We start from the raw sequence: 57,671 nt of genomic DNA, 5'->3' as shown, positions 1-57,671 counted from the left end.
ATTAACGTCTTCAAACAGTTTTTTATCACCGTATCGAAGCCCCACGTTTTGGCAAGTAATCATGTACATTCATCCTTTTCAGTAAGCTATCGTCATCATATCATATTCGCACGATAAGAACGAAGGATTCTCTATAAATAATGAAGCAAATTAATACTTTGACAAATAGGGAGGTACTATATAGAATAGATAAAGTGAAAAAACCGAACGGTTCTGTAATGACTAAATGGTCATGGATAGCGAGGGATAAAACGGCCATGGAGAAACAGGAAAGTATTATTTTAGCTGCGCTGAAACTTTTTTCTGAAAAAGGATATTTCTCTACATCCGTTCAGGACATAGCGACCTATTGCGGCATTTCGAAAGGAAGCTTTTATAAATACTTTAAATCAAAAGAGGACTTATTAATTGAAGTATTCCGCTATAACCATAACCAGATGCTTATACGGGTACAACAAATAAAAAGAAACAACTCATTATCGTCAAAAGAGAAACTGGTTCAATTTATTACGATAGGGTTGGAGAGATTTAATAAAAACCGGGAACTTTTTTTGTTGCTGCAAAAAGTAGTTCCTGCCCAAGAAAATAATAAATTTGTCACCCTTATGAAGAAAACAAAGGCAACGATGATTAGCTGGAACAAAGATTGGCTTTTAAATGTGTATGGTGAAACGATTTCTGCCCATGTATGGGATCTTGTGTTGATGTCACAAGGAATGATGAAGGAATATGTGATGCTGCTGCGTGAAAACAATAAACCATGTGATACAGAGCGGGCGGCAAATATCATTGTTTCTCGTTTGGATTTGTTGGCTCATCATGTTGATAAGTTCGACCCATTGCTGCCTGCAGATATGATGGAAGACTATGAACGTTTCGCTGAGAACACTGTCCCGAAAACAAAAGAAGAGGAACGTCATGACTGGCTGCTCCATGTGAAAGCTGAGATACAGAGGCAGCCACTCAGCACGGAATCCAAAAACGAAGCGATGGATACTGTCAAGATGCTCGAGGAAGAATTGGCAAGCGAAGCCCCCCGGCCATTTCTTTTGAAATCGCTAATCGCGTTCTTAAAAGAAAGTATTATTCTTGATGACAGTCTTGCGATGCTGGAAAGTTTTGCTGAAGAGCATGTGTATCCAACAATATTAAGAAAAGAAGGCGTATAAAATGGGGAACCCAAATATAGAATCACCAAACGGAGATATTAAGAAAATACCACTTATGGCGGTTCTATTGGTCGGTGCGTTTGTCGCTATTTTAAACCAGACTTTACTTGCGACCGCGATCCCGCCGATTATGGAAGACTTGCACATTAGCGCGAATACAGCTCAGTGGCTGACGACCATTTTTATGCTAGTTAACGGGATTATGATCCCGATCACTGCATTTCTAGTGGAGTCGTTTACGACCAGAAAGCTTTATATCAGCGCCATTAGTTTGTTTGCAGTAGGAACGCTTATTTGCGCGGTTTCCCCTTCCTTTTCTATCTTAATGGTGGGGAGAATTGTGCAAGCTGCAGGGGCGGGGGTAATGATGCCTCTGATGCAAACAATCGTACTACTTGTTTTCCCGATAGAAAAACGAGGTCAGGCGATGGGGTTTATGGGGCTTGTCATTTCATTTGCGCCCGCTATCGGCCCGACTCTTTCTGGTTATTTGGTAGATCATTACCACTGGAAAGTATTATTTTATGTGGTGCTTCCAATTGCTGTGATCGATATTATTTTTGCTTATTTTGTCCTAAAAAATGTAACTGAGTTAAAATATCCGAAGGTGGACGTTCTGTCCATTATTTTGTCAACACTAGGCTTTGGCGGCGTTCTATATGGATTTAGCAGTGCCGGCGGAATGGGTTGGACTAGTAATACTGTCATGATTACGATGGCTGTAGGTTTAATCAGCTTACTCTTTTTCTCGCTGCGCCAGCTGAAGTTGAAACAGCCAATGCTAGAGTTGCGGGTGTTAAAGTACACCGGTTTTACATTGTGCACGATCATCGGTATGCTCGTTTTTATGACAATGATCGGAGGCGCAACGATCATGCCGATTTATATGCAGGATATGCGGCATTTCAGTGCTACTCAATCAGGGTTGATGATGCTTCCCGGCGCGTTGTTAATGGGAATTATGTCGCCGGTTACCGGGAGAATCTTTGATAAAATCGGAGCAAAATGGCTTGCTTTAACCGGGCTGGGGTTAATGAGCATTACGAACCTTGCGTATACGGGGCTTTCAACTGACACATCGTTTGTTTTTTTAACCATCATTTATTTACTGCGTATGGTCGGTACTGCTATGGTGATGATGCCGATTACGACTGCAGGGTTAAACGCGCTGCCGAAAAACTTGATCCCGCACGGAACGGCTGTAAATAACACATTGCGGCAAGTGTCTGGTTCGATCGGCACAGCACTACTTGTTACCGTGATGACAACAATGGCGATCAAGCCGGAAGCTGCCGAAAATGTGGCGCAGGGTGCCATTCACGGAGTAAATATGTCCTTCTGGGCAGCCCTTGTATTCGGCGTAATTGGGTTTGTGTTATCGTTCTTTATTAAGCAGAATTATGCCCCGCCAAAAAAGGCGAAACTCAAAACTTCCAGTCTTCCGGATAATTAATATTAGTAAAGTCAGATTGATCTTCTTCAAAGTATACGTCCTGATAGTGGATAGACTGTATGAGCGGATACATGCTCCGCTTGTTCTGATCCAGCAGCTTCTCGATTATCTCCAGATTTCGGGTATGATAGACGCCGTGAAGAGGCTGGAGTTTCGTGCCACTTTTTGGTATGAATGCATCCCAAGCAGGGGGTTGGTGATTCAGCATGTTGGATATCATCGTTTTGACAAACTCTGATGTAATAAAGGGAGTGTCGGAAGGAAGTAAGAAAATCCAATCCGCCTGATCTTGGAGCGCACGAAGCGCCCATGCAAGACCGTACAACGGCCCTTCATGCTGGCATTCTTCTACAAGAATGCCAACTTTCCTTTGGTCAAAAGAAGGTGCAAGTTCCTTATTAGTGGAAATATAAATGTTTTGGATACCTGCTTTATCAAAAGCATTGACACTGTGCTCATAGAAGGGGAGCTCTTTATACGTTTCAAACATTTTTAGTTTGCCGTAACGGGAAGATTTTCCACCCGCCAGCACAACACCCGTTATCTTCATTTCATGTGACCTCCTTGCAAGCGAAAAATCGTAAATTGAAAACTCCCTCTTCATCATAATGGAGAGGGAGTTCTTCATTTAAACCGAAATGGCGGTGATTTTCTGATTGCGTTCTTGTTTTTCGCTGTTATCGGCTAAATCATATTTTTTAAGCAGGTGAAATAGTTCGTTAAGCGTTTCTTGATCCGCTTCTTTTTCTAGCAACTCCTGGCAATGAGTAAAGATAGCAGCCGGTAAGTATTCCTTTTGGCTTGCTAATTTTTCTAATACTGAACTTTTAGAATGATCGATATTACATTTGCTCATTGATTTTCTCCTCCTTCTTTAAAGTAAAACACGAAAGGGATGGCTGTATACATTAAAAGAATGACTGCGGATAAAACCGACTGCTGTTATATTGAGATCTTCAGCGAGTTTAATAGCCAAATCTGTCGGAGCTGACTTGGACAAAACGATTCCGACGCCAATTTTTGCCGCTTTCGTTAGTATCTCAGATGATATGCGTCCGCTGAAGACTAACACTTTGTCCCGGAGGTTGATTCGTTCATACAGACAAAACCCGTACAATTTATCAAGGGCATTGTGTCTGCCAATATCGGAACGGGTAAGCATGATCTCATCGACTGAACAGAGAGCGGCATTATGCACGCCGCCAGTTCGTGAAAAGACTTCACTTTTTTTGTGCATTTCCCCCATTAAAGACAAGCATTGTTCTGCGGTGATGGTCATTTGGGATGTGGATGTTTTTGCTGTTCTGGCATCGTTTTGAAAATAAAACTGCCGGCTTTTTCCGCAACAGGAACCAATCACTCTTTTAGTAAAAAAGGTTGGATCAGTGGACAGCGTTTTGTTAAGCAACACGTAAGCAAACCCGCGTTCCTCATCAAGCTCCAGCGACTGAATATCTGAAGCGAAAAAAATAATCCCTTCGGAAGCAAGAAAACCGACCACCAATTCCTCGATATGAAGGGGGGTACAAACAAGGGTCGCGAACTCTTCATCATTTACATAAATAGTAATTGGTTTTTCTATTGCGATTTCATCTTCTTTTTGCTGAAAAACACCTTCATTGTACATGATGATAGGGGTATAGTGGCTTGCTTTCCGTTCCATTATTTTCATCCCCTTCTGCAAACTGTATATATAGAATATAAACATACCTTATTCGCTGTTACAACTTTTTCGTTTTAACTGGATGTTGTTATTGTCAAATCTTTCAAAATAAGATATGATTTTAAATAGTTCACGAATTTGTAACAGAAAGACCTGCGTCAGCGACCCTGTCGTCTAGGTTTTAATGTTACTTGTTGTGAAAACGATTACCTGGTTAAAAAGCAGCGATCCTGCTGATGGCTAACACGTCGTTATTTACCCTAAACGAAATATTTTCGCGAAGGGGAATTCGACGTGTTTTTATTTTTTCTGAAGCTGCTTTTTCCGGAAAACAGTAAATAAGAAATGAGGGAGGTACACATGCAAACGAAGAAAAATCGCTGGCTGATTGCGTTAGCGGCTGTTGGTATTCACCTGTCGATTGGCTCCGTATATGCATGGAGTGTGTTTACAAATCCACTGATGGAACAATATGGGTGGGACTTAGGCGCTGTCTCCTTTACTTTTAGTTTAGCCATTTTATTTTTAGGTTTATCTGCTGCGTTTTTAGGCCATTTTGTCGAAAAGTACGGGCCGAGAGCTTCCGGGTTCGTATCGGCGGGATTTTTTAGCGTTGGGATCCTTGGTTCTGGATTTGCTGTCTCGATTGAATCCCTCTGGCTCCTGTATGTGTCGTACGGCGTACTCGGCGGTATCGGGCTTGGGGTTGGCTATATAACCCCTGTTTCCACGCTTGTGAAATGGTTCCCGGACCGGAGAGGACTGGCAACAGGTCTTGCCATTATGGGATTTGGCTTTTCGGCTGTCATCTATAGCCCTGTTCAAAGTACGTTAATACAATCGGTAGGAATCGCCAATACTTTCTATATTCTGGGCTGTATTTTTCTTGTCATTATGGTCGCCTCTGCCTCCTATTTGGAAAAGCCACCGGAAGGGTTTATGGAAGGTTCTGCAAAAATGGAAAAGAAGAAGAATCTCGACCTTTCTCAACTTACGGCTAATGAAGCAGTGAAAACGCGCCGGTTTTGGTATTTGTGGCTCATGTTGTTCATTAATGTAACGTGCGGGATCGCCATACTCGCTGTCGCATCACCGATGGGGCAGGAGATCGCTGGTTTGTCAGCGGCAGCGGCAGCCACAATGGTAGGCATTATGGGTTTCTTCAACGGTGCCGGCCGCTTAGTTTGGGCATCGGTATCTGATTATATGGGACGTCCTAACGTATATACAACGTTCTTTGTTATTCAAATTGCAGCTTATTTCTTATTGCCGTCCATCACAGCAGCACTCTTGTTCCAACTGTTATTGTTTATCATTATAAGCTGTTATGGAGGCGGCTTTTCTTCCATCCCTGCTTATATCGGCGATCTTTTTGGGACAAAACAGCTGGGGGCCATCCACGGTTATATTTTAACTGCTTGGGCAGCCGCAGGACTTGCGGGTCCTAATATAGCTGCTTGGGTACGGGAGACAACGAACAGCTACACGGCTACTCTTTACATTTTCGGTGTTCTTATTTCGATTGCGTTTATTATTTCATTACTGGTACGGATTGATATTCGGGAATTGAAGCAGAAAAACGATAAAATAGCAAGTTGACCTTTTTTTAAGAACTCTATTATAATGAAGCAAGATAATAGAATAAAAGTACATCACTAGAAAAGGGTAGCTGCGACATGGGGAAATATGAAGCAGAATTTAGTAATTTAGTGCGGTCTTTTCGTAAACGTCATATGGGAAAGGGGCCGACCCATATAACGACAACCTTTTGCAAGAGTTGGGCGATTTGCGAGATGAAAGGGAATCTTTCCCCGGTAGAGAAGTTTATCGCGAATGCCGAAGAAGGGAAACAATTCTTAAGAGAAGCACGCACTGAGATGGTTAAAGAGATGTATAAACGAAATCATCCCGTGGAAATGGAGCAATTATTGGACTGCCATTTTGTTGATTTGTTTGTGGACATCGATATCGAACGTGATTTTGGCATGTCCATCTTTGTTTTTGATGAAAACATCGAGAAAAAATTCCGATCAAAAAATGATTGATTTAGGTTAGGTACTTGACAGCGATCCTGTTAAAGGCTCAGCCGCCGCTTTTTATTTTGCCTTTAGCAAAAGAGCGGTGGTTTTTTATTATGCTTTTCCGGTTATAGACGAATAGTCTTTGTACAATTTTTAAAAGGAAAGGGTGTTGATGGTGAGTAAGGACATTAAAGTGACCGTGAATGGAACAGAAACAAATGGGAAGGACGGGCAATCGATGCTGCAATACTTGGCCGCGCGCGATGCTGAAGTCCCAAGCGTCTGTTACCATCCAAGCCTCGGTGCTATTGAAACGTGTGATACGTGTATCGTCGAAGTAAATGGAGAAATGGTTCGGGCATGCTCGACGGAAATAAATGACGGAGACGAAATAACCACGTCTGCACCACATGTTCGGGAAGCCCAGGCGTATGCAATGGACAAAATTCTGTATAACCACGAGCTGTACTGTACGGTGTGTGATTATAATAACGGGAATTGCGAGATTCATAATACAGTCAAAGAGATGCAAATCGAGCATCAAGAAATTCCTTTCGAAAAGAAGCCTTACGAGGTCGATAACTCGAACCCTTTTTACCGCTATGACCCAGATCAATGTATTTTGTGCGGCCGCTGTGTAGAAGCGTGCCAAGACGTGCAGGTGACAGAAACACTCAGCATCGATTGGGAACGCGAGCGTCCGCGGGTCATATGGGATAACGATGTTCCGATAAATGAATCTTCCTGTGTGTCGTGCGGACACTGTTCTACCGTCTGTCCTTGTAATGCGATGATGGAAAAATCGATGGTCGGAGAAGCAGGTTACATGACCGGGCTTTCTCAGGAAACGCTGCGGCCGATGATTGACATTACGAAAGACGTCGAAACCGGTTACAGCTCGATTTTGGCGATTTCTGATATGGAAGAAGCAATGCGAAACAGCCGAATTAAGAAAACAAAAACGGTTTGTACATACTGCGGGGTCGGGTGCAGTTTTGATGTGTGGACGAAAGACCGCCATATTTTAAAAGTAGAACCACAAGCAGAAGCACCTGCAAATGGAATATCAACCTGTATTAAAGGGAAGTTCGGCTGGGACTATGTGAATAGTGAAGAAAGACTTACGAAGCCGCTGATCCGAAAAGGAAATGAATTCCATGAAGCCACATGGGAAGAGGCACTGCAGCTAATTAAAGAAAAATTTACGGAGATTAAAGAAAGAGACGGTGCCGACGCTTTAAGCTTTATTAGTTCTTCCAAGTGTACCAATGAAGAATCTTATTTAATGCAAAAATTGGCACGCGCTGTCGCAGGCACAAATAATATCGATAACTGTTCCCGTTACTGTCAATCACCAGCAACAATGGGACTGTGGCGCACAGTCGGTTATGGAGGCGACTCCGGCTCGATTACCGACATTGAACAATCCGAGTTGATCATTGGCGTAGGTACAAACACGGCAGAATCGCATCCGGTTCTTGCGACAAGAGTAAAAAGATCACACAAACTTCGCGGTCAAAAATTAATAGTCGCTGATTTGCGTAAACATGAAATGGCTGATCGTTCTGATTTATTTATCAGCCCTGAATCAGGCACAGATATTGTTTGGCTCTCCGCAGTGACCAAATATATGATCGATCAAGGCTGGACAGACGAAACATTTTTGAAAAATCGTGTGAACGGGCTGGATGAATATGTGAAATCACTGGACAAATACACGCTTTCCTATGCTGAAGAAATAACAGGCGTGTCGGCGGATCAGTTGAAGAAAATTGCTGAAATGATCCGCGATGCGAAAACGACTTGTATTTTGTGGGCGATGGGAGTCACGCAGCATTCAGGAGGAAGTGATACAAGTACAGCCATCTCAAACCTCCTCCTCATCACAGGGAACTACGGGAAACCGGGAGCAGGCTCTTATCCACTCCGCGGCCACAATAATGTGCAAGGAGCGAGTGATTTTGGCAGCATGCCGGACCGTGTGCCGGGTTATGAGTTTATCACAGATGATAATGTGCGTAACCGTTATGAAAAAGCCTGGGGCACGGAACTTCCGTCAGAGAAAGGGTTAAACAACCATGAAATGGTCGACGCCATACACGATGGAAAACTAAAATCCATGTATTTAAAAGGGGAAGACATGGGAATTGTCGACTCTAACATTAACTATGTCCAGGCTGCCTTTGAAAAATTAGAGTTTTTTGTCGTGCAAGATCTGTTTCTTACCCAGACCGCCAAGTTTGCTGATGTCGTTCTCCCGGCAAGCCCAAGCCTGGAAAAAGAAGGAACATTCACCAACACAGAGCGCCGCATTCAACGTTTATATGAAGTGATGGAGCCTCTTGAAGGAACAAAACCGGATTGGGTGATTATTCAAGAAGTGGCTAATATGCTAGGGGCTGATTGGCAGTATAGCCACCCAAGTGACATTATGGATGAAGCGGCAAGTCTTTCCCCGATGTTTGCAGGAGTGTCTTATGAATATCTCGAAGGTTACAACAGTTTACAATGGCCGGTAGAGAAACCAGGGCAGGGAACCCCGCTTTTGTTTGTTGACGAATTTCCGTTTGATGACGGGAAGGCCCGCCTGTACCCGGTGGATTGGACGAAGCCTGTTTATTATGAAGAGCAATATGATCTACACGTGAATAACGGAAGGCTGTTAGAACATTTCCATGAAGGGAATATGACGTATCAATCAAAAGGAATCTCCAGCAAGACACCAAGTGTTTTTGTGGAAGTTTCTCCAGAGCTTGCCCGTGAGCGCAACTTGTCAGATGGGTCACTGGTACGGTTAGTATCTCCTTACGGCGCGGTGAAATTAAGGTGTATCGTGACAGACCGCGTCCGCGGAAATGAATTGTATCTCCCGATGAATGATAACGATGAAGGGGCGATTAACCTACTGACTAGCAGTTATGCAGATAAAGACACGGATACTCCGGCTTATAAAGAAGTAAAGGTGAAAATGGAAGTTCTTGAAGCAAAAGGAGAGTCACCTCTTCCTAAGATCAACCACCGTTTCGGGAACCCTCAGCCGCAAATTGGGGTAAATGTGGAGAAAAAATGGCAGCGGGATGACTATGTTTTCCCTGGCGATCTCGTAAAAAAAGGAGCGTTAAGCCATGGCCAAAAAAATTGAGACAGTAAAAAAGTGGGAATGGACGGAAGAAGAAAAGCGAACGCAGGAGTTACGGGAGATTGAAGATGCCCTTATTGAGAACAAAGAGGCGATCTTCAAAACCCTCGACATTCTAAATGAGGCAGACAACAAAGGCCTGCTGAACATGGTGAGCGGCCTGCTTCATGAAGGAGAAAATGTGTTACAGGTAGCAGTGAAAACAATGAATAAACCAGAAACAACGAATACAATCCGTAATGTTCTCCTTATGATGGGTACAGCGAGCTTAATCAATGTACAGGAGCTCGAGCCTTTGTTACTCAAAATCAACAAAGGGATCGAACAAGTCGCAGAAAAAAGTGATACGGATGAAAAAACAGGTTACTTTGATATGGCCCGCTCCCTGAAAGATCCTGAAATCAACCGAGCACTCACGATTATGCTTGCCTTTTTAAAAGGGATGGGAGCAAAAACAGAAGACGAAATGCGAAGCAAAGAAAAACCAGTGGATCAAAAAGTATAAAGTAAACAACGTAAGCGCCGGCCCGTACCGGTGCTTACGCTGTTTTAATACTCTTTATTCACCCATATTTTTATTAACGGTCCTTCTTCACCAAATATGGGGTCTTGATTGGGAAGCGGCACTTGGTGGATATCCTCCAGTACATCAGGACGCTCTTCTGCTTTCCCGGTTTTTACATTATAATCCATTCCATTAGGATATGCACCAACGAGTCGGAAATCAAAGCTTGCACTCATTTTTTTGTGCCCTGTTCCAGCAGGGAGTACAAGCACATCTCCTTCACGCAGATCAAACATTGTTCCATCCTTGCCGCCGATCCGGATGCGCGCTGTCCCATTAATAATTCCTAGCACTTCGTGGGTGTTGCTGTGGTAATGATCATAATCATATACGCTTCCGACCCAGCTGTTTTTCCAGTTATGATCTGAAAAAGTCTGTCTGCACTCTTCGGGATTATCAGCGAAGACACCCGAGTATAACAAAACGGGGAGCTCTTCATTGTTAGGAATTTCACCATCATCTTTAAATGTCATCGGTGTTACTTCTTCATTTTTCATGTTACATTCCTCCACTTTAAGACGAAAAAATTCGATTACGTTGTTATAGATACTATATCCTATTTTTTCGTCCCTCAAACGCCACCTTAGATTGGAAGCTTTTGCGTTATTAGTAAACACTTGCAGGTATGATAAGACAATATAAAGGGCAGTCTAGGGAAGGAAAAATAACATTACATGGTAGGAGGAATAATATGGCTCGCATCGGTGTCGAGGAAAGCTTAACAGACATTCAGCAGGAATTAGAGGAACGAGGCTACCAGGTTGTTGCGTTAAAACAAGAACAAGATGCCCAAGGTTGTGACTGCTGTGTCGTCACGGGGCATGATGAAAACATAATGAATATACAAGATACGGTGATGGAAGGATCTGTCATTAATGCCCAAGGCTATACAGCAGAGGAAGTAGGCGCGCAGGTCGAGGAAAAAATACAGCAGCAAGAATAATAAAAGGAAGGAAAAAGATCTGCCCGCAAAACGGCAGATCTTTTTCAAACCCTCATCCGTCCGTTACCATCTCTCTACTGGACAATTAAGAGCGATATGGTAAGATGAAACCATAAAGAGAGAGGAATGACACGGGGGGAAAAAGGGGATGAATATATCTTTAATTGCGGCTGTTGTGATCTGTTTGATTGCACTAGTGATCACGTTAACATTAACCCAGATCGAAGATAAAAATTATGATAGCAATAAAAGTATCGCTAATTTAGCACTTATTTATATCGTATTCTTGCCAGCTCTTTTGTTAGTGATAGGAGTTCTTTGGTTTATATTGTAAAAGAATAAAGACAAACAATTCTGTGTATACAAGAAAAACTTGCTATTCTATAAAGATGGTGGTATGCTTATTTTACTTAAGATTGTTCAAGCTTCTAAAAGTAAAAAACTCTTTCGTTTTTAACATCAAGTAGAGCAAGTTTAAGAATACAGTTTGTGTGCATAGACACACAAGGAGGAAGAATTACATGGAACAAGGTACAGTTAAGTGGTTTAATGCAGAAAAAGGTTTTGGATTTATCGAGCGCGAGGATGCTGACGATGTATTCGTACACTTCTCAGCTATTCAAGACGAAGGGTTTAAAACTTTAGAAGAAGGACAAACAGTTTCTTTTGACATTGTAGACGGTCAGCGTGGACCCCAAGCCGCTAACGTCCAAAAATAAATAAATGTATTTACAAAAGCCGCCAAAACACTTGGCGGCTTTTTATTTGCTTTTTTTGGATAAAGTGTTATTCATAAATGAACCCAATTACGCAAAAGCTAACTCTACAGGAATTTTCACATTCCTTATTTTTATAAAAAGAGAGGAGAAAAACATGAATAACTTCCGTTGGATGAAACGACTCATGAATACGGGTCGAAAACGAAGATTCTTTGCCATGAATCGACAGAACAACCGGGGAAGAATGGGCATGTTTTTAACTTTGCTTGGAGTCGGCGCAGGGGCTGCTTGGTATGGTTTAGCTCAAGGACGTGATAACAATAAAGAGAGGTCGTCCCGTTCGTTAGTTAATATGCCTTCAGCTGCTAAGGCAGCGATGCCAAGCACGGAAACGGCCTTTGCGGAAGAACTTCTCCAAGAAGTAACATCCTCTACAAACAAGAAAGAACATGAATAAGAACACCTTTAGCAGAGCCAGAACTTGACGGGCTCTGCTTTTTTTGTCCCGGTTTACAGACAGGATAATAAACAACCACATCTTATCCGTCTTGCAAGCACAACCCCCTCTTGCTTCTGTACGCAATCGTTATGATAGAAGGGCAACTTTATTTTCCTTACAAAAAAGCTTTTCAGCGTGCTGAAAAATGATAAGATAGGAAGAGGAATACGGATAATTTTATACAAAGCGAGGGAAAGTTTCATGGAAAAAAAGCAAAAAGGAATCACCCGTCATGAATCGCTTTACCCTTTATCTCATCATCATCACCGTGCCCTGTTTTTGGCTTTGAAGTTAAAACGGGCCGGTACGGAAAAATCAAGATTTTCAATCGAGCAAATAGCGGAGGATCTAAAAGATTTTTGGGAGCCCGGCGGTGATCAGCATTTCCGCGAGGAAGAGGAAATACTCCTGCCTGCTTTCTCCGAGTTTGCTACCATTGAGCGTCCGGAAATAATCGATATGCTATTGGAGCATGTCACCATCCGGGCAGCCATACAAGGCCTATTATACGCATTCGACCAAGAGAATTTTACAGATTGGAGTGACTTATTACCTAAAATGCATCGGTTGGGTCACTTGTTAGAGGAACATGTACGTAAGGAGGAAAGGATTGTTTTTCCATTAATAGAGGCTTCTATACCCGAAGAAAAGTTACGGAAGTTGGAGCAATTGTTTCATAAATAACCAATATAGCTATCATTTCATCAGTAAATGTTAACGTTTTGTTAACAGTAAACATTTTTCTACATTGTTGACAGTTTTCAACAATAAAATCACCTATCCTCTTGTATACTAATAAATATAAACCAAATCTAAAGTAGGGGATGTCGCTAGGTGATTACGTATAAAAAAATATTAATGGGTCAAATTCACTGGAAAAGAAGACAAATGCATGCACAAGCGAAACAGTATGGGCTGACTGACAAAAGAACAGTAATGTGCAGCCAAGAGTTAGATGAGCTCTTAAATAAGCTGCAACACCTAGAAATGACATCTTCTGCAGGATCCCAACTGTCTACAGAAAATGATCAACCGCTGTCAAAAAGTAAGGCGGTGCATTACTGAGCGAACGGAGTGACTTTATGAATACATTCACCGATAAAGAAAAAGAAGCAGTTTATAAAGCGATTTATACGAGAAGAGATGTAAGAAGTTTTACATCCACACCCATTCCGGCAGACGTAATTGTTCGGATTTTAGATGCTGCTCATCACGCCCCGTCCGTCGGGTTTATGCAGCCATGGAACTTTATTTTGGTCACCTCTGCGGACGTGAAAGAACGCCTTGCCTGGGCTGCAGAAAAAGAACGGAAAGCACTGGCGATTCATTTTGAGGGAGAACGAGAGACGAAGTTTTTAGGTTTGAAAGTGGAAGGGTTAAAGGAAGCCCCTTTGACAATCTGTGTGACATGCGATCCTACAAAAGGCGGCTCTCACGTTCTTGGTAGAAATTCTATTCCAGAAACGGATATGATGTCCACTGCCTGCGCGATCCAAAATATGTGGCTAGCATCTTGTGCGGAAGGAATAGCGATGGGCTGGGTCAGCTTTTATAAAAAGAATGATGTCCGTGACATTCTAGACATCCCTCCTCATATCGATCCAACAGCACTTATCTCAATCGGCTATACAGAAGATTACCCAGATAAACCAATTTTAGAAACGGCAGATTGGGAAAAGAGACAAGCACTCGAACCCTTGATTTTTCACAACAAATGGGGGACTAAAAACAACGAAACACTCTAAATTCTGACAGAAAAGAGCCCTTGTAACATGAAGGACTCTTTTTTTTATTTTCTTTTCCCACAACACACCTTATAAAAATCCTTAAGATCTGTTCATTCTACAAGCTGCGCTATGGTATGCTAGCAGTGTAATAGTAGGTGCTATCATATAACTAGTACCTGCTATGCCAGATAGAAGGAGAGAGATATGAATGGGAACTAATAAAAAAATACAATTGAATGTTCGAGTCGATCAAGAAATTGCTCATAAATTGGATCGTATCGTAGAGTACTATCAAAAAAACACGAAATACGGTACCGTGTACAAAGGGGAAGTGCTGACTGATCTAATTGAAAAAGCATACGAATCCATGCAAAAGCAATCAAAGTGGATGAAAAATAAAAATCGTTCTTTGTAAGAGGTGAATAAAAGTTGCGAACTTTAATAGTAGGAGCAGGTGCGATGGGGTGCTTGTTTGCTGGTAAAATGAGGCAAGCCGGTGTGGATGTAACAATATATAACCGTAAAAATGACCATACTGAAATAATAAAAGCAAATGGTTTGGAGCTTATTGAAAAAGATGGAACAGTTAAAAACATACAACTTCCTGTTGTGACCGATCCAGTTGAGTTAACAGCGAGTTTTGACTTGATGATCGTGCTCGTTAAATCATTTGCCACAGTCGATGTATTGAAGCAAGTTAAGCAATCGATTACGGATGATACGATTGTCCTGTCCCTGCAAAATGGACTAGGGAACCTCGAGAAACTGCAGCAAGCAGCCCCAAATAGTATATGCTGCGTCGGCGGTACAGGCTCCGGTGCGAGTGTGATTGAAAACGGTGTTATCGCTCATCGCGCGTTTGGGCATACATATATTGGAATGCCATCAGGGCAACAAAAGAAAGCCCATGATATTGCAGCGCTGCTCACCGCAAGCGGCCTGGGAACATCCGTCTCCGATGACATTCACTCTGTCATTTGGAGTAAGTTAATCGTAAACATCGCGTATAATGGCGTCACTGCCATTTCCCGGTTGAAAAACGGTGATGTGGCAAGTGTCCGGGAAGGACAAGAAATCATAAAGCATTTAGTAGAAGAAGCGAAGTTAGTGGCTGATGCTGAGGGAATTACGCTCCTTTATGACGAACCGGCTGCAGAATGTGTACGAATGGGGATAGAGGACTTTTATCATAACAAATCATCGATGCTCTCTGATATGATTAATGAAAGAAAAACAGAAATTGACAGCATAAATGGGGCCATTGTAAAACTTGGGAGCAAGCATTCTCTTGCAACACCTTATAATGAAATGATCACTCACTTAGTAAAATTAGCGGAAACAACATATCAGAAAAGGGTTGTGAAGCTCTGAAGCCATTTAGGAATAGCTGAGTGCATTAAGTGGAGGAAAGAAGAAATGAAAGATAATCAAAAATTAATTGAAGCATTTACGAATAGTTTACCGGAATATCTTCAGGATATTGAAAACGTTTCTGGGAAGCTCTTTTATTCCATCACATGGAACCAGATAGAAAATCACATCACCAAAGAAAAATCGCTTAGAATCTTAGATATCGGTTGTGGGTTTGGCGTGACTTGTATCCGGCTATCCGAACTCGGACACCAAGTAACGGGCATCGATATTACCCCTGACATGATTGAGACTGCCAAACAAAAAGCGGAGGAAAAGGGGCAAAATACAACGTTTTTAATTGGAGGTGTTAACAGTTTAGAAGATACTCTCCAAGGGAAGACCTATGATTTCATTATTTGCCACAATGTGCTTGGATATATAGAGAATCCTACAGTCTTATTAGAAAAGCTCCGTTCCCTTCTTACGAAAGATGGATATATATCGATCATTAATCATAATCCTGCGTCCAAGGTTCTTAAGAAAGCTTTGGTAGAAGAAGATCTAATGCAGGCAAAAGAAGCGATTGGGGAAGAACAAGAATACAACTCTTTAATTGGAGCTGTTGTTAACCAGTATCATACAGAAACATTCTATAAATGGTTCGATCTTTTGAATTTCCAATTGACGATGCGCTATGGTATTCGATGCGTGTTTGACTATCTCCATGAAAAAAGCACTCTGCAGCATGACCATCATGTAGATGATCTCCTTGAACTTGAATTAGAACTAGGAAAAACGAAGCCTTTTAAGGATGTTGCTTTCTTTTCGCATTTTGTTATCCAAAAGAACACAGGATGATGAAAGTTGCTCATAACACACAAACGGGGGAAAAGGGAGTGATGCAACATTATCCACTCCTTTATCAGTTAACATAATATATATTACAAGCAGTAAAAGGGAAAAAGTGAGATCCGTCTCACTGGTTAAGTAAACTTGTGATAGTGAGACGGAATAGAAATTTATATAAAAATTCATGTTGTGTAATAGATCCACTCACCTTGATGAGTCTCACGTCGGCATTCTTGTTTGTTTCGTAAATACTCTAAGTGAGCCAGCGTTTCGCCAACTGAAAAACGAGTTTCGTGGATAGATAATTCTTTATTGAATAATTTCAGACTGGTTTCATATACGTTATGCGGTTCTTTTAGTACATTCAGTAAAAATGATAATCGTTCTTCATGGTGTTGCATAATCTGTGAAATTCTTTCGTTTGCTCCTCTAAACGGTTTGCCGTGTGACGGGATGACATGCTCCACATCTAATGCTTTTATCTTCTGTAAGGAATCAAAATATAATGCGAGTGGATTGTCATTCCCATAGAACCAATAAGAAATATTCGGTGTGATTTTTGGTAAAATATGATCTGTTGAGAGTAAAACACTTTCTTTTTCATTGTATAACGTAATCAGCCCATCTGAGTGGCCCGGCGTAAAGAAAACCTCATACTCATCATTACCAAAATGCACCTTCTCCCCTTCCTCCACATAATGATTGACCTTCGGATATGGTGTAACAAGAGGAGTAAAATCAGCAGTATCTTGCTGTAGCTTCTTACTAATATCATCAGGGACTCCAGCAAGTGTATACATATCATCAAGTTCGTTGTTAAAGCCCTCGGTCCACATCGTTTCACCGGCTGCCGCATCTGTTTTTGTCATCCAGACTTCGGCTCCGGTTTTTTGCTGGAGTCCCCCCGCATAGCCGTAATGATCAGGATGGTAATGAGTGATTAGAAGACGGCTAATCTCTTTCTGGCCGATAAATGTGTTCCAGCGTTGAATCGTATAGTCGTTATGTAGACCAGTATCCATAATTGTCCAGCCATTGTTGCCTTCCGCTAAAAAACAGTTGACATGGTTTAATTTAAAAGGTAGTTCCATTCTAATAGCTGTAATCCCCAACTTATCAAGTATCATAGTAAAAAACCTCCGTACTGCCTGGTACAAATTTTTATCCTGTTATAAATAGAAGAAACCCTACTGATTAAGGCTTTCCTTTATCATTAGGCGGGGCCGGCGAAAAAATAGAGAATCCATAATAAAAGAAAAAAAGAGATGATGCCTTCTCCCAGTGAGCCGGTTTTTGTCGTAAGCGGAAACCGAAAATGCATATGAACTGGGTACAATAAGGCAACACCGCGGCTTGTCAGCATATCCAGGATAATATGGCTCAGAACACCGGCTGTTACCCCTATCTGTACGGCGCTCCCCATACTTCCGGGAACACCGCCTGCTGCAAAGTATAAGAGAAGCACAAATAATAAGCTGTGGGTGATGGTGCGATGACCGAACAGTTTGCGGATCAGCATTGACAGCACACCTACCCGCCTTCCGATCCAGGAGAAAGGATGGCAAATATCCGGAAGCAGGCCGCCGGCAAGGATACTGGCAAAAAACACCACTCCCTCCACACTAGATAGAGTGAAGGGCGTCAGACCTGTTGCTAGAACAAGCGTACCAGCTGCTACAGCTCCGATCAAGTGAGTACCTGCGTTCATTTTTTAACCCCTTCTTTAGTTAACATAATATTTTTACGCAAAAATCACGAACTATTCTCTTCTGGTAATTTGCAGTCTATTTTTTTCCAAATGTCCGTGACCGTACCTCTTTCTTCGGTATCGACGACAAAAGATCCATTACTGTATCGGTCAACGCCGCGAAGATGATCAGTGGGTTCTGTGTGGATATACCCGTTTTCGGTTCGAATGTTTATATCGGCATGCTCACGTATTACTTTTTCAATGCCGACAATCTTGTGAGGTTTCGTTTTTAACTCGCGTAACATAACAAGTCCTCTTTTGGCCCTTGAATTTTTGTCAAATTCTTCGAGTGCCATTTTTTTAACGGCACCGCGTTGGGTAACAGCGATAATCGATGCATCTTTTTCTGTTGGTTGAATGGGTAAGCCATTTACTACATAGTCATTTGGTTTAAGATTTATCCCTTTCACCCCGGCTGCCCTCTGGCCGACGACAGTAACCTCTTCTTCCGCAAAACGCAGTCCATAACCTAAATGCGTGCCGATAAACAGATCACTATCTCCCTTTGTCAGCTCAACATTGACCACTTGATCTGCCTCTTTTAAACGGACAGCAACCAGTGCTCGAGAATATCGCTGAGCTTTGTAGAGAGCAAGTGATGACTTCTTCACCATACCGTTACGGGTAAAGAATAACAAAAACTGGTCATCGGTAAAGGTACGAACAGGAATCGCTTTTACAAGGGCATCATCCGCTGCAAGCGAGATAACATTCCCAATGTGTTGGCCATTATCTTTCCAGCGAATGTCAGGGAGTTCATGGACGGGAAGGAAAAGGTAGTTCCCTTTTTGTGTAAATAACAGTAACGTGTCTGTCGTATTCAGTTGTTGAAATAATAGAAGGTCATCCGTGTCTTTCATGCCCGGAGGTTCTTCGTTTGATGCGGTAAAAGAACGAATGCTTGTTCTTTTTACATACCCTTCACGTGTTACGGTGACCAGCACATCTTCAGACGGAACCATAACTTCCATGTCAATCTTTAATTCTGCTATTTCTTCTTCGATGATGGTGCGGCGTTTATCGTTGTACGTTTTTTTCACTTGGCGAAGCTGGCGGGTAATAACATGTAATAAAGCTTTCTCGTTTTCTAGTATTTCTTTCAGTTTGTCGATTTTTTTAGCGAGTTCTTCAGCTTCTTCTTCCAGTGTCTTTATATCTGTGTTTGTAAGACGATATAACTGCAACGTAACAATCGCTTCAGCCTGGGGTTCAGTGAACGAATATTGGTTAATTAGATTCGTTTTGGCGTCTTTTTTATCCCGGGACGCGCGAATGGTTGCGATCACGTCATCCAGAATGGATATCGCCTTGATGAGACCGTGAACAATATGTAGTCGTTCCTCTGCTTTGTTCAGCTCATAACGACTTCGGTTCGTGACAACTTCTTTTTGATGCGCGATATAAGACTGAAGCAATTCCTTTAAACCTAATAGTTTCGGTGTTTTGTTTTGGATGGCGACCATATTGAAGTTGTAAGTCACCTGTAAGTCGGTCATTTTGTACAGATAATTTATAATGCTGGTTGGTTCTGCCTCTTTTTTAAGTTCAATGACGATACGCAGGCCTGACCGATCTGTATCATCACGGACTTCGGCAATTCCTTCAATTTTTTTGTCAAAACGAATTTCATCCATTTTTTTTACGAGATTTGCTTTATTGACGTCATAAGGAATCTCGGTAATTGTAATTTGTTTCCGTCCGCCCTTCATTTCTTCAACCTCTGTTTTCGCACGGACGACGATTTTTCCTTTACCAGTTTCGTATGCTTTTTTTATGCCGGCTACCCCTTGAATGATACCGCCAGTAGGAAAATCGGGGCCTTTTAAGACAGTCATTAAATCAGTGACGGTGCATGCCGGATTTTTAATCTCCATTAATGCAGCGTCAATGACCTCCCCAATTTGGTGAGGCGGAATATCCGTTGCGTAGCCAGCCGAAATGCCGGTTGAGCCGTTGACTAAAAGATTCGGGTACAATGCCGGCAACACGACAGGTTCTTCGAGCGAATCATCAAAGTTAGGGATATGCTCGACGGTGTTTTTCTCTATATCTTGTAGAAGCTCTGCCGCGAGATTGGAAAGCCGCGCTTCTGTGTACCGCATTGCCGCAGGGGGGTCTCCGTCAAGAGAGCCGTTATTTCCATGCATTTCAATAAGCGGCATTCTGCTTTTCCATTCCTGGCTCATACGCACCATCGCTTCATAAACGGAAGAATCCCCGTGCGGATGGTAGTTGCCGATTACGTTTCCGACCGTTTTGGCTGCTTTGCGGAAAGGCTTGTCGGCCGTATTACCATCGCGAAGCATGGCATAAAGAATGCGACGCTGTACCGGCTTCAACCCGTCTCTGGCGTCGGGAAGGGCACGCTCTTGGATAATATATTTACTGTACCGGCCAAAGCGGTCGCCCAGCACATCTTCTAACGGTAAATCTAAGTATTTTCCTGCTTCCGCCACTATTTATCCTCCTCGGTAATATGAAGGTTTTCATTTTCCAGTATATTCGTCTCTTCTTCGAGACCAAATGCAACATGCGATTCAATCCATTTTCGTCTTGGTTCTACTTTATCCCCCATAAGCGTGGTAACCCGCTTATCAGCTCGAGCTAAGTCTTCTACGGTGACGCGGATTAACGTTCTCGTTTCTGGATTCATGGTCGTTTCCCATAACTGGGTCGCGTCCATTTCACCAAGACCTTTATAGCGCTGAACGGTATAACCTTTCCCTACTTTTTTCATCGCTTCCTGAAGTCCGCTTTCATCCCAAGCGTATTCAATCTTTTGCTTAGCTCCACTGCCTTTACTTACCTTATACAAAGGTGGGAGAGCAATGTAGACTTTACCTGCTTCTACAAGGGGCCTCATGTACCGGTAAAAGAAAGTCAAGAGCAGCACTTGGATGTGGGCACCATCCGTATCAGCATCTGTCATGATAACCACTTTATCATAATTACGGTCCTCAATCGTGAAATCCGCCCCTACTCCGGAACCGAGGGCGTAGATGATGGTACGAATCTCTTCGTTTTTCATAATATCATCCAGTTTTGCTTTTTCCGTATTGATTACTTTACCACGTAAAGGGAGAACAGCTTGAAACTTACGGTCCCGGCCTTGTTTAGCTGATCCGCCTGCGGAATCCCCTTCCACCAGATACAGTTCATTTCTGTTTGGATTTTTCGATTGTGCGGGAGTTAATTTACCGCTTAATAAGACATCTCTTTTGCGGCTTTTCTTACCTTGTCTTGCTTCCTCCCTGGCTTTACGTGCTGCTTCTCGTGCTTGTGCCGCTTTAATCGTTTTTTTCACGAGCATGGAACTGACAGAAGCATTCTCTTCTAAAAAATATGTCAACTGTTCCGAGACAATTTGATCTACAGCCGAACGGGCTTCCGGTGTGCCCAGCTTCCCCTTCGTTTGCCCTTCAAACTGAAGTAAATCTTCCGGTACACGGATGGAAATAATGGCAGTGAACCCTTCTCTTATATCGGAACCGTCCAGGTTTTTATCCTTTTCTTTTAAGAAGTTCATTTTGCGTGCATATTCATTCATTGCGCGAGTGACGGCCGTCTTTGCACCCGATTCATGAGTGCCGCCATCCTTTGTGCGTACGTTATTTACGAAAGAAAGGATATTCTCCGTGTACGCATCATTAAACTGAAAAGCAAATTCCACTTCAATGTTGTGACTCTCCCCCTGAAAAAAAACGACAGGATGAAGGACCTCTTTGTCTTCATTTAAATATTCGACGAATGCTTGTATACCAGTATCATATGTAAACGTTTCCGATTTGCTTTCTGCGGGCCTCTCATCCAAGAGATGAATCGTAACCCCGTTAAGTAGGAATGCCGCTTCTCTAAGCCTTTCTGCCAGCGTCTCGTACTGAAAAGAAGCGGACTTAAATATAGTTCGATCCGGTTTAAAACGAATGATGGTGCCTGTCCGCTTTGTCTTTCCTTTTTTCACAAGGGAAGAAACGGGTTTCCCGCCATCAGAAAATTTCTGCTCAAAAATTTCTCCATTGCGGTGGATCGTCACAGTCAGCCATTCAGACAACGCATTGACTACAGAGGCACCAACCCCGTGCAAGCCGCCGCTCGTCGCATAGCCGCCTTGTCCAAATTTCCCACCGGCATGAAGAACAGTTAAAATAACTTCAGGGGTCGGGCGTCCGGAACGATGTGTTCCTGTAGGAATACCCCGACCTTCATCTTTTACTGTTACGCTGTTATCGTTGTGGAGAATAACTTCAATCGAATCGCCGAATCCTGCCAGTGCCTCGTCCACAGCATTATCTAGTATTTCAAAAACTAAGTGATGAAGACCACGGGCGTCTGTACTGCCGATATACATACCTGGTCTTTTTCTGACCGCATCAAGACCTTCAAGCACTTGTATCGTATCGTCGTTATAGTCAGTCGTTTGTTTCATTGGGCAGGTCCCCTTTCCGTTTCAGCAAGTCCTGTATGTACTGTACACTATATCATATCACAAATAAGAACAAACGTTCATCCTTCCTTTTAGGATGATAATCAGGCAAAAAGAAACGCTCATTCGCTGAAATGAGCGCTGAAGTGTTTATTTAGCCATCGCGTGTTCCACTTTAATGCAACGATCCATGATTACAGTCATGCCGGCATCTTTCGCAATATGGAACGCTTCTTCATTTTCAAGACCAAGCTGTGCCCAGAAAACTTTGGCATCCGTTCCCGCCGCCTCTTTCGCTACTTCGGGAAGATGCTCACTTCTACGAAAAACATTAACAATATCAATTGGTTCTTCTATCTCCTTAAGAGAGGTAACCGCTTTTTCACCTAATACGTGAGACGCTTTCGGATTAACCGGGATAATTTTATACCCTGCATCCTGCATCACTTTACTAACTTGATAAGAGGTACGCTCCGGATTATCGGAAAGGCCAACAACTGCGATGACCTTGTTTTCTTTTAAGATCTCGCCTATTTCTTCACGGGATGGATATTCCAATGTACTCATTTACAACTAGCCTCCTCTTGTTAATCTAATAACCCAGCATTCTTCAAATAATTTTCTGCAACAGCACTAGGATCGGCATCCTCATAATCCACCTTATAATTCATTTGCTGCATTTCTTCATTTGAGATTTTGCCGGCGAGCGCATTCAGAATCGGTTCAAGCTTTGGATACGTTTCTAATGTTTTTTCTTTTAGCAGCGGTCCACCTTGGTAGGGTGGAAAAAGGTTCTTGTTATCGGAAATGATGTGTAAGTTATATTCTACCATATCTGCGTCCGTGGAATAAGCATCAATTACATCAATTTTGCCAGCATGAACGGCTCGTGTTCGCAAACCTGCGTCCATTTTCTCTACTTGATCAAACGAAAAGCCATATACATCCTGAACGCCAAGATAACCATCCTCCCGGTCAGCAAATTCAAAAGTGAAACCGGCAGTCAAATCATTTTTATGCTTCTCTAAATCAGAAATCTTTTCCACGCCTAACTCTTTTGCTTGATTTCTTCTCATGGCTAAGGCGTAGGTGTTATTAAATTTCATCGGTTTTAGATAAGCCATCTCATATTTTGTGGCCATTCCTTTTTTAGCCTGCTCATATACTTCCTGTTCTGTACTTCCTTTTTTTGGCTGTTGATCAAGGAGTGCCGTTAAAGCGGTCCCGGTAAATTCCGGGTAGATATCGATCTCGTCCGTGAGCAGCGCATTAAACGCCATATCTGTGCTTCCGAAGCCTGATTCCACTTTGACTGAAATGTCTGCTTGATCTTCAATTAAGTGTTTGTACATGTTCGCAATGATCTCCGGTTCTGCCCCTAGTTTTCCCCCAATCACAAGCTCGGAATCTTTAGACTGCACGAATAACGGAGCTGCTACGACGAGTAAAGAGGAAAGCAAGACGATGGACACCGGGGTAAGTGCTTTGCCGCGTGATGTTTTTTCTGTCACCCGTAAAATAAGGTCAAAAAATAAAGCAAGTAACGCCGCTGGAATGGCGCCAAGAAGGATATAGGCGTTATTGGCGCGATCGATACCTGTCATAATGAAATCCCCAAGGCCGCCGGCACTAATTAAAGCAGCGAGCGTGGCTGTACCGACAATCAATACCATTGAGGTTCGGATACCAGCCATCATTACCGGAACAGCCACGGGCAATTCAATTTTCCGCAATTGCTGGAAGGACGACATTCCCATTCCAGCTGCCGCTTCTTTGATCGCAGGATCAACACCTTGTATGCCCGTATATGTATTCCGGAGTATTGGCAAAAGGGCATACGCCGTTAACGCTATAACTGCAGGCAAGGTTCCGATTTGGTTTAAAAGCAAAATCATAAACCCTAAGAGGGCAAGACTTGGAATGGTTTGCAGTACTGCGGCAACGCCAATAATTGGCTCCGCGATCCTTTGTTTCCTTGTTAGAAAAATCCCTACAGGAACCGCAATGCAGACCGCGACAAGTAGAGCAAACAGGGACATATGAACATGTTCCCAAACAAGTCTCCAAAAGGTGTCCTGCCGTTCTTGAAACAGAGCAGCCATTTCCTTTAAGATCGTCATGATACTGTCTCCTTTAGATGGTGTTGTGCATGTTTTAAGAAATGTACGATATCTTTGTAGCTGATGACGCCAATGATTTGCCCGTCCCGTATCACAGGAAGTGCTTCGACATCCGTCTTATCGAAACAGTGAACGGCTTTATCAAGCGGTGTATCCGGATGTAACGTGACTTCTGGAGAGAGAACTTCCTCTCCTTGTCTGCGACCGAGAAATTCACGATCATCCCCAAAAATATAAAGAGGGGTATACTGTTTATGGGATGCCTGCGCCATATTATCTACGTGGGCGGAATATTCACTCTCTCGGTTCATGATTTTAGAAACAGGAGTATTCCACTCGTTGTCTCTATTCCCGATGAATTCTTTGACAAATTGATTTACCGGCCTTGAGATCAGTTCGTGAGGAGTGCCGGTTTGAATTATTTTTCCATCATCCATCAAACAAATTCTGTCACCAAGCTGAAGAGCTTCATCAATATCATGGGTAACAAAGACAATTGTTTTTTTAATATCAGCCTGCAATTGGTGAATGTCTTTTTGAAGTTGTTCACGGCTTATCGGATCAAGAGCACTAAAAGGCTCATCCATTAAAACAATATCAGGGTCTGCGGCTAATGCCCGAATAACTCCCACCCGCTGTTGCTCACCGCCCGAAAGTTCAGCAGGCATTCTATTCCGGTAGACAGCCGGATCAAGCCCCGTCATATGTAGCAACTCATCCACTCGGCTGGAAATTTTCCTTTTACTCCATTTTTTCATCTCAGGGACTACACTAATATTTTCGGCAATGGTCATTGTCGGAAATAAGGCAATTTGCTGCAGGACGTAGCCTGTGTTCCAGCGTAATTTCTGGAGATCCCAATCTTGAATGTCCTTCCTCTTAATGGTGATCCTTCCGCTCGTTGGTTCTATCAGACGGTTGAGAAGTTTTAACGTCGTTGTCTTGCCGCAGCCGCTTGGCCCAATTAAAACAAACATTTCCCCTTCGTTAATTGTCAGGTTAAAGTCCTGGATTGCTTTTGTTCCATCATTGAATTCTTTTTGTATGTTGTGAAAGGTGATCATTAACATGTTCCTTTCTATTTCAATTGTCTAGTAGGAATGATAATCTATGTTGTTTATTTCACTTTTTTACAATTTTAAACCCATATTGTAAAAAAGCAGAAAAACAAAAAACCTGAAGCATGTTCTGCTTCAGGATAAGTAAGGAAGAAAATATAAGCCAATGCCCTATCTCCATTGCTAGGGAACACCGCCTACCCTTTTTGCATGAAGTAATAATTCCAGGCTTTCGCGAGCCGGTCCCGCGCCTCCAATAGAGCAGCTTTTCTATTTTCTTCTAATTGGGTTAGAGCAGTTTGCGCCTGGCACACTTCTTCTGCATTTCCAATAGCTTTTTCTATCTTGCGCAGACTATAAAGACGCTGGTCCTGTATCACTCTTTCCAACTGATTTCCCTCCTTGCGGCTCTTACATTACATTCTTATCCGCGGCAAGGAGAGAATATGACTATTTTTTCACAGGGCGTTTTCCCCAGTATTGGTAGTAATCCGTTTTTATATTGCCATTATAGAGCTTGCGTTTTTTAGTCGCTTTTTTTCCGTATAGCGCTTCAAACTTTTCATTTGATGTGATAAAGTAAGCCGACCACGTGTCATATGGCCGCAACGTTTTTCCGAGTTCTTTATACAACGCTTCTACGTTCTCTTTTTCGCCGATTCTCTCCCCATACGGTGGATTAGAAACGATACATCCATTTTCTTCATTTGTTGTAAAGTCAGACATTTGCATTTGCTTAAAAGAAATAGATCCAAACAGGCCGGCTTCTTTGGTGTTTTCGACTGCAAGATCAATCATTTTATGGTCAATATCTGTCCCGGTGATGTCTAATGGCTGGTCGTATTTGGCCAGGTCTTCCGCTTCCTGACGTGCTTTGTTCCAAATCGTCTGATCAAGCCAATGCCAGCTCTCCGAAATAAAATCGCGATTGAAGCCGGGAGCAATATTTTGACCGATGAGGGCAGCTTCGATCGGAATCGTCCCTGATCCACAAAAAAGATCTACAAATGGCCGGTCTGGATGCCAGTTCGTCAACATAATTAGGCTGGCTGCAAGTGTTTCTTTAAGAGGTGCTTTATTATGAAGCGGACGATATCCCCGTTTATGGAGGCCTTGCCCGGTCGTATCGATCGTAAGCACGGCGGTGTCTTTATGAATGGCTATCTCTATTTTGTAAAGCGGGCCGTTCTCTTGAAACCAGCTAGTCTTGTATGTCTTTTTCAAACGTTCCACAACTGCTTTTTTAACAATGGCCTGACAGTCCGGTACACTATATAACTTGGACTTAACGGAACGACCGGTAACGGGGAATTCGGCATCTTCCGGCAGAAAATTCTCCCAAGGCACGGCCTTTGTCTGTTCGAAAAGTTCTTCAAACGAATAAACTGGGAATTCAGCCATTTTAATTTTCACCCGATCTGCGGTACGCAGCCACATGTTGCTGCGGGCAATACCTTCTGGGGGTGCTTCAAATTCAACTTTTCCATTTTCCACGATGGGGTTTTCGTAGCCGAGTGCCTTAACTTCACGAGCAACGAGCGCTTCCAGCCCCATTGTAGCTGTTGCAATTAACGTAACATTAGAATCCATCCTTAAGCTCCTTTATAAACGTGATTGGTATGTAACATGCAGTAGGGTTTTATTATCATGCCAGACGCAAACAATTTTTATTATGTAAAAAGAAAAAACCCCTATTTCAGGGGTTGTCTGAGGCCGAAAACATCCTATATAAGCCATGTTCTGTTCCTTCGTGCTACATTCGGTTGTTCACCTCGCACTCCGGCAGCAGTCATCTATCTGCAAAGCAACTGCTCTGCCCTTTCTTTCCGTTCAATTCCTTCAGAAAGGCGCCCCTACCAATATTTGGGTTTCTCGCTCGAGGGGTTTACCTCGTTCCACCCTGTTTGTTTCCAAACAGGCTCCGTCACTGTGGCACTTTTCAGGGTAATGAAACCATATTCAAATGAACACAGGTTTTTTCCCCGCCGTCAGTTCAGTAAATACCAAACTGCCCTGACTTATGGTTTCGTCAGGCACGAACACTACAGTCATCGCAGACTGTGCGAGCATGGACTTTCCTCTGTACGTCATGTACAGCGACTGCTCGAATGTTTTCAGCTTTTTTCAGCCAAATGTTATTATAGCTTGTTTTAGTCATTTTGACAACCTTTATTTAAGCTATTATCTTAGCTGACGATTGCAGCAGTCGCCGCTTCCGCTACAATCAACTTTCATTTTTTTGGATGGCCTGCTTGGCCAATTGGTCGGCAGCGCGATTGCTTTTGGAAGGTATCCATTTGACGAAGCACAATTCACAACGGTCCAGCTGTCTTAGAATGTCAGCTAGATAAGGTTGATACGCTGCTTTTTTCGCATGGCGCTTCTCCACGGCATCGTCTACTAGCTTAGAATCTGTGTGAATCGATACCATCGACCAGTTTCTTTCCGTACAAAGCTTTAAAGCTTCCAACAGTGCTGCAAATTCGGCCTCATGATTCGTCATGCGTCCCAGCGGAATCGCATAATGTTCCGTTTCGTTGTTTGCCTTATTCACAAAAAGACCAGCTCCGGCGAACCCGGGATTCCCCGCGCTTGCACCGTCGATGAATATCTTAATCAAGCAGTCCACTCCTCTGTATGCACGGAATCGTCAATCGTATAATTTCTTTCCAAAAACTTCTTTTTCAAGATTAGAGAGCCGCTTTAAGATGTCATAATTAGTCCCTGTACCAGCCTGTGTATACGTATCAAAGCTTGGTGTTTCTGGTTCGTATACAGGCACCTCTGACGGGCGTTCCGGAGGCTTTGTTTGATCACGCTTTTTTAGTTCGGCTTCTAATTGTTGAATTTTTTCGGTAAACGCTTCATAGTCCTGAATGATTTGATCCAAAAATTGATCAACTTCATCTTTATTGTATCCCTTCATGCTCGTCTTGAAATCTTTATCTAAAATCTCTTTAGCCGTTAATCGATAGTTTTGCATTCGTTTGCTCACCCCGAGGTTTTCAAAAAGGTTATTTGTCATCCATTTTTTCAAAAGATTGTAGAAAAGTCAATTTTGCCTTCTCGCTTATTCAATAAAAGGGTCATAATCCCTATCTGCAAGTTCTTCTACCGTAACTTGAAGGTCTTCTGGAGTAATCCAGTAGACTGGATATGTCTCCTTTGCACTTCTTCGCTCGGCTGCTTCTAAATAAAAACGGGGAGTGCCAGGCTGCTCGGTATCATATAACAGCAATAGCGCATCTGTTTTCATAACAATAAAGTCATTACGAGTTCGCAGTTGTCCGGGATTCTCATATTCCCTCTTTGAAATAACGTCTGTAAAATCAGCTTGACTAATAATGCGGTGATAGCGGGCTTGGGCGTGTTCCGGCCACTTGCTCTCTTGTTGCATAAAAGCTGGCAGCACGGCAAGTTTTAAGTCAGGCCATTCCTCTTTTAACCGAATAGCTGCTTCAGCTGCCCATTGTTCGACGCCAGGCTGCCCGGAGACGACAACCCATTCAAGGCCTTCACTCAAAAAGGATTGCAGCCGTTTTTCAATCGTTTTTATTATGTAGCTGACTTCTTCACTGTCTGGTCGAAATATATTTAATTCTTGCGGTTTATACCCACTGACGGCTAACACTTTCAACATGATGATTCACCTGCTTTTGAGAGATAGAGCCGGAGGGAAGTACCCGCCGGCTTATCAATTTTAACGACAGCAATGAGGTGGTCGTGGTCTATTTACCGGACTATTTACCGGACCATTTACCGGACTAGACATTGGGCCGGGCATTGGACCGGATAGTGGACCGGCTCCCGGGCTATCTACAAAATGTTGATGGTAGACTTCATTAGCATCCGAATACGTTTGCGGATACGTATGATAATGTTTATACATATGCTTGTTGACGGTCGTAGTATGAACCGGATGAACTTCCGGAACGATATATTCATTGCAGTTATAAGCTGTTTGATTCACCACAGGATGGCAAACAGGCGGCATAACGCAAGGTCTGTTTTTCTTAAACATCAACTAATCCCCCTTCATTATCTATTCTATATCAGCCTATGACAAAATAGCGGGCCTGTATGGGGGAATAACCATGTTTTGAAATAAATTTAAAAAACGACAGCCGCCTACAAAAAAGTCAATACAGGATATGCAGTTTATGTCAATTCCGGTTGTAGGCTAGAGATTTTTGCAAAAAGGTGCGCTTGCCAGGGAAATAAAGTTAATTAGCATTTCCGGGCAATTTTTTTTGTAAACGTGTTACTCTTTTTTCGCTTTCAAGCCGGCTCTTAGCATCTCGTGCAAGACGTTGAGCAGTTAACGAATAGCTGAGCGCTTTTTCAAAGTCTTTCAGTTGGTGTTCTTGATATTTCGCAAGCTCAATGATCGCACCATAACGATGTGCGCTTCCTTCTGTAGCTGCAGCCTGGAAGTGGATTTGCGCTTCGGGAATCCGTTGTTGTTTCTTAAGGACGTGTCCTAGAAGAAAGTGACTATTTAGCCGTAATTCTTTGCAAGTAGTTGTGACGGTGACTTTTTCGTAACACCACTCTGCTTTTTCCCATTCCTTCACGTGTGCATACCATTTCCCGATTTCAAACATTTCTGCATCGTTCGCAGTTGGCTGAAGCACTCGTTTCGAAAGATCAATATAAAGAGTAATCAACGTCAGAACATCCCATTCATTATGGGTGAGCACTCCTTTTACGAAATCTGGATGGGGGTCTTGTAAAAAGTCAAAATAGAGCATTGGGGCGAGGTAACCCGGGGTATCGTCTTTTCGCGTTATCCCGAGTATCTCTTTCTCCACAACAGACAGTATACAGGACGAGAGCCGGTTGCGGAACAGGCGGCGCGCAGCATGCAGCAAATCGTAGTGACCGAATGCAGGCAGTTTGGGAACTTCCTCCCTTACCAACGTATGACGTGTTTTTAGCTGCGGCCAGTCGAACGATTTTCCGTTATACGAAACGAGACTGTGTGTAGGCGGGGTATCGGATAAGAAATGATAATAGAGAGCGACTTCTGCTTCAGGACCTGGCAAAAAATACTGGCTCACCTTAACATTCTCACCCGTAAACTGAGCGCCTCCCAGCAGGAAAATCATATTTCCCGTTCCGCTGTTCAACCCGGTTGTTTCTGTATCAAAAAATAAAAAGTCTTCCGGTCTGCGCCCGCAGGAATGAAGCGGATGGTTGGCTGTCTCGTTTTCCCAGCGGCTGCAAACATCATATAGTTCTTGAAACGTATGATTTCCGTGTTGATAATCAAGCGGGTACGCCACTTCCCGTTTTATCATATAGGCGTCATCGAGAAAATGAATGCTTGCAGAGAGCGCGTCCCACGCATCCTTGTATGGCACCGTTTGCTTTTCTGTCACGGGAGGTGGCTGTAACGGCGCTACTGTCTGAGAGTTGGGCGTACTGAGATGTGATTTCATCCGTGTTAATTTTTGTTTTATGTTCAATTGCCTACTCCTCCTCCATGAAACGGATCAAGCGCATCACTGCCCATTTTGACTCTTCCCCAAGATTGCCGTCTTCTCCGGTGCAGGAAGGACAACCCGCGAGACAAGGGCACGATTGCACAAGCTGTTTCGCTTTTTGCAAAAGCAAGGGAGTTTCTTTGTATACAGCTGATGCGAGGCCAATGCCGCCAGGATAGCGGTCATATAGAAAAATAGTCGGTTCTTCTGAGTGGGCGGCCTTTATTTGTGGAACAACATGAAGGTCATTCCGATCACACATGACGTGGACAGGTGCCACATGGCGCAGCACGTGCGCAAATCCGATCAGTGCTTGTTCAAATTGATCTCTTGTAAATTGATCAGTGACTCTTTTGGGGAAGCTAATCCAGCAAGCGTTCGTGTGAAGTTCTTCCTCTGGGAGGTGGATGGAGCCAGAGCCGATGTTTTCAAAAGTAGTCATTTTGATTTTTTTGAAAATCGTCGCTTTCGCATTCACCATCACATCGCCAAAGGCTGTCAGAAAAGCAGGTGTTTCCGTGACCTTGTCTTCTTCCAACACTTTGAGCTCAACAGCAAGGTTGGCATCTGTAAAGTATTCTACCTGTACTTCCTGAACAAATGCCTTTCGTTCTTCCCAGTCTAATGTTTCCACTTGATATTGAATTCCTTCATGCAGATAAATCGCTTTTTCGTGCAGTAAGGTCATCGCGCTGAAACGATCCATTTCCCCGATTACTTTTATACGGGATATATCAGTTTGGTCGATAATGACCACATTCTCTTGGGAAGCGGAACGCAAGCTGATTCCATGTGCCGGAAACGTGTCATTCATCCAATACCATTTACGGCCACGGTGATGAAGAACGTGCTCTTCTGTGAGAAAATCCAAAATGTCATGAATTTCCACGCCGTCAAACTGCTCACCTTCATGAAAAGGTAACTCGAAAGCAGCACACTTCAAATGATCGACTAAAATGATCAGGTTATCTGGATCGATCCTCGCTGATTCCGGGCTCTGTTCTAAAAAGTAATCCGGATGCTGAATCATATATTGATCAAGCGGGGACGCACCGGCTACGAACAAGATCAATGATTCATCCTGACGTCTGCCGGCCCGTCCTGCCTGCTGCCAGGTGCTTGCTACTGAACCAGGATAGCCTGTCATAATACACACTTGCAGTTGGCCGATGTCGACGCCGAGCTCAAGAGCATTCGTGCTCACCACCCCCATTATCTCTCCGGTACGAAGTCCTTTTTCAATCTCTCGTCGCTGTTTAGGCAAATAACCTCCCCGGTAACCTCGTATCGTTTTGGGGCCTAGTTCTTTTTGTACCAACTCTTGAAGATGGCTTAAGATGATCTCCACGCGGACGCGGCTTTTTGCAAATACGATCGTTTGAATATTTTCTTTTAAAAAATGGGAGGCTAATTCGTTCACCTCTTTTGTTGCCCCTCTTCTAATATTCAAAGCTTCATGAACGAGAGGTGGATTATAAAAAACGAAATGCTTTCTGCCACGGGGGGCTCCATTATTATCAATTAGCTGAAACGTTTCTCCGGTTAACGTTTCAGCCAGTTCCTTAGGATTGGCAATCGTTGCTGATGTGCAAATAAAAACGGGATTGCTTCCATAATAATGCGCAATTCGCTTTAAGCGGCGGATGACGTTCGCAACATGACTTCCAAACACACCACGGTACGTATGAAGTTCATCAATTACGATGTAAGTTAGATTTTCAAAGAGAGAAATCCATTTCGTATGGTGTGGGAGAATAGCAGTGTGAAGCATGTCTGGATTTGTGATAACTACGTGTCCCGCTTTACGAATTGCCTGACGGACAGCGGGTGACGTATCTCCGTCATACGTAAAACTTTTGATGTCTTCTCCCATTTCCTCGATGAATTCATTGATCTCACTCTTTTGATCTTGGGCCAGTGCCTTGGTCGGAAACAAGTACAAGGCGCGGCTGTTTTTATCCGCTAAGATCGACTGCAACACAGGAAGGTTGTATGCTAATGTTTTTCCCGATGCAGTCGGAGTAACGGCAATTGTATTCTCTTTACGGATACCACTCTGTTCAAAGGCGGAAGCCTGATGGGTATACAAAGAAGAAATTCCTCGTTTCTCCAGGGCATTAATAATTCTGCTGTCTAATGATGACGGAAATGACACGGTCTTTGCTTCCTGTGCCGGCAACGTATGCCAATGAGCGATTCGCTCCTTTACGTCCGGGTCCGTACGCAGCCATTCTATCAGTTCATCTAATGTTTGTTTACGCATGATTACGCTCACCTCTATACGACTTATTGTAGCGAATATACGTTTGTTTTCCAATGGAATTTTTAATGGGAGTCTGGAGAGGGAAAGGTATGAGAGAAAAGTAACACAGACAGGTACAGGAAGTGTGTTATGCAAAAGCAAAAAAAACAATAACGAATATTTCGTTATTGTTAAGCGCGAGCGATATTGTGTTTATCGTACTGTGTAGTAATCATTGATCATCTGCAGTACTGATTTATCTTCTTTGACCGGTGTGAAACGGCGTTCATTTGATTTTTTAGGTGTTGTTTTCATCTTGACCACTCCTTAAAACTGTTATGATGTTGATTTTTATTATACATACGTGTTATAAAACAGTCAATAACTTTTTTGAAAAATATATAACAAAAAAACATCCGGCGGGTACCCGGATGTTTTTTTTATTTTTATTCTTATAGATTAACCGTAACATCTCCATTTTCACGGAGCTTATCAACGAGCTTTTGAATTTCTTCCCCTTCTTTTTGGCTTTTTAATTGTGCTTCAATTTGTGGCTTCAGTTCCTCAAAAGAAGGGATTTCCTGTTTAGACTCTTTATCTTTTCCTTCTTCATCTTTGTTGCCCTCTTTTTGTGCTTCTGTCATTTGCTTATACATGTCTTTGACTTCTTTTTCCGAGACTTTAACTGTCCCAGTCTCATCCTTCACAAGCTTTTGGATCTTCACTTGTTTTTTTAGGTCGCTTGCTAAATCTTCTTCGGTCACCTTACTGCTTTTTAGTGCTTCTTCAAATTGTTCGTCGGAACCAAATTGTTCTTTCAAGGAAGTGATTTTCTCGTTCACTTCTTTATCGGATGCTTCTAAATCGCGTTTCTCTGCTTCTTGTATAAGTAATTGCTGACCAATTAATTGCTCGACAGTCTGCTGTTGAATTTGTTTTTCCATTTCACCATTTTTATCTTGTTTCTCATCGTATAATCCTTGTACGGAATAGTTATTAAGTGTTGAAACATAAACTGGCTTAAAATCCTCTTTCGTTATCTTTTCTCCATTCACTTCTGCGACAACATCTGGTATCTCTGACATATCAGGCTCTGGTGCCTTCGGCTGTTCGGGTGCCTCCGTCTCCTGTTGCTTGTCTGCTTCGTTATCTGTTTGGTTATCGGAAGCATTATCATCTCCGCAAGCTGCTAATAAGGAAATGAGAAGTGCCAGTGTTATACCTATGATCCAATTTCTCTTCAAAGAAAAAGCCCCTTTCTAAATCTAGACTGTCCGTATTGTAACACATTGTCTCTTTCGCACCTATAACGAGAATGTGAAAAATAAACAAAAAGTAATAGAGTTAATTTATAATTCAAATGAAGTTATCGAAAGTCGAACATTTCGGATGTAGTATAGAACGGTTGATTTTCACTGCAGGCGGACGCTTTCACCTACAGGCTCAAGGGCGACATCAGTTCGAGACTGCGCTTACGCTTGGTCTCACTGTGTCTTCTTTGCCGCGGGCAACGCCTCAGCCTCCTCGACCTGCCAGCAGGTCTGCGGGTCTTCGGACTGTTGCTTTTCCCGCTGGAGTCGCCGCCTTCCGTTCCAATCAAAAACAGATACTTGTGGATTTCAATGAATAATTTATGTGTTATTTAGTAATATTATTCGTTTTATTATCTAATGAAACACTTATGAAATTGATTCAATAAACGATGCAGTAAAAAAGGACAGACGAAAAACTAAGTCTGTCCTTTTTGGAGAAATAAATCATCTTATTTTTAGCAGCTGCTCGGTGTATCATTCATCACCAGTCCCGTTTTTCCTTCTTCCGTTAACCCGGTATCCAAGGTGATTTTTTCCACGTGGCTCACAATTTGTTCTTCGATAGCGACAGGTATACCGTTAATCTCTCGTCTTACATCAGTTTCTTCCGGCTCATCCAGAGCCAGTCCTAATTTTGGACCGCCTCAGCCAAATCCGCTGAAAACGACACGGAGAGTAGGTACGTCATGTTCTTTCATTACGCTTTCAATATACTCTTTCGCTTTTTGAGTTATTTGCATCGATTATCACCTCGTCTTTCTTCTCGTTACTTATATTGTAATTTACTTATTATTGTTTGCAAAGAAAAATCAATTACGCTTCGTTGCTAATGTTTTTCTTATTCCAAAACCGTCTAAAATTTTCTCCGCAAATTCCTTTTACGATGTCCTCGTCGAAACGTTTCAGCAGCCATTCAATGAGACGCGGGAAATCACTCGGATTGGTTAATCCTTTGACTGTATGATCTATTCCATCAAAATCCGAGCCAAAGCCGGCAATGTGCCAAACTCCCTTTTTTCCTAAATATTCAATTTGTCGGGCTAAGTCTGCATAGTCAGCTTCGCTCGTTCCGTTCATAAAGAAAGGGTAAAACGTTAAGCCGATAAAACTATTTTTATCTACAAGAGCGGTCAGTTGATTGTCACTAAGATTTCGAGGGTGGTTGTAGATTCCTTTCACATTTGCATGGCTTACTACCATGCGATTGCTGACGTTTAATGCCTCCCAAAAACTTTTTTCATTTAAATGAGCGGCATCAAGGATAATGTCGTTCTTATTCATCCATGCGATCACCCGTTTGCCTGCTTGTGTCAGGCCATGTTTGTTGGAATGACTGCTCCCGGCTGCAAGTGAATTTTTTTCATTCCAGGTTAAGCTAGCCATCACGATGCCATTTCGCTTTAAATCTTCCCACGCGTTTAAATCATCTGCAAACATTCCGCCTCCTTCCAGCGATAGCAGTGCCTGTGTATGGGAAGGCAGCTTTTCTGGAAGGTGAGAGGCTGTCGTTTGAATAGTAGGAGACGCCAATACCTTCTTGTGAAATAACTTCATTTGGTCCCATACTTCTTGTCTTTGCTTTTTCCAAGACTTCTTAGGATTGGCGAAAACAGCGAAGTTTTGCAGATGGATGCCCCCTGCTTGGAGCGTACCTGCATGGACAGCTGCACTGGAAGAAGTGCCAAAAGTTAAATTCCCCGATTGAATCATTTTCGACAAGGCGTCACAATGCATGTCGGCAATAAACATTTGCTTATCCTCCCTAATGCTGACTTTACTCTTATGTCTATGCCGACAGACGCTAGTCTGATCATTGTTACTCCAATCAAAAAAATTGCCTCTTTCCGCAGAAGAGGCAATCCATTATAGTTTTATCGGCAACGGCCGGTAGAGAATTTTCACATGTACGGGGACCAACCCAGTTGCTTTTCCTTCAAGCAGGCTATGATACATTCGTTTTCCTGCACCTGCGTTGGCAGAGTGAATCGTAATCCGATCCGGGAAAGCTGGATGGTTTAATTGCAGTAAATAGAGGACTACTTCATAACCATTGTTTCTATTACTGCCGAGATCATGATCGAGTGATAAATGAGAAACGGGCTCTTCTTCCTTCAATAATAAAATACATTCCTCTGCTGTCTTAGCAATAATGTGATTCGGAGGGCCTGTCCTTATGTCATCAAGGAAAATATTTCTTCTCGTCATAATACCCCCACAAAAAGATAATATTTCAAAACCCACGACTATTCTTTAACGTTATACAATTATTGTAACACATAAAAACATATGTTTCGACTAAAGAATTGCTTTAAGTTTTTTTATAATGCTATCTAAGTGCGGAACTTCAGAGGCTTTTGTGTTTGTTTCATTTTCTGTTAGCAATTTGTTCACTGTCCGACGGTACTGGTTCTGAGTTTTTTCCCATTCCTCTCTTATAAATATACAATAGGTTTGCCGAAGTTCTATATGGTACTTCTGCACATATTCATTTCCATAAGGTCGCAGCATTTCCTCCAGTTTTTCTTTACATAGTTTGTTTTGCTGTCCAACAAAAAAGTCGTGGTGAGATTTGAATTCTGCTAAAAAACCGAGGTCATTGCTTGTGAGCGGCATCTCTTCTTTCACCGTAATAGGAGGAAACACGGATAAAGTGCCTTTGACAAACGCGAATTGCAAGGGGCTGGAAAGCTCCCGCAACATTTCCTCTTGAAATGCCTGCCATTCTTTTTTGATAAAGAACTCTATCCGGATAATGGATGCTCTTATTTCTTGCGCAAGGTCATAGAATATAAAGTGGATCATTTCATTTGTGCATCGATGGAGCTGAGGAACAAACATTTCTTCGTCTAGTCTAACAATGCTGAATATGTCTTTGAATTCATCGTAATAGCGATAAAACACGCGCTGCTTGACATAAAATAATAGCTCTTCTAATTCTCGTAATACCCAGTCTATTATTGTTTCAATAGGGAACTCCTTTACACTACTTTTAAAATGGAGTAGTTCTTGTTTTCGAATTTTTTGCTGCTTGGCTTTGGCCGTATCCTCTAATAAAAGAGATTGTCGTTGATCTTCCAGTAAAGAAATAGCCTGCCTAATCTCGGACTCTCCCTCTTTTATTACCATTTCTTGTAAGATGCGGTGAGAAAAATCGCGAAACTCATGCAAAAAATTGGGAACACCAGAAGTTTGCATACGTTCTTTGTTGTCTGTCACATTATTCTCCAGCGCCAGCTTTCCTGCGATCGGGTATATGCGCGCGGAGTGAATACCTAAGTGGATAAGCTGCTCATTAACATAGGTCAGGACGTCATGTATTTCTTCCTCATCGTTCGCCAAGTCAACTGCATTAACTAGAAAGAAAATCTTATCATAGGGAAAGTAATCTTTCGTACGGCCAAGTTGTAATAAAAACTCTTTATCAGCTTTTGAAAAAGGATGGTTATAATAACTTACAAATAAAACGGCATCGGCTTCCTTCATCTCTGTGAAGGCAATTTCACTGTGACGGCGGTAGATCGAGCCGATTCCAGGCGTGTCTGTTAATTGATATCCCTCTCTTGTAAACATACAGTCAAAGTAGATGGTCACACTCTTCACCAGCAATGCCTTTTCCTCATTGGCTGTCATTCTAACGTACTCTTCATAATGCGTCTGCTTCTCTGTGCCTAACTTATATTTTGATGTCTTTAATACCGCATACAACTGGTTAAGCTGTTCTATTTCTGTGTGGTGCAGCAATCCCAGAGGATTGGTTTCTTCCTTCTTCCCTTCTTCATTTTTCTCCTTCGTTGTTTCCTTATTCTCTTTCTTCTTCGATTTTTCCTCGCTTTCTTTCAGTATTCGATTCCAGTCATCAGGCGTTTCCAACTTTATACCGGCGGGACGGACCACATCGTTCATATCTGCCAGAACATCTGCCTCTGATTTATATGTAATCACCACCGTTTTATTTGGATGATGTTCATCGGGAGCAGTGATATATTGAACAGCGGCTGTTGTCGGGTTGGCTGCAACTGGCAAAAACTTCTCACCGAGTAGTGCATTGGCAAGCGAAGACTTCCCTGCACTGAATGCACCGAATAAGGATACTCTGTATTTTTTCCTTTGCATGCGCTGAAGACGATTGTGCAGTGTTTGTTTGATATGATCTAATCCATTTGTTTCTTCAAGGATTGATAATGCTTTTTGAAAAGACAGCTGGGCATTACTTGTTGCTTCTGAAAAACTAGTAAGTGACTCGTTCGTTTTCGTTGAGGGGTAGAATTTTTTTAAGTCTATTGTTTGTTTAGTCAATGCCAGCTCTGTGTTTTCTTTATCATGAATATATGGCCCCGATCCGGATTCAGGCACAATTAGCGGTAATCGTGCTTCTTTTAACGAAGCCAGTGTTTGATCCAACATCTGCAACAAGGTATCGTAACGCACGTTTTGTTGTTCCCACTCCCTTTCTACTTGCTGCAATGCGTGAATCTCTTTCTTCAGTTGTGTTTTTTGATGAGTTTGTCCCCTTTCTATAGCTTTCAGTAATACTGGTAGTATATGAAGCAAATTTTCTTTATAGAGCTTACGGATTTCATCGACAAGAAGCTGACTAAACGTTAGTACATAAGCTTGTGTAAAATAAGCTCCTCCCCTCTCTGCCTGTCGGAGCAAAGGTGCATCGATAGGCTGGTGGAGAGAAGTAATTTTTTGTTTTACGGAAGTGTCCGCCGCATGGTACTCTTCCAAAATTTTACGGAATTGATCTTGTAAATGGATATCAATGTAGTTGCGTACGTTTTCATTCAAGCTTTCCAGCAGCTTATCCTCTCTTTGCTGTTTCTCCTGTATTGTTTTACGACGTCGGAACAGGCCTTTTAATCGAAATGACGGCTGTCTTGCCTCCAAGTAAGCACGGGCCAAATTACGAGTATGGTGAGGCACCAGCTTTGCATTTTTAAACACAGTATCTAATTGCTGAAATAGTCTTTTCTCAGCATCGCTTCTCCAAGAGGACAGGCGCTCTAACTCTGATTCTTTTCTTTTGCGTATTTCCTTAAGAGTAGATAGAGAAGCGAAAGTTTGCATTTCCTTCCTTATCTCATTCGAGGGGAGGCTGCGCTTTTCTATTGTATGAAGCATATTCTCTAGTTCTCTGTATATCCCGATAGCTACAGTTTGGACAATAACATGTTCGGTTTCATTAACAGGAAGGAAGAGCTGTTTGGTAAAGGAGAACCAATCCCGCTCACGATACATAGGGTCACGAGCAGAGATAAAGTAAACGTTTCTAACATCAATTTCTCGTTTGGAAAGGCTTGCTTTAATCTTTTCTTGATAAGAGTCAAATGACAATTCTTCTTCATCGTGTTTGTCAATCTGATTGATAAGAAGGACGGGGGTAATGTACTGGTCGTTTAACTCTTGTAGGAAAGTAAAGTTCTCTTCTGATTCCACGTGTTGGTAGTCTGTCATGTAATAAAGTGTATCAGCCTCAAACAGCCTCTCCTCAGCCAGCGTTCGATGCCCAGCTGTTGTCGAATCAATCCCAGGGGTGTCGAGTATTTCTAAGTTTTTCGGAAAATGAGCAACCGGGAGGGTAATATACACCTCATCCGCCGTATCTGTGCTAGTAAACCAATCGTTCCCCCATTCTTCGGTAAATATTTGTTTCATTTCTCCGGATTGTTCGTCTCGAAACGATAGGGTTGCATCTTTCCCTTTTTTAATATGGACGATATTCGCACTCGTTGGAATTGGGTGGGAAGGAAGTAAGTTGCTGCCAATCAACTGATTCAGAAGTGTAGACTTCCCGGCGGAAAAGTGTCCGCAAAATACCACTGTTCGTTGGTTATGGATGAGTTTCTGTTTCAATTGTTCTAGATGATGATAAACGGTTTCACAGTTATGCTTTTCTGCTGCTTCTTGGAGTGTTTCCAACGTTTTTAAAAGGGCTTGAGCGGAAAAACTATTCTCAAAAAAGAATTGGCAGCGTTCTTTTTCAGTTAGATAAGCCTCCTGTACAGAACGCACGTTCATTCCTCCTTTGCTATTTAGATGATGAAAAAAACCTGCATAAGCTACACTTATACAGGCTTGACATCGCATTTTATGCAAAATCATACGGGGTTTCTTGATAGACGTAATAGTTGAGCCAATTCGTGAATAGCAAATTAGAATGAGCCCTCCAACGTAAAGGTGGCTCAAGCAGGTGATTATCCTCAGGGTAATAGTGTTTTGGCAAGCCGGTGTCTAAACCGCGACGTTTGTCTCTTTTATATTCATCGCTGAGCGTTTCACGGTCATATTCACTGTGGCCTGTAACAAAAATCTGTTTACCATTTTTTTCAGCTATAATGTAAAGGCCTGCTTCCTCTGATTCTGAAAGCACCTCCAGTTCCTTTACCTTCAAGACGTCTTCCTTTCTTGTTTCTGTATACCTGGAATGCGGCGCCAAAAAAACATCATCAAACCCTCTTAACAGGTTGAAGTTAGGATTATTCACACGGTGTTCAAAGACTCCGAACAACTTTTTATCCAACGGGTGTTTTGGAACCCCGTAATGGTAATACAATCCTGCTTGTGCGCCCCAGCAAATGTGCAGGGTAGACGTCACATTTGTTTTGCTCCATTCAAGGATTTGGGTTAGTTCTTCCCAGTAGTCTACTTCTTCAAAATTCAGTGTTTCAACCGGAGCTCCTGTAATGATCATCCCATCAAATTTACGGTTGCTAACTTCATCGATCGTTTTATAAAACGCTGCTAAATGTTCGAGAGGTGTATTTTTAGAACGATGCGTGTTTGGATGGAGAAAGGAAACATCAAGCTGCAATGGTGTATTGCCAAGCATGCGCAAGATTTGTGTCTCTGTCTGCTCTTTAAGTGGCATTAAATTAAGTATTAGAATTTTAAGAGGCCGGATATCCTGGGTATAGGCTCGGCTTTCATTCATGACAAAAATATTTTCTTTTGACAATATATCTTTTGCTGGCAGGTGGTCAGGTACTTTAATAGGCATACGTTTCACTTGCTCCTTCATTGATTTCTACTTCGTGCTACAGTTTGGCAGTAACTAGTCTTTAATATTTAAAGCTATCATGAATATTATGATAACGCAATAATTGTAAAGAATAAATTAGGAGATCACTTCAATTAATTGTTTCGCAAGGGTGAGCGGCACCGTTGTATGACCGAGCGGCTCACGTTTTCTTCCGTATTCCTCATGATGAAAATCAGAACCACCTGTTCGAATAAGCGGTCTTCCTGCAGCCTTTTCCCATTTTGCAACAAGCTCCTCATAATGGTGAACAGCATCGAGGTCGTGATCACGGTGATATACTTCAACCCCATCCAAGTAATAATCTAAAATCCAGGTTTCTATTTCCTCATCAATTTCATAGTAAACGGGGTGGGCTACGACTGCTTGTCCACCTGCATGATGGATGAGCTCAATTGCTTCCTGAGGAGTAAACTCTTTTTCTTTTCCTACAAAGCAAGGCTTTCCCTCTCCTAAATAACGATCAAAGGCTTCACCGACTTCCTCGACATACCCTTTCTCCATCAAGGCTTTTGCGACGTGAGGGCGTCCGATACTCCCTCCATCCGTATGCTTTAGAACATCCTCAGCTTCAATAGGCATACCTGCTTTGTTCAGTTTATCCAGAATAACGTGAAGGCGCCTTTTACGTAAACGCCTCTGCTCTTCCAAAGCACTCTGAAAATAAGAATCGTTCGTATTAAAGCCATATCCAAGCATATGTACACTTTTGTTACTTACAGGTGATTTTGTTGATAGCTCAATACCATTGATCACGTGTATGTCAAGGAAATCGGCAGTCTCTTTCGCTTCCTGTAACCCATCCGTTGTATCATGATCGGTTAAGGATACAATTGACAATCCTGCTTCCTTGCATTTTGTCATTAAAGCAGACGGAGAATAACCTCCGTCTGAAGCCGTTGAATGCATATGCAAATCTGCTTTGGACACAATATTCCTCCTTCATTGGGCTAAGATGACTTCTCATCTGAAAGGTTTAAATTCCAAGTAGCGACTCCTTTTCCTTTATGATTGGTAAAGGTAAACTCGTAATAAGAAGAAGGTTCCACTTTATAGGCCAACGTACCACGGCGCAGCCCACCTGCCCGAAGCTGACCACCAATAAGGCGTTGGTCTCCATAAGACGATACATATTCAGAGGCATGGCCATCACTGTCGACAACTAATGTACTGAACAGCGGAATTTCTTTAGGCTCCTCCGTATTGTTGCGAAAAGACAGATCAACGACGACGTAGCGACTATCTTCTTCCTCAGAGATATAAGCTTCATGTACCGTAATATCGAAACCTTGAATCGTCTCTGTTCCCCCGACTTCTAGTACATGTTCGGTGTCAGCAGAAACCGTTTGTGTGAATTGATCGGTCTGGACGACTGTACGCTGCGATTGGATAAACATGCCGCTGAATATACCAAGCAATAAGGTTAACCCCAATAATAGCCAATATCTCTTATCCATCGTCAGTTCCTCTCCCATCCCAAAAGACAGACAAGTTAGAAGTAATTACTTGTGTTCTTGCCACCACTCATCAAAAATATTAACTGGCATCTGTCGTTTGTGCTCTGTTTGTTTATATATATGAATAAGCTTCTCTTCTGTTTCTTTCTGAACTTCAACGCCTTCAAGAAAGTCATCAATTTCCTGGTATGTTAAACCAAGTGCTTCTTCATCAGGCAGACCTGGTTTGTCACTTTCTAAGTCAGCTGTAGGAACTTTTTCATAGAGGGCGGCCGGCGCATCTAATTTTTCTAATAGTGCTTTGCCTTGCCGTTTTGTAAGACCATAAATCGGTGCAATATCACAGGCTCCATCTCCATGTTTGGTGAAGAATCCTGTAATAGCCTCAGCAGCTATGTCGGTACCAATTACAAGACAATTGTATTCAGCTGCTACATCATACTGTACTTTCATTCGTTCCCTTGCTTTTGTATTCCCTTTATTAAAATCACTCATTTTTTGACCGGTTGCCCTTTCAAATGCACGCTCGGCACCATCGACAGCTTCTTTAATATTGACAGTAAAGGACTGAGAGGGGGCAATGTACTCCATAGCAGAGGCAGCATCCTTTTCATCGTACTGTTTCCCGTATGGAAGTCTCAACGCTATAAATGTATATGTTTTAGTTTCTTCTTTATTCAGCTCATTTACAGCCAACTGCGCAAGCTTGCCCGCAAGCGTAGAATCCTGCCCACCAGAGATACCCAGTACGTAGCCATCCGCACCTGTAAGTTTTGCATAGTCCTTTAAAAATTTTACTCTTGTATTAATTTCTTGCTGCGGATCGATGGTTGGTTTTACTTTTAATCTCTTTCTTATTTCGTTCTGTGTCATTTTCACTTTTTACCCTCCATACGTAATTGTACCTACACTTTACCTGCTCTGCTTGTTTTCTAAACTTGAGGGATGCAAGTTAAAGCGTATTATTTGTTCATGTTTTTGTTCATTTAGTAAAATCCGGTACTGTACATCTCCTAAAAGATCGAAGTGAGGATAATAACGGCGTGTATGGATCCACTCTGGTTTTAAACCATACTGCCGGCCCCATTCCTTCAATTTTATCATATCGGAGCAAGCTGCTTTCGTTACCGACGTACAATCCGGAAAGCGAGCGTCATACCAATAATGAGTTATAAAAGCAATTTCTCCTATTGCAGCTTTCGCTTTCCAAAGAGATAGCTCTTCCCGCTTAATACCGAAAGCCATGTCACGTGCCTCCTTTCTAATGTTTTGTACGTTGAAAAACTAAGATTAGTCAGGCTGCTTTTTATGTCTCTCATATGCTTCATGCCATTCCGGTAAATGTTTCTTAATAGAAAAGGGCCGAAACGAATCTTTTTTTACGCAAACGTGGCTGCTCGTTCCAGAAGCACAACTTACTCCTGATTCATTTAATACCTCGTATCCATATACGACCCGGATACCATTATATTGATCAATCCAAGTGAAAAGGGTAACGGACTCCCCATAATGGGTAGGATGCTTGTAATCTAAGTTGACGTTAATTACAGGTGATAAGATTCCTTCTTTTTCAAGTACGCTGTAATCAAAACCTAGTTCTCTGATTAACGCTGTTCGACCGAGTTCACACCAGACAATATAATTAGCGTGGTGTACAACTCCCATTTGATCCGTTTCAGCGTATCTCACTTCGATATTTGTTTCTGCCGTAAGCATGCTGTGATATCCCCTTTACTTCAAATTATTATCTTCACTAATCCATTTTTATTATTAGTTTAAATACTACTAACAAGTATCCTTATTTTAACGTATTTGGAAAGAAAAGAAAAAAATGGAGCTGCCTCCATGGCAACTCCTGTTCGCTCATTTTTTCAAAAAAAGAATGAATTGAATGCAGCAGGCACCAACTACGCCGCCTACGGTATTTAAGAGGACGTCATCTACATTTGCTACACGGTAAGTGAAGATGAATTGGTTTATTTCAATAAATGCTGACAATAACATAGAAAGTCCCGCCACAATCCAAAATGTTTTCTTTGTCTGTTTCAATAAAAGAGAGACCAGAACTCCAAACGGCATAAACATAACAACATTTCCACCTAATATTCTAAGAGGGTCTCTCATATCAGGACTGAACACAGCAATCCGATAAATGCTTTGAAAGAGAGTTAAATTATAGTTACGCCCCCCTGGTCCAACAGGTCCAAACGAGGACCCATAATTCCAAGCAAATAAAGTCACATATAAAACAATAGTTAAGTAAAAAAGAAGAATTAAAAAGATCACTTGTTTTGTCAGTGCAGGTCTTTTAGTGTTCTTCTTTTTTTCGGAATTTATTTCTAAATGTCTCATGCATGGAATTCCCGCCTTTGTGATCTACTCTTCCTTATTATCAATTTTCACTTCCAATTTATCAAGGAAAAGTAAAAGCCAATGATCGACAAAGAATGTATTCCTGACAAGAAGGGAGCAATACCCAATGAAATTTTATCTTATTTTAAAGTTTTTTTCTCTTCCCACTTCTCTTCAATCTTATCTAAAGATGCTGGATTGTTTAATATTTCTTTTTTGTTTTCTTCCAAGAGCTCTTTCAATGAAATTTTTCTTCTTCTACTCATCACAATCGTCTCCTTTTTCGAACAATTTTCATTTCACTCTAATCTTTTCTTTATTTTTGATTATTTATACATTTTTTATTTTAAAAAATAAGGTACGTGAAATTATTTGTTTCTAGTATAAAAAAAACCTGACCAGAATGGCCAGGTTTTTTGCGTTGTTATTTCTTGCTTCTTGCTTCCGCCAAGTTGTTTCGTAACACCATCTGCAAGATACCGCCGTGACGGTAATAATCCATTTCTACCTCGCTATCAAAGCGTACGATTACTTCGAAAGTCTTCTTGCTGCCATTTTCATCCACCGCTTCTACTTCTACGAGGTCGCGCGGTTTCACATTGTTACTGACCTTAATATTAAACGATTCTTTTCCAGTCAGACCAAGAGAATCAGCGCTGTCGCCATCTTTAAATTGAAGAGGCAGTACTCCCATGAGAACAAGGTTGCTACGGTGAATCCGTTCAAAACTTTCCGCGAGGACTGTTTTTATGCCGAGCAAGTTTGTACCTTTTGCAGCCCAGTCACGTGAGCTTCCCATTCCATAATCTTCACCGGCGATGACCATCAGGTCGGTATTATCTTCTTTATATTTCATAGCCGCGTCGTAAATAGCCATTACTTCCCCATTCGGCCAGTAGGTCGTGTAACCGCCCTCGGTGCCAGGAGCTAACTGGTTTTTAATACGAATGTTCGCAAATGTTCCACGCATCATAACTTCGTGGTTACCACGACGTGACCCATACGAGTTAAATTGAGATGGCTTTAGACCCTTTTCAATGAGATATCTGCCAGCCGGGCTGTCTTTTGCAATCGAACCTGCCGGAGAAATATGGTCAGTCGTAACAGAATCACCAAACTTACCAATCACACGAAGATCCGACAATTCTTTAATGTCTTCCGGCTCTTCGGACATTTCCTCAAAGAAAGGAGGATTTTGAATATACGTGGAATCTTCATCCCAATCATATAGCTGCGCATTCTCATCTGATTGTAATGCGTTCCAACGATCATTATTATCAAACACACTCTCATACTCTTTCTTAAAGAGGGCAGGCGAAACGTTGTCGTGCACAAAATCTTTTATTTCAGAAGCAGAAGGCCAAATGTCTTTAAAATAAACATCGTTTCCGTCTTTATCTTTACCAAAAGAGTCATTATACATGTCAAAATTCACGTTTCCTGCAAGCGCATATGCTACTACAAGCGGCGGTGAAGCCAGATAGTTCGCTTTAACGAGCGGATGGATACGTCCTTCAAAGTTACGGTTACCGCTGAGAACAGAAGATACGAGCAGATCATTTTCAGCAATCGCTTCTTCAATCTCTTCCGGAAGCGGTCCGCTATTCCCGATACATGTTGTACAGCCATACCCTACGAGGTTGAAGCCGAGTTGATCCAAATATGGCAAGAGACCGGATTCCTCGAGATATCCTGTTACTACTTTGGAACCAGGCGCTAATGACGTCTTCACATAATGAGGGACATCGAGTCCTTTTTCTACTGCCTTTTTAGCAAGCAACCCAGCACCAATCATGACATAAGGGTTTGACGTGTTCGTACAGCTCGTAATGGCCGCAATCGCAACAGCACCCGTTTCCAGTTCGGATGTTTTTCCGTCCGGATGCTTCACTTCTACTTTCTTATCCGTTTCCTCTGGTGCCAATCCAAAGCCTTGATTGCCGGCAGGAGCGGTTAGCGCGTCGTTAAATTTCTTTTTCATGTCTGCCATTGGAATGAGGTCTTGCGGACGTTTTGGCCCAGAGAGACTTGGTTCAATAGCAGAAAGGTCAATGTCAACGACTTTCGTAAAGGATGGATCCTCCTCTTTTCCTGCTTCATAGAACAAATCATTCGCTTTACAATAATCTTCTACTAACTGAATATGCTCTTCTGAACGGCCAGTTAGGCGTAAATAATTAAGAGCTTCCTCATCCACAGGGAAGAAACCACACGTTGCCCCGTATTCCGGTGCCATATTTGAAATCGTAGCACGGTCTGCGAGCGGCATTTCAGCTAGCCCCGGCCCGAAAAATTCTACAAATTTGCCAACAACGTTTGTCTCACGGAGAACTTGCGTTACTTTTAAAGCAAGGTCCGTTGCTGTTGCACCATTAGGAAGCGATCCTTTTAAACGGACACCGATGACTTCTGGAGCTGGAAAATAAGAAGGTTGCTGCAGCATGCCTGCCTCTGCTTCAATACCACCTACACCCCAGCCGAGAACGCCCAGTCCGTTAATCATTGTCGTGTGGGAATCCGTTCCAACTAGTGTATCCGGGTATGCTTCTATCTCACCATTTTCCGTTTCATTCGCATGAACGACCGATGCGAGATACTCTAGGTTTACTTGGTGTACAATGCCTGTTGCCGGCGGAACTGCCCGGTAGTTATCGAACGCTTTCGTCGCCCAGCTTAACAACTTATAGCGCTCTTCATTTCTTTCAAATTCCAAATCCATATTACGGCGGAGTGAATCGGAAGTACCGAACGCATCGACTTGAACAGAGTGATCGACTACTAAATCAACTGGGATTGCTGGATTGATTTTCTCTGCGTCACCGCCGATATCAGCCATCGCTTTTCGTAAAGAAGCCAAATCTACAACAGCCGGAACACCGGTGAAGTCCTGCAGGATTACGCGGGACGGCTTAAAAGGAACGTCTTCCTTACTTCCTTTGTCACTCCCCCAATTTGCGAGACTCTCGACATGTTCTTTTTTGATAACCTTGCCGTCATGCTGTCTTAGAACAGATTCAAGCAGCACCTTAATCGAATAAGGGAGCTTGGACGTATTACCGACACCCGCTTGTTCTAAAGCTTTAATGTCGTAGTAATGATACGTTTTTCCATTAGATTCAAAGGACTTACGTGATTGAAAAACATCTTGATTTTTATCCATATGTATTCCCTCCTCAAGAACTATAATAGAACAGGTTGAAAGAAAAGTCGAAAACAAAGCCTTTCTTCTCTATTCTTCCCCCATTTTCCTTACAGGAATCTTGCTCCGCAACTATCATACGGAAACGGTTTAAGCCTCAATCTATAGGATAGCAAATCTTTTCGTAAATAGAAACGGATTTTACAAACTTCCTCCTCAACTTTCCTGCTTTTCTCGCTTCACGAGAGAAAAACCTATCAAAATAATTGATATCAGTTGAGTTTAAACTTGGCAGCAGAGTATACTAGAAAACAGAAAAAACAAATGGGGGTGCACCAAGATTGAGCGATGAAAAAATAAAATTAACAAGCTTGTCATCGAAAGCTGGCTGAGGATGTAAAATTGGTCCTGATGACCTGGCGCAAGTTTTGCGTCATTTACCAGAAAGAGAACACGATCCTAACTTACTTGTCGGGCTTGGTACTTCCGATGACGGTGGCGTGTACAAATTAACAGAGGATATTGCGCTCGTACAATCGGTCGACTACTTCACGCCGATTGTCGACGATCCCTATATGTTCGGTCAAATTGCTTCCGCTAATGCACTCAGCGATATCTACGCGATGGGCGGCAAGCCGAAGACCGTCTTAAATATCGTTGGTTTCCCCATTCACGAATTGCCAGACGAAATTTTGGCAGGCATCATGAAGGGGGCAGCGGATAAAGTACATGAATCCGGCGCAACAATTGTCGGTGGACATTCGATTGACGATAAAGAGCCGAAGTTTGGTTTAGCGGCAACCGGCATCGTGCATCCTGAAAGATTCTGGGCAAATAAAGGTGCCAAACCTGGAGATGTCCTCGTATTAACGAAACCGATCGGTGTGGGAATACTTACCACTGGAATCAAACGAGAAAAAACGACTTCCGCCCAAGAAGAGGCCGTGACTGCGGTTATGGCAGAGCTAAATAAAACAGCAGCTGAAACATTGTCTGCCTATCATCCACACGCAGTTACAGATGTAACCGGTTTTGGCCTTCTCGGACATGCTTTTGAAATCGCAGAAGCAAGTGATGTCAGCCTGACGTTTAACACGAGTGACATACCGATTTTGGAGGGGGCAGAATCATTGGCCCGAGAAGGTATTATTCCAGGCGGCTCAAAAGCAAATGCCGATTATCTCCGCCCTCACATTCACCGTCCTGCTCACATACCTGAGTTAACGGAATATATCTTATGTGATGCGATCACGTCTGGCGGACTGCTTGCGGCAATGGACAGGGCGGAAGCCGAACAATATGTTCGAGACATGCATGATAAGGGCGCTGCCGACACTTCTATTATAGGGAGCGTTAGTGAAAGAAGCACACACGCGTTACAATTGACATCATAACAGCACAAAAAAAGGTCAGACTTTCTAATCAAAAAAGAAAGCTGACCATTTTATTTGTTTCAAATATAAGAAGCCTCTGCAATTTTATTATACAACTGTAAGTAGGCCGCTGCTTCGTGGGCAGGATTATGCTGTTCGCGAACACTTACGACAGCCTGGCGAGCCAATCGCTTATAACGATCCTTATTTTCTATCAAGTTTACTAATTGAGCGGCAAAACGCGAAGGAGTGGAAAATAAATACCCATTGTAACCGTGCTGAACAACACTTCTGTTGCCCGGAATATCCCTCGCAAGCGCCGGCTTTCCTGCTGCCATTCCTTCTAATAAGCTGATCGGTTGTCCTTCTGACTGCGAAGTGTTCAACACCACATCAGCCCATTGGTATAAATGTATCATCTGCTCCGGTGCAACCGGTTTGTGATACGTAAACCAATCATGCCTCTTTTCCATTTCCCTAACAGCATTTTCAACTTCACTGTCTAACACCTCGCCTACTAGCAAAAACTGAATGTCAGGATAGACAGAGCGCAGGCGGTCTACTGCTTCCACTGCATACAGAACATCCTTTACGGGGCGAAGGCCGGCTGGGAGTAGTATTTTGGGTGTTCCCTCAGGCAGATGAAAGCGAGCGTCGTTTTCAAATTCTGGAATGGCTACAGATTGCGGTATAACATGAATTTTATTTGTCATGTCAGGAAACTGCTGAAGAACTTTATCCCGTGCATCTTCTGTGAATACGGTTAACGCCTCCGCTTGTTTTAATAGCTTTTCCATCGTCTGCTTTTTTCTATTATCATACAAATCTACGTTAATATCCGTTCCGCCCGAAGTGAGGATGAGTGGTTTCGTTAATGTCACATCCGCGTTCCGCAGCCAGGCAGCCGTTCGTTTCACATGAAGGGCATGGACAAGATCCGCTTTTTCAATCGCCTTTTGAATAGGATCATCTTCTTCCTCCTCATAAGCGTATACGCGGACGTTTGCCCCCGCCTCTATTAAATGCTTCTGCATCCGCTTGGCTGTGGTGGCATTACCGCGCCTGGAACGATAGTACGGGGTAAGATAAAGAACTTCTGGTCGTCTTTCTTTCATCATTTTTTCCGCCATATTCTTTCATTCTCTTGTCGTTTTGTCATATTGATTTCATCCATCCATTCTAAAAAAGGTACGAGATACTTTCGGGATAGCTGCAAAATATCTTTTGCCTCTTGCAGCGTAAAAGAAGCAGGAGAATGCTCACGTAACGTTTGGACTGCAGAATCAACTGCCTTTCTTGACCATATGTGCTGATCATCCATCGCTACCGCTTTACCTGTCTGGCGTAAAGATAGTTTCAATTCCTCTGCCAAATCTGCAGGAAGTTGCTGTGTGTTTGTATAATCAGTCCACTTTCCTACCGAGAGGCCGTCAGCCTGTAAACATCCGACAGCTTGCTGCATTCGTTTTTCCCAGCCTCGTGGGAAAAACGGTTGATGGTTAGGAAGGGCAATAAACTGATCAACCTTTACAATTTGACCGTTTTGCTCTGCTAGCTGTAAGAACTGATCAGCTGCACTAGAAGGCATATCAGTCATTTTTACATTCAGTTCTTCTTTATTTTTGCCAACCCGAAGTGGATAGGCCTCATGATATTCTGTTAATTCCTCTATTAATTGTTTCGCAAACTGATTAAACGTAGTTTGTAAGTATAATTTTTTATTCGCAAACTCATCGATAATCTGCTCGTCTTTCATTTTTTCTGTTAACGCTCTAATCTCTTCACCTGTGAGTCCCGTGAACTTTGCGAGTTCTTCCCTTAAGAGCCACGTATGTTCACGCAAGGATTCGCGGATATGATCCTCCGGCGTTCCCTCCAGTTCAGCTTCTAAACGTTTGATTGTCTCTACCCCAAACTTCATCCGATCTCCAAGCGGGTTAATAATCCATCCGCCGCCAATTGTTTCAACGGGTGAAGGACGACGCAAAATAAAACGATCTTCTCTTTTTGTAACAACTGGTTGATTTAGACGGAGTTGGCAGAGCACCTGGTCAGTATCATGCTTAAGTATGTTCCGGTCAAAAAAGACAATTTTCCCGTATACTTCTGCGGTGCCAAGGTGCAGTTTGATCGGACCTCTTTGCTTAACGGGAAAAGCGAGCGAATCGGAAACAAACAGTACGACATTTAGTACAGAAGTCGTTATGTATTCTTCGCCGCCTGCCACGACATCGCCGCGCGTTATTTCCGTTTTTGTTAAACCTGTTATATTTAAGGCAAGACGCTGGCCAGCTAACCCTTCTGTCACTCGTTTCCCATGAACTTGCAACTGTTTAACACGGATCTGTTTGTTCGCGGGCAGTACTCGGACGGTTTCCCCTTCTTTTACTGTTCCCTCATAGACAGTTCCACGTACGACAGTTCCTTGCCCGTGAACAGAAAACACCTGATCGACCGGAAGCCTGAACGCACCTTCCGTACTCTTAACAGGAAGTGGTGCGAGCAGGTTAGTCAACTTTTCACGCAGCTCGTCAATTCCGCGCCCTGAAACGCTATCCACATATACCATACCAGAAGTTGCAAACGGCGTGCCTTGTACCTGCTCCCGGATGTCTTCACCGGCCATCTCTAATAGTTCTTCATCCACTTTATCCATTTTTGTAACGGCTATCAGACCGCCTTTTACACCAAGTAGTGAAAGAATTTCAAGATGCTCTTTTGTCTGCGGCATGACCCCTTCATCCGCAGCCACTACTAAAATAACAGCATCAATACCGGCAACCCCTGCGATCATCTGTCGAATAAAACGTTCATGACCCGGCACGTCAATGATGGAGACGTCCAGGTCAGCACCCAAGGAAAGCGGTGCAAAGCCCGGCTCAATAGAAATACGCCGCTCTTTTTCTTCCCGAAGCCTGTCTGTGTCAATATCAGTCAGCGCTTTTGTTAAAGTTGTCTTACCGTGATCGATATGCCCGGCCATGCCGACTGTAAAAGTACGCTTTGCCATAGCTTCCCCACCCTAAACGAAAATTACTGATTTAATCTTACTATAGGTACGTTCATTTTGAAAATAATACGTGACCGTTGCGTTCTTTCGAATTTAGTCGTACAATGACATAGGATAATAGCTTGGGGCCGGTTGCGCTGCTGGTGCACGCCGAGGTCTTCAAAACCTTCAGGGAGGCGCGTGCCGTCTCCGCTGGGTTCGATTCCCAGACGGTCCCGCCACTCAACGCCTACTGCCGCAAGGGATACGGCGATTTGGACGGAGATTTGATCGGTGATTTATTCCGGAGATTTGACGGAGATTGCCCGACGGTTTTTTGCGATAATTTTTGAATACTTACGCATACTATTCGTTGTTAATTCGATACATATTAGAATACTTCGGGGCCTTCTACTATACGGTAGGAGGTATTTTTATGGCGTTAAAGGGAAAATCAACGTTCAAGCGAGTCTCGCAATCGTCAAAGCATGTTCGCTCCAAAAGCACGCGGTACCAGTTCAGCCCTAATCGAGTAACGCGTTATTCACTTCACGAATTATACGACCGGTATATGTCGGTGAAAAAGGCGCAAGGCTTATCGCCTACTACTATTCGGGATTACGACATACATTTCGGATGGTTTATCGACTTTTTAGAAGAGGTTGCGGGAATAAAGGACCTAGAGAATGAAGAGATAGTGCCGGAGGTATTTACGGAGTATATTCGCTTTATGAGCGACAAAGGTCTGAAAGCCACTACTATTAACGTACGGGTAAGAACCTTGCGCGCATTCATTCGCTGGTGTTATGAAGAGCAATATATTAACGAAATTATTCACGATAAGTTCAAGCCTGTAAAGCAGCCCTATTCGCAAGTAGACGCCTTGTCCGTGGACGAGCTTCATAGAATATTCGCTTGCGTAGATGAAACACGTTATTCGGGATTCCGTGATATGACGTTAATGCTAGTCATGTTAGACACGATGGCTCGCATTAAAGAGTTACTTTCTATGAGGCGTGAGAATCTCGATCTAAGGAACGGCTCCATTCGTTTAGAGGCCGATCATACCAAAACTAAGAAAGAGCGCATTCTTCCGCTATCAGCCCGTTCCTTGCGTTACCTATCATTTTACTTGGAAGAAACGGAGGAGTTCTATAACGATACTTTATTCTTAACCTATGACGGTCGCCCGTTAGCTGCTGGGACAGTTCGCAAGTCCTTAGCAGACTATGCGGAGCAGGCCGGTATTACGAACAAGCGAGTAAGTCCGCATACTTTCAGACACACTGGCGCGCTGTTATATATCATGAACGGAGGCGATCCGTTTAGTCTTCAGCATATACTAGGACATAGCGATCTCTCAATGGTTAGGCGTTATGTTAATCTGGCTAATTCAGACGTAACTAAACAGCATAATCAGTTTAGCCCGTTAAAAACGATATTTGATAGAAGAAGTTGAATTAAGGCCCTTCGCTTGGTAGCGGAGGGTTTTCATATGTATACGGAACTGCCCGAAAGCAGCCCCGCCTGTTGCGTTCAGTGTACGTTATCCTCTTCGTTGTCTTCCGCTAGTAATGCGTCTAACTCCGCAATCTCTGCCTCTATTGCGACGTTGCTTCGCGGATCACTCGTCGTCTCTTCCGTGCGCATCTCTATTTCGGACTTGTTCGTCAGCAAGCCTAGCCGTTTATACGCTAATTCCAGCGCCTTCGTGCTAAATGAGCCGTTTTTGTTGCCCATTTGCCGGATATGATTAATCAGCAGGCCGTCAATCTCGCCGGCTACTTCCGCAATCTGCTGTTCGTTTACTGCGTTCTTATATAGGATGAACGCCTCGTCCTTCTTCCAGTGGTAGATCATGCGGTCACTTACTCCGACCTCTTCCGCAATATCTTTTATAGTCCGGCCCGTTGCGTTTAGCTCCTTATCGACTAAGAAATGCGCGGCCTTGCGTTGCTGAGGTGTTAACTTCCGCCCTAAATCGCTAATCTTACTCATTCGCTAACTCCTCCTTATATTTTTTGTATTGTTCGGCAAAATAGGCGTCATCTTCTCTTAATCGTTTAACCTCCGCTTTTTCTTCTTTGGTTAATTCTGTCGGCGTGTAATCGGCTTCATCCGCCTCTGCTCGGAAGTAGAGGTGAAGCACTCTAAACCGCAGCCTTGCGCTAGTTACGGTAAACTCTTCATCCGTGAGCGCCTTGTGCATGGCCGATAACATCCCCGCCTTATGGCGCGTATCTATATCGGTACATAGCCTCGCAAGCTGTAAATATTCGCCCGCCTCGTCTAATTTTTGCGACTTGTACGCAGGAACCTCCGCCATTTGTTCATACAGTTGTTCATATCGTTTATAGGCATCCTGTACGATCCTTGACCGTTGTAGGCACGCAAGGGCAAACGCCCGTGGTACGAATGGCTCCGGCATTGGAGGCTGCTTCGGCTGCCTTTCTGCGGCTTCTTTGACTCGCTGTTTCAATGCGTCTAAATCCGGTAACATATCGCTCACCTCCGTAAATTATTCGAACCTTACGAACTTACCGATAACCACAAACGACGACATCGGATCAGGCGGACGTAGTAAAATCACCTGATCGCCGGCCTTCAACGGTGACTTAACCGTCATAGTCGTCGGTTGGTATCCGTGCGAGTGCGGATGTGTCCCGGCGGTTTGAGTGCTGCCCGCTATTTCAATCTCGCGCGTATGCTCCGTTAAATGGTCGGAAAATACGAGGTCGTCCGCGTCTAGCTCCATGCCAGTTAGATTGTCTTTTATGACCGGAGTAGGCGGCGATTGTATAACCGTTCCTCGTCCGACGTCCCAAGTATCCTGCCTGCCGGCCATATGCATTAACTCGACTAATTCGTTAACCGACATTAGTACACAACCCCCGTTCCAGCTTTCGCACGGGCATGAGACAGGCCGCCGCCATTTACGCTAGATTTAATCTTTTGCGTTAGCTCGTCGATAATATAATCGGCATCCGCCCGGCTGCTAACCGACCAATCTCCGTTAATGTTGACGTGGACGTCCCCTCCGCCGGACTTACCTTCGCGATAGGCTTTCGCTTCCTCACGCGGCAGAACCGTTTCGCCTTTATGCAATCGCGTTGTATAGCCGTCGTAAGGTACGGAGTCTAGCCCGTGGTAGTTGCCCGGTATTAGTCCGCCGACAAAATTACCGACACCACTCGCAATCTTACCGACTCCTGCCGGCATCTTAAATTTCGATAATGCACCGGTAAAGCTATCCCAGGCGCCCTTTGCCTTGCCGATAAAGTCGAGCAAAGGGTCGAAGAAGTTACCGACGGCCTCTTTCGCGTTCTCAAGCGCACTAGATACCTTGTCACGCGCAGTCTCGAAGGCTCCGACTAGCTTATCCTTTGCGGCTGTCACTTTGTCGCTGATCCAGTCACGGATTGACGTAAATATCGACTTGACCGTTGACAGTAGCGACTTGATGCGGGACTTTGCTCCGTTATAGATGAACTTAAACCCGGCGACTACCGCGTCTTTTGCGAAGCTCATGCTATCCGCAATCCATGAGCCGATATTGCCGAATGCCGTCTTGATTGCGCCCCACAGCTTCTTAACCGCCTCACGCCCGGTGTCCCAATTGCGCCACAAATAAATCCCGATCAATATGAGCGCCGCAATACCGGCGATGATAGCGGAGATAGGGTTCGCAAGCATAGCCGCATTAAGGAATAGCTGCGCTGTTCTGACCGCCGCAATAACGCCTTTGAAGGTCGTCCATAGCTTCGATATGGTGCTGATAATCGTCATTGCCGCCATCGTCGCCCGTAGCGCGATAAACGTAGCACCTAACGTAATGACTGTCGTTTTAATTGCGCCCCAGTTGTCGCGGATAAAGTTATAAAACTTCGTAGCCTTCTCGATTACGTTGTCGATTACTGAGCCGGCTGTATTCGCAAACTCTTCGATGGACTGCTTAATTTGCGGCATGTTCGTCTTCAAATAATCGCCCATTGTCTGCGCTGCATCCCGTAACTGCGGCATATAGTCCTGCGCAACTTCTAACAACGCCGTACCTAACGGCTGCAAGGACGTATTAGCGACGTTCATCGCTTCCGCCCAAAGTTCACCGAACGTCTTCGAGCTGTTGTTCGCTTCTTCTAGGTTCTCGACGGCACCGTTTAGCCCGCCGCCTAAATCCTCTAGCGACAAGGTACCGTTCCTTACTGCCGTTACTAGGCGCTGCGCTCCTTCGGCTCCAAAAGCGTCAGTCGCAATAGACAGCGCTTCGGTACCGTCCGAGGCGTCTTTCATGCGTGTTATGACGTTGCCTAGTTCGTCCTGGACGTTCTTACCTTCGCTGGCCCAGTTTCGAAATGCCATGTTAAGCCCCGGCATGATCCGCGATACCGACAAACCTTCCTTCGATAAATTACCGAATAGGCTGGCGGCTTCCTCTGCTGTAAAGCCGGCGTTTTGTAAGACGGAGCCGTACTCCGTTAGCTGGCCGGATAGCTCGCCAAACCCTACGCCTGTATCTTGCGCAACCTTGAATAGCTTCGCTGCCGTTTCTTCGCCTTTTGCCGCCGGTATTTGCCACTGATTTAGAGCGCGTCCGAAAGCATTGACGTTCTCAACGCCACTCTCGCCCATGAGCCGCGAGCTGTCTAAAACCGCCTTAGTCGTGCTTTCCAGCGCGCTTCCCGTCTCACCGGTTAGCGTGTTCAAGTCCGCTACTGCCTGCGCAACTAGTCCGAGGTCTTGCGGTACCTGGCTGCCTACTTTGCGGTAGGATTCCATCAGGCCGTCTAGTGCTTCGCCTTGTGCGCCTGTGCCTGCTATGAGCGTCTTCTG

The 57,671-nt window shown here is 43.2% G+C and carries 58 protein-coding genes, 1 tRNA gene and 1 other RNA gene (2 of these 60 only partly in view); 19 read left to right on the top strand and 41 right to left on the bottom strand.

Annotated features, from left to right (window positions below):
* Positions 1 to 63, bottom strand: the beginning of a protein-coding gene (locus LOR49_RS06700; RefSeq protein WP_240375494.1) for an ABC-F family ATP-binding cassette domain-containing protein. The gene continues 1,539 nt to the left of window position 1, outside the view; 63 of the gene's 1,602 nt are visible here — the first part of the coding sequence; it begins with the start codon at positions 61 to 63; its stop codon lies off the left edge, out of view.
* Positions 64 to 140: 77 nt separating this feature from the next.
* Between LOR49_RS06700 and LOR49_RS06695 the strand changes: the two genes are divergently transcribed.
* On the top strand, positions 141 to 1,169 hold the full coding sequence (locus LOR49_RS06695; protein ID WP_240375493.1) for a TetR/AcrR family transcriptional regulator: 1,029 nt from the start codon (positions 141 to 143) through the stop codon (positions 1,167 to 1,169).
* Position 1,170: 1 nt separating this feature from the next.
* Entirely contained in the window at positions 1,171 to 2,622 is a 1,452-nt protein-coding gene (locus LOR49_RS06690; RefSeq protein ID WP_240375492.1) for an MDR family MFS transporter, read from the top strand.
* Here the strand turns inward: LOR49_RS06690 and LOR49_RS06685 are convergent.
* From LOR49_RS06685 to fdhD, 3 genes are all read right to left on the bottom strand, one after another.
* The gene (locus LOR49_RS06685; protein WP_240375491.1) at positions 2,594 to 3,172 is read right to left on the bottom strand and encodes a molybdenum cofactor guanylyltransferase; all 579 of its coding nucleotides are present in this window, start codon (positions 3,170 to 3,172) and stop codon (positions 2,594 to 2,596) included. The two genes, LOR49_RS06690 and LOR49_RS06685, sit on opposite strands and share 29 nt — an antisense overlap.
* A 78-nt stretch (positions 3,173 to 3,250) precedes the next feature.
* Positions 3,251 to 3,478: a group-specific protein gene (locus LOR49_RS06680; RefSeq protein ID WP_240375490.1), complete on the bottom strand. Its 228-nt coding sequence runs from the start codon at positions 3,476 to 3,478 to the stop codon at positions 3,251 to 3,253.
* 18 nt (positions 3,479 to 3,496) lie between these two features.
* Positions 3,497 to 4,285, bottom strand: coding sequence for a formate dehydrogenase accessory sulfurtransferase FdhD (gene fdhD, locus LOR49_RS06675; protein ID WP_240375489.1), 789 nt, complete (start codon positions 4,283 to 4,285; stop codon positions 3,497 to 3,499).
* 360 nt (positions 4,286 to 4,645) lie between these two features.
* Between fdhD and LOR49_RS06670 the strand changes: the two genes are divergently transcribed.
* From LOR49_RS06670 to LOR49_RS06655, 4 genes are all read left to right on the top strand, one after another.
* The gene (locus LOR49_RS06670) at positions 4,646 to 5,884 is read left to right on the top strand and encodes an L-lactate MFS transporter (protein ID WP_240375488.1); all 1,239 of its coding nucleotides are present in this window, start codon (positions 4,646 to 4,648) and stop codon (positions 5,882 to 5,884) included.
* A 77-nt stretch (positions 5,885 to 5,961) separates the two neighbouring features.
* Entirely contained in the window at positions 5,962 to 6,330 is a 369-nt protein-coding gene (locus LOR49_RS06665; RefSeq protein ID WP_240375486.1) for a Na-translocating system protein MpsC family protein, read from the top strand.
* 148 nt (positions 6,331 to 6,478) lie between these two features.
* Positions 6,479 to 9,448: a formate dehydrogenase subunit alpha gene (gene fdhF, locus LOR49_RS06660; protein ID WP_275899543.1), complete on the top strand. Its 2,970-nt coding sequence runs from the start codon at positions 6,479 to 6,481 to the stop codon at positions 9,446 to 9,448.
* Entirely contained in the window at positions 9,432 to 9,950 is a 519-nt protein-coding gene (locus tag LOR49_RS06655; protein ID WP_240375485.1) for a helical membrane plugin domain-containing protein, read from the top strand. Before fdhF ends, LOR49_RS06655 begins: the two co-directional genes overlap by 17 nt.
* A 44-nt stretch (positions 9,951 to 9,994) precedes the next feature.
* On the opposite strand, the gene LOR49_RS06650 is transcribed toward LOR49_RS06655, so the two are convergent.
* A complete protein-coding gene (locus tag LOR49_RS06650) occupies positions 9,995 to 10,507 on the bottom strand; it encodes a cupin domain-containing protein (RefSeq protein ID WP_240375484.1) in 513 nt (170 codons plus the stop codon).
* 194 nt (positions 10,508 to 10,701) lie between these two features.
* Here LOR49_RS06650 and LOR49_RS06645 point away from each other — a divergent pair, with 194 nt between their 5' ends.
* The 10 genes from LOR49_RS06645 (at position 10,702) to LOR49_RS06600 (ending at position 16,109) form a co-directional block, all read left to right on the top strand.
* Positions 10,702 to 10,953: a YkuS family protein gene (locus LOR49_RS06645; RefSeq protein WP_240375483.1), complete on the top strand. Its 252-nt coding sequence runs from the start codon at positions 10,702 to 10,704 to the stop codon at positions 10,951 to 10,953.
* 148 nt (positions 10,954 to 11,101) lie between these two features.
* Positions 11,102 to 11,287, top strand: a complete 186-nt coding sequence (locus LOR49_RS06640) for a BshB3 potential contributor to bacillithiol synthesis (protein WP_240375482.1) — start codon at positions 11,102 to 11,104, stop codon at positions 11,285 to 11,287.
* A gap of 187 nt (positions 11,288 to 11,474) precedes the next feature.
* A complete protein-coding gene (locus tag LOR49_RS06635; protein WP_240375480.1) occupies positions 11,475 to 11,672 on the top strand; it encodes a cold-shock protein in 198 nt (65 codons plus the stop codon).
* A gap of 154 nt (positions 11,673 to 11,826) precedes the next feature.
* On the top strand, positions 11,827 to 12,129 hold the full coding sequence (locus tag LOR49_RS06630; protein WP_240375479.1) for a hypothetical protein: 303 nt from the start codon (positions 11,827 to 11,829) through the stop codon (positions 12,127 to 12,129).
* 243 nt (positions 12,130 to 12,372) lie between these two features.
* Complete coding sequence (locus tag LOR49_RS06625; protein ID WP_240375478.1) at positions 12,373 to 12,855, top strand: hemerythrin domain-containing protein; 483 nt, start codon at positions 12,373 to 12,375, stop codon at positions 12,853 to 12,855.
* A 150-nt stretch (positions 12,856 to 13,005) separates the two neighbouring features.
* Positions 13,006 to 13,236, top strand: a complete 231-nt coding sequence (locus LOR49_RS06620; protein ID WP_240375477.1) for a Spo0E family sporulation regulatory protein-aspartic acid phosphatase — start codon at positions 13,006 to 13,008, stop codon at positions 13,234 to 13,236.
* Positions 13,237 to 13,253: 17 nt separating this feature from the next.
* The gene (gene bluB, locus LOR49_RS06615) at positions 13,254 to 13,916 is read left to right on the top strand and encodes a 5,6-dimethylbenzimidazole synthase (RefSeq protein WP_240375476.1); all 663 of its coding nucleotides are present in this window, start codon (positions 13,254 to 13,256) and stop codon (positions 13,914 to 13,916) included.
* A gap of 190 nt (positions 13,917 to 14,106) precedes the next feature.
* The gene (locus LOR49_RS06610) at positions 14,107 to 14,313 is read left to right on the top strand and encodes a hypothetical protein (RefSeq protein WP_240375475.1); all 207 of its coding nucleotides are present in this window, start codon (positions 14,107 to 14,109) and stop codon (positions 14,311 to 14,313) included.
* A gap of 14 nt (positions 14,314 to 14,327) precedes the next feature.
* Positions 14,328 to 15,269 (top strand): ketopantoate reductase family protein, encoded by a 942-nt coding sequence (locus LOR49_RS06605; RefSeq protein ID WP_240375474.1) that lies wholly within the window; start codon positions 14,328 to 14,330, stop codon positions 15,267 to 15,269.
* Between the two features lie 45 nt (positions 15,270 to 15,314).
* Positions 15,315 to 16,109, top strand: coding sequence for a class I SAM-dependent methyltransferase (locus tag LOR49_RS06600; RefSeq protein ID WP_240375473.1), 795 nt, complete (start codon positions 15,315 to 15,317; stop codon positions 16,107 to 16,109).
* A gap of 173 nt (positions 16,110 to 16,282) precedes the next feature.
* Here LOR49_RS06600 and LOR49_RS06595 read toward each other — a convergent pair whose 3' ends face one another.
* The 30 genes from LOR49_RS06595 to acnA all read right to left on the bottom strand — a co-directional run bounded on the left by LOR49_RS06595 (position 16,283) and on the right by acnA (position 48,500).
* Positions 16,283 to 17,227 carry an MBL fold metallo-hydrolase gene (locus LOR49_RS06595; protein ID WP_275899542.1) on the bottom strand — a complete coding sequence of 315 codons (945 nt, stop codon included), beginning with the start codon at positions 17,225 to 17,227 and terminating at the stop codon, positions 16,283 to 16,285.
* An 86-nt stretch (positions 17,228 to 17,313) separates the two neighbouring features.
* Positions 17,314 to 17,808 carry a metal-dependent hydrolase gene (locus tag LOR49_RS06590; RefSeq protein ID WP_240375471.1) on the bottom strand — a complete coding sequence of 165 codons (495 nt, stop codon included), beginning with the start codon at positions 17,806 to 17,808 and terminating at the stop codon, positions 17,314 to 17,316.
* A 44-nt stretch (positions 17,809 to 17,852) separates the two neighbouring features.
* On the bottom strand, positions 17,853 to 20,306 hold the full coding sequence (gene parC / locus LOR49_RS06585; RefSeq protein WP_240375469.1) for a DNA topoisomerase IV subunit A: 2,454 nt from the start codon (positions 20,304 to 20,306) through the stop codon (positions 17,853 to 17,855).
* Positions 20,306 to 22,276, bottom strand: coding sequence for a DNA topoisomerase IV subunit B (parE, locus tag LOR49_RS06580; protein WP_240375468.1), 1,971 nt, complete (start codon positions 22,274 to 22,276; stop codon positions 20,306 to 20,308). The genes parC and parE overlap by 1 nt, the downstream gene beginning before the upstream one ends.
* A 147-nt stretch (positions 22,277 to 22,423) precedes the next feature.
* Complete coding sequence (locus LOR49_RS06575) at positions 22,424 to 22,840, bottom strand: CoA-binding protein (protein ID WP_240375467.1); 417 nt, start codon at positions 22,838 to 22,840, stop codon at positions 22,424 to 22,426.
* Between the two features lie 20 nt (positions 22,841 to 22,860).
* Positions 22,861 to 24,393, bottom strand: a complete 1,533-nt coding sequence (locus LOR49_RS06570; protein ID WP_275899541.1) for an ABC transporter permease/substrate-binding protein — start codon at positions 24,391 to 24,393, stop codon at positions 22,861 to 22,863.
* Positions 24,390 to 25,457, bottom strand: a complete 1,068-nt coding sequence (locus tag LOR49_RS06565) for an ABC transporter ATP-binding protein (RefSeq protein ID WP_240375466.1) — start codon at positions 25,455 to 25,457, stop codon at positions 24,390 to 24,392. The genes LOR49_RS06570 and LOR49_RS06565 overlap by 4 nt, the downstream gene beginning before the upstream one ends.
* Positions 25,458 to 25,648: 191 nt before the next feature.
* Complete coding sequence (locus LOR49_RS06560; protein ID WP_240375465.1) at positions 25,649 to 25,840, bottom strand: hypothetical protein; 192 nt, start codon at positions 25,838 to 25,840, stop codon at positions 25,649 to 25,651.
* A 61-nt stretch (positions 25,841 to 25,901) separates the two neighbouring features.
* The gene (locus LOR49_RS06555) at positions 25,902 to 27,041 is read right to left on the bottom strand and encodes a THUMP domain-containing class I SAM-dependent RNA methyltransferase (RefSeq protein ID WP_240375464.1); all 1,140 of its coding nucleotides are present in this window, start codon (positions 27,039 to 27,041) and stop codon (positions 25,902 to 25,904) included.
* 134 nt (positions 27,042 to 27,175) lie between these two features.
* Positions 27,176 to 27,563, bottom strand: an RNA gene (gene rnpB / locus LOR49_RS06550) — RNase P RNA component class B.
* 112 nt (positions 27,564 to 27,675) lie between these two features.
* The gene (locus LOR49_RS06545; RefSeq protein ID WP_240375463.1) at positions 27,676 to 28,071 is read right to left on the bottom strand and encodes a reverse transcriptase-like protein; all 396 of its coding nucleotides are present in this window, start codon (positions 28,069 to 28,071) and stop codon (positions 27,676 to 27,678) included.
* Positions 28,072 to 28,101: 30 nt separating this feature from the next.
* Positions 28,102 to 28,434: a cell division regulator GpsB gene (gene gpsB, locus LOR49_RS06540; RefSeq protein WP_240375462.1), complete on the bottom strand. Its 333-nt coding sequence runs from the start codon at positions 28,432 to 28,434 to the stop codon at positions 28,102 to 28,104.
* 87 nt (positions 28,435 to 28,521) lie between these two features.
* Entirely contained in the window at positions 28,522 to 29,088 is a 567-nt protein-coding gene (locus tag LOR49_RS06535) for an SLOG family protein (protein ID WP_240375736.1), read from the bottom strand.
* Between the two features lie 63 nt (positions 29,089 to 29,151).
* Positions 29,152 to 29,472, bottom strand: a complete 321-nt coding sequence (locus LOR49_RS06530; RefSeq protein WP_240375461.1) for a CotD family spore coat protein — start codon at positions 29,470 to 29,472, stop codon at positions 29,152 to 29,154.
* A 202-nt stretch (positions 29,473 to 29,674) separates the two neighbouring features.
* The gene (locus tag LOR49_RS06525; protein WP_240375460.1) at positions 29,675 to 30,919 is read right to left on the bottom strand and encodes a ribonuclease H-like domain-containing protein; all 1,245 of its coding nucleotides are present in this window, start codon (positions 30,917 to 30,919) and stop codon (positions 29,675 to 29,677) included.
* Between the two features lie 4 nt (positions 30,920 to 30,923).
* On the bottom strand, positions 30,924 to 33,200 hold the full coding sequence (locus tag LOR49_RS06520; RefSeq protein ID WP_240375458.1) for a DEAD/DEAH box helicase: 2,277 nt from the start codon (positions 33,198 to 33,200) through the stop codon (positions 30,924 to 30,926).
* Between the two features lie 431 nt (positions 33,201 to 33,631).
* Complete coding sequence (locus LOR49_RS06515) at positions 33,632 to 34,423, bottom strand: SurA N-terminal domain-containing protein (RefSeq protein WP_240375457.1); 792 nt, start codon at positions 34,421 to 34,423, stop codon at positions 33,632 to 33,634.
* A gap of 524 nt (positions 34,424 to 34,947) precedes the next feature.
* Positions 34,948 to 35,232, bottom strand: coding sequence for a HesB-like (seleno)protein (locus LOR49_RS17805; protein WP_476693201.1), 285 nt, complete (start codon positions 35,230 to 35,232; stop codon positions 34,948 to 34,950).
* Between the two features lie 73 nt (positions 35,233 to 35,305).
* The gene (locus tag LOR49_RS06510; protein WP_240375456.1) at positions 35,306 to 36,241 is read right to left on the bottom strand and encodes a dipeptidase; all 936 of its coding nucleotides are present in this window, start codon (positions 36,239 to 36,241) and stop codon (positions 35,306 to 35,308) included.
* 114 nt (positions 36,242 to 36,355) lie between these two features.
* Positions 36,356 to 36,697, bottom strand: a complete 342-nt coding sequence (locus LOR49_RS06505) for a cyclic-phosphate processing receiver domain-containing protein (protein WP_240375455.1) — start codon at positions 36,695 to 36,697, stop codon at positions 36,356 to 36,358.
* Positions 36,698 to 36,787: 90 nt separating this feature from the next.
* Positions 36,788 to 40,507: a dynamin family protein gene (locus LOR49_RS06500; RefSeq protein WP_240375454.1), complete on the bottom strand. Its 3,720-nt coding sequence runs from the start codon at positions 40,505 to 40,507 to the stop codon at positions 36,788 to 36,790.
* A gap of 76 nt (positions 40,508 to 40,583) precedes the next feature.
* Positions 40,584 to 41,492 carry a homoserine O-acetyltransferase MetA gene (metA, locus tag LOR49_RS06495; RefSeq protein WP_240375453.1) on the bottom strand — a complete coding sequence of 303 codons (909 nt, stop codon included), beginning with the start codon at positions 41,490 to 41,492 and terminating at the stop codon, positions 40,584 to 40,586.
* A 117-nt stretch (positions 41,493 to 41,609) separates the two neighbouring features.
* The gene (locus LOR49_RS06490) at positions 41,610 to 42,461 is read right to left on the bottom strand and encodes a PHP domain-containing protein (RefSeq protein WP_240375452.1); all 852 of its coding nucleotides are present in this window, start codon (positions 42,459 to 42,461) and stop codon (positions 41,610 to 41,612) included.
* Between the two features lie 20 nt (positions 42,462 to 42,481).
* Entirely contained in the window at positions 42,482 to 42,988 is a 507-nt protein-coding gene (locus LOR49_RS06485) for a DUF4352 domain-containing protein (protein ID WP_240375451.1), read from the bottom strand.
* Between the two features lie 45 nt (positions 42,989 to 43,033).
* On the bottom strand, positions 43,034 to 43,861 hold the full coding sequence (gene nadE / locus LOR49_RS06480) for an ammonia-dependent NAD(+) synthetase (protein ID WP_240375734.1): 828 nt from the start codon (positions 43,859 to 43,861) through the stop codon (positions 43,034 to 43,036).
* Between the two features lie 39 nt (positions 43,862 to 43,900).
* The gene (locus LOR49_RS06475; protein WP_240375450.1) at positions 43,901 to 44,233 is read right to left on the bottom strand and encodes a hypothetical protein; all 333 of its coding nucleotides are present in this window, start codon (positions 44,231 to 44,233) and stop codon (positions 43,901 to 43,903) included.
* A gap of 45 nt (positions 44,234 to 44,278) precedes the next feature.
* The gene (locus LOR49_RS06470) at positions 44,279 to 44,704 is read right to left on the bottom strand and encodes an acyl-CoA thioesterase (RefSeq protein ID WP_240375448.1); all 426 of its coding nucleotides are present in this window, start codon (positions 44,702 to 44,704) and stop codon (positions 44,279 to 44,281) included.
* Positions 44,705 to 44,851: 147 nt separating this feature from the next.
* On the bottom strand, positions 44,852 to 45,340 hold the full coding sequence (locus LOR49_RS06465) for a VanZ family protein (RefSeq protein ID WP_240375447.1): 489 nt from the start codon (positions 45,338 to 45,340) through the stop codon (positions 44,852 to 44,854).
* Positions 45,341 to 45,480: 140 nt separating this feature from the next.
* The gene (locus LOR49_RS06460) at positions 45,481 to 45,606 is read right to left on the bottom strand and encodes an FbpB family small basic protein (protein ID WP_240375446.1); all 126 of its coding nucleotides are present in this window, start codon (positions 45,604 to 45,606) and stop codon (positions 45,481 to 45,483) included.
* A gap of 158 nt (positions 45,607 to 45,764) precedes the next feature.
* On the bottom strand, positions 45,765 to 48,500 hold the full coding sequence (acnA, locus tag LOR49_RS06455) for an aconitate hydratase AcnA (RefSeq protein WP_240375445.1): 2,736 nt from the start codon (positions 48,498 to 48,500) through the stop codon (positions 45,765 to 45,767).
* Between the two features lie 320 nt (positions 48,501 to 48,820).
* Between acnA and selD the strand changes: the two genes are divergently transcribed.
* Positions 48,821 to 49,873 (top strand): selenide, water dikinase SelD, encoded by a 1,053-nt coding sequence (gene selD / locus LOR49_RS06450; RefSeq protein WP_240375444.1) that lies wholly within the window; start codon positions 48,821 to 48,823, stop codon positions 49,871 to 49,873.
* Between the two features lie 59 nt (positions 49,874 to 49,932).
* Here selD and LOR49_RS06445 read toward each other — a convergent pair whose 3' ends face one another.
* Together LOR49_RS06445 and selB are read right to left on the bottom strand one after the other, a co-directional pair.
* A complete protein-coding gene (locus LOR49_RS06445; RefSeq protein WP_240375443.1) occupies positions 49,933 to 50,982 on the bottom strand; it encodes a glycosyltransferase in 1,050 nt (349 codons plus the stop codon).
* Complete coding sequence (selB, locus tag LOR49_RS06440; RefSeq protein ID WP_240375441.1) at positions 50,967 to 52,862, bottom strand: selenocysteine-specific translation elongation factor; 1,896 nt, start codon at positions 52,860 to 52,862, stop codon at positions 50,967 to 50,969. Before selB ends, LOR49_RS06445 begins: the two co-directional genes overlap by 16 nt.
* 124 nt (positions 52,863 to 52,986) lie before the next feature.
* Between selB and LOR49_RS06435 the strand changes: the two genes are divergently transcribed.
* Together LOR49_RS06435 and LOR49_RS06430 are read left to right on the top strand one after the other, a co-directional pair.
* A tRNA-Sec gene (locus LOR49_RS06435) sits at positions 52,987 to 53,083 on the top strand.
* Positions 53,084 to 53,277: 194 nt separating this feature from the next.
* On the top strand, positions 53,278 to 54,300 hold the full coding sequence (locus tag LOR49_RS06430) for a tyrosine-type recombinase/integrase (protein WP_240375440.1): 1,023 nt from the start codon (positions 53,278 to 53,280) through the stop codon (positions 54,298 to 54,300).
* A gap of 77 nt (positions 54,301 to 54,377) precedes the next feature.
* On the opposite strand, the gene LOR49_RS06425 is transcribed toward LOR49_RS06430, so the two are convergent.
* The 4 genes in view from LOR49_RS06425 to LOR49_RS06410 are tightly spaced (at most 18 nt apart) and all read right to left on the bottom strand, a layout consistent with a single transcriptional unit that may run on beyond the window.
* Positions 54,378 to 54,839 carry a phBC6A51 family helix-turn-helix protein gene (locus LOR49_RS06425; protein WP_240375439.1) on the bottom strand — a complete coding sequence of 154 codons (462 nt, stop codon included), beginning with the start codon at positions 54,837 to 54,839 and terminating at the stop codon, positions 54,378 to 54,380.
* Entirely contained in the window at positions 54,832 to 55,341 is a 510-nt protein-coding gene (locus LOR49_RS06420; protein ID WP_240375438.1) for a hypothetical protein, read from the bottom strand. The genes LOR49_RS06425 and LOR49_RS06420 overlap by 8 nt, the downstream gene beginning before the upstream one ends.
* An 18-nt stretch (positions 55,342 to 55,359) precedes the next feature.
* Positions 55,360 to 55,719 (bottom strand): DUF2577 domain-containing protein, encoded by a 360-nt coding sequence (locus LOR49_RS06415; protein WP_240375437.1) that lies wholly within the window; start codon positions 55,717 to 55,719, stop codon positions 55,360 to 55,362.
* Positions 55,719 to 57,671: the 3' portion of a phage tail tape measure protein gene (locus LOR49_RS06410; RefSeq protein ID WP_240375436.1), read on the bottom strand. It continues 237 nt past the right edge of the window; 1,953 of the gene's 2,190 nt are visible here — the last part of the coding sequence; the start codon falls outside the window, past its right edge; it ends in the stop codon at positions 55,719 to 55,721. The genes LOR49_RS06415 and LOR49_RS06410 overlap by 1 nt, the downstream gene beginning before the upstream one ends.

Origin of the sequence: Bacillus piscicola (genome assembly GCF_022458745.1) — a bacterium.
GTDB classification, from domain to species: domain Bacteria; phylum Bacillota; class Bacilli; order Bacillales; family Marinococcaceae; genus Alteribacillus_A; species Alteribacillus_A piscicola.
Note: the sequence above shows the minus strand (reverse complement) of the source record. Positions and strands in the feature narration are given on the sequence as shown.

Excerpts from the sequence above, each read along its gene's own strand:
- LOR49_RS06645 (WP_240375483.1), top strand. The coding sequence starts at position 10,702 with ATGGCTCGCATCGGTGTCGAGGAAAGCTTAACAGACATTCAGCAGGAA.
- LOR49_RS06520 (WP_240375458.1), bottom strand. The coding sequence starts at position 33,200 with ATGCGTAAACAAACATTAGATGAACTGATAGAATGGCTGCGTACGGAC.
- LOR49_RS06640 (WP_240375482.1), top strand. The coding sequence starts at position 11,102 with ATGAATATATCTTTAATTGCGGCTGTTGTGATCTGTTTGATTGCACTA.
- LOR49_RS06530 (WP_240375461.1), bottom strand. The coding sequence starts at position 29,472 with ATGTTTAAGAAAAACAGACCTTGCGTTATGCCGCCTGTTTGCCATCCT.
- LOR49_RS06570 (WP_275899541.1), bottom strand. The coding sequence starts at position 24,393 with ATGACGATCTTAAAGGAAATGGCTGCTCTGTTTCAAGAACGGCAGGAC.
- LOR49_RS06430 (WP_240375440.1), top strand. The coding sequence starts at position 53,278 with ATGGCGTTAAAGGGAAAATCAACGTTCAAGCGAGTCTCGCAATCGTCA.
- LOR49_RS06415 (WP_240375437.1), bottom strand. The coding sequence starts at position 55,719 with ATGTCGGTTAACGAATTAGTCGAGTTAATGCATATGGCCGGCAGGCAG.
- parE (WP_240375468.1), bottom strand. The coding sequence starts at position 22,276 with ATGAAACAAACGACTGACTATAACGACGATACGATACAAGTGCTTGAA.
- LOR49_RS06695 (WP_240375493.1), top strand. The coding sequence starts at position 141 with ATGAAGCAAATTAATACTTTGACAAATAGGGAGGTACTATATAGAATA.
- fdhF (WP_275899543.1), top strand. The coding sequence starts at position 6,479 with ATGGTGAGTAAGGACATTAAAGTGACCGTGAATGGAACAGAAACAAAT.
- fdhD (WP_240375489.1), bottom strand. The coding sequence starts at position 4,285 with ATGGAACGGAAAGCAAGCCACTATACCCCTATCATCATGTACAATGAA.
- LOR49_RS06650 (WP_240375484.1), bottom strand. The coding sequence starts at position 10,507 with ATGAAAAATGAAGAAGTAACACCGATGACATTTAAAGATGATGGTGAA.
- gpsB (WP_240375462.1), bottom strand. The coding sequence starts at position 28,434 with ATGCAAAACTATCGATTAACGGCTAAAGAGATTTTAGATAAAGATTTC.
- acnA (WP_240375445.1), bottom strand. The coding sequence starts at position 48,500 with ATGGATAAAAATCAAGATGTTTTTCAATCACGTAAGTCCTTTGAATCT.
- LOR49_RS06475 (WP_240375450.1), bottom strand. The coding sequence starts at position 44,233 with ATGGCTTTCGGTATTAAGCGGGAAGAGCTATCTCTTTGGAAAGCGAAA.
- selB (WP_240375441.1), bottom strand. The coding sequence starts at position 52,862 with ATGGCAAAGCGTACTTTTACAGTCGGCATGGCCGGGCATATCGATCAC.
- LOR49_RS06655 (WP_240375485.1), top strand. The coding sequence starts at position 9,432 with ATGGCCAAAAAAATTGAGACAGTAAAAAAGTGGGAATGGACGGAAGAA.
- LOR49_RS06445 (WP_240375443.1), bottom strand. The coding sequence starts at position 50,982 with ATGGCGGAAAAAATGATGAAAGAAAGACGACCAGAAGTTCTTTATCTT.
- LOR49_RS06670 (WP_240375488.1), top strand. The coding sequence starts at position 4,646 with ATGCAAACGAAGAAAAATCGCTGGCTGATTGCGTTAGCGGCTGTTGGT.
- LOR49_RS06460 (WP_240375446.1), bottom strand. The coding sequence starts at position 45,606 with ATGAGTAGAAGAAGAAAAATTTCATTGAAAGAGCTCTTGGAAGAAAAC.
- LOR49_RS06465 (WP_240375447.1), bottom strand. The coding sequence starts at position 45,340 with ATGAGACATTTAGAAATAAATTCCGAAAAAAAGAAGAACACTAAAAGA.
- LOR49_RS06665 (WP_240375486.1), top strand. The coding sequence starts at position 5,962 with ATGGGGAAATATGAAGCAGAATTTAGTAATTTAGTGCGGTCTTTTCGT.
- LOR49_RS06555 (WP_240375464.1), bottom strand. The coding sequence starts at position 27,041 with ATGGATTCTAATGTTACGTTAATTGCAACAGCTACAATGGGGCTGGAA.
- LOR49_RS06595 (WP_275899542.1), bottom strand. The coding sequence starts at position 17,227 with ATGATACTTGATAAGTTGGGGATTACAGCTATTAGAATGGAACTACCT.
- LOR49_RS06505 (WP_240375455.1), bottom strand. The coding sequence starts at position 36,697 with ATGACGAGAAGAAATATTTTCCTTGATGACATAAGGACAGGCCCTCCG.
- bluB (WP_240375476.1), top strand. The coding sequence starts at position 13,254 with ATGAATACATTCACCGATAAAGAAAAAGAAGCAGTTTATAAAGCGATT.
- LOR49_RS06565 (WP_240375466.1), bottom strand. The coding sequence starts at position 25,457 with ATGATCACCTTTCACAACATACAAAAAGAATTCAATGATGGAACAAAA.
- LOR49_RS06625 (WP_240375478.1), top strand. The coding sequence starts at position 12,373 with ATGGAAAAAAAGCAAAAAGGAATCACCCGTCATGAATCGCTTTACCCT.
- LOR49_RS06690 (WP_240375492.1), top strand. The coding sequence starts at position 1,171 with ATGGGGAACCCAAATATAGAATCACCAAACGGAGATATTAAGAAAATA.
- LOR49_RS06680 (WP_240375490.1), bottom strand. The coding sequence starts at position 3,478 with ATGAGCAAATGTAATATCGATCATTCTAAAAGTTCAGTATTAGAAAAA.
- LOR49_RS06635 (WP_240375480.1), top strand. The coding sequence starts at position 11,475 with ATGGAACAAGGTACAGTTAAGTGGTTTAATGCAGAAAAAGGTTTTGGA.
- nadE (WP_240375734.1), bottom strand. The coding sequence starts at position 43,861 with ATGACACAGAACGAAATAAGAAAGAGATTAAAAGTAAAACCAACCATC.
- LOR49_RS06575 (WP_240375467.1), bottom strand. The coding sequence starts at position 22,840 with ATGAGTACATTGGAATATCCATCCCGTGAAGAAATAGGCGAGATCTTA.
- LOR49_RS06610 (WP_240375475.1), top strand. The coding sequence starts at position 14,107 with ATGGGAACTAATAAAAAAATACAATTGAATGTTCGAGTCGATCAAGAA.
- LOR49_RS06485 (WP_240375451.1), bottom strand. The coding sequence starts at position 42,988 with ATGGATAAGAGATATTGGCTATTATTGGGGTTAACCTTATTGCTTGGT.
- LOR49_RS06600 (WP_240375473.1), top strand. The coding sequence starts at position 15,315 with ATGAAAGATAATCAAAAATTAATTGAAGCATTTACGAATAGTTTACCG.
- LOR49_RS06510 (WP_240375456.1), bottom strand. The coding sequence starts at position 36,241 with ATGTTTATTGCCGACATGCATTGTGACGCCTTGTCGAAAATGATTCAA.
- LOR49_RS06470 (WP_240375448.1), bottom strand. The coding sequence starts at position 44,704 with ATGCTTACGGCAGAAACAAATATCGAAGTGAGATACGCTGAAACGGAT.
- LOR49_RS06425 (WP_240375439.1), bottom strand. The coding sequence starts at position 54,839 with ATGAGTAAGATTAGCGATTTAGGGCGGAAGTTAACACCTCAGCAACGC.
- LOR49_RS06685 (WP_240375491.1), bottom strand. The coding sequence starts at position 3,172 with ATGAAGATAACGGGTGTTGTGCTGGCGGGTGGAAAATCTTCCCGTTAC.
- LOR49_RS06420 (WP_240375438.1), bottom strand. The coding sequence starts at position 55,341 with ATGTTACCGGATTTAGACGCATTGAAACAGCGAGTCAAAGAAGCCGCA.
- LOR49_RS06590 (WP_240375471.1), bottom strand. The coding sequence starts at position 17,808 with ATGAACGCAGGTACTCACTTGATCGGAGCTGTAGCAGCTGGTACGCTT.
- LOR49_RS06630 (WP_240375479.1), top strand. The coding sequence starts at position 11,827 with ATGAATAACTTCCGTTGGATGAAACGACTCATGAATACGGGTCGAAAA.
- metA (WP_240375453.1), bottom strand. The coding sequence starts at position 41,492 with ATGCCTATTAAAGTACCTGACCACCTGCCAGCAAAAGATATATTGTCA.